Origin of the sequence: Roseovarius sp. B08 (assembly GCF_051417955.1) — a bacterium.
GTDB lineage: Bacteria > Pseudomonadota > Alphaproteobacteria > Rhodobacterales > Rhodobacteraceae > Roseovarius.
In genome coordinates this window covers 3,355,218-3,410,680 of sequence record NZ_JBPRLW010000001.1, presented here as the reverse complement: position 1 = coordinate 3,410,680, position 55,463 = coordinate 3,355,218, and the positions used below count along the sequence as shown (strand labels likewise).

At 64.1% G+C, this 55,463-nt stretch carries 53 protein-coding genes and 3 pseudogenes (2 of these 56 cut by a window edge); 42 read left to right on the top strand and 14 right to left on the bottom strand.

The genetic code is table 11. The features are described from left to right. From ACSQ76_RS17330 to ugpB, 4 genes and pseudogenes are all read right to left on the bottom strand, one after another. Positions 1 to 379: the beginning of an ABC transporter ATP-binding protein gene (locus ACSQ76_RS17330; protein WP_437157540.1), read on the bottom strand. The gene continues 704 nt to the left of window position 1, outside the view; the window shows 379 of its 1,083 coding nt (coding positions 1-379); the start codon lies at positions 377 to 379; the stop codon falls past the left edge of the window. Positions 380 to 382: 3 nt separating this feature from the next. Next, positions 383 to 1,231 carry a sn-glycerol-3-phosphate ABC transporter permease UgpE gene (gene ugpE / locus ACSQ76_RS17325; RefSeq protein WP_306130828.1) on the bottom strand — a complete coding sequence of 283 codons (849 nt, stop codon included), beginning with the start codon at positions 1,229 to 1,231 and terminating at the stop codon, positions 383 to 385. Beyond that, positions 1,231 to 2,112 (bottom strand): sn-glycerol-3-phosphate ABC transporter permease UgpA, encoded by an 882-nt coding sequence (gene ugpA / locus ACSQ76_RS17320; RefSeq protein WP_306130829.1) that lies wholly within the window; start codon positions 2,110 to 2,112, stop codon positions 1,231 to 1,233. The genes ugpE and ugpA overlap by 1 nt, the downstream gene beginning before the upstream one ends. Positions 2,113 to 2,157: 45 nt before the next feature. Continuing rightward, positions 2,158 to 3,475, bottom strand: a pseudogene (gene ugpB / locus ACSQ76_RS17315) (sn-glycerol-3-phosphate ABC transporter substrate-binding protein UgpB). 276 nt (positions 3,476 to 3,751) lie between these two features. On the opposite strand from ugpB, the gene ACSQ76_RS17310 reads away from it, so the two are divergent. From ACSQ76_RS17310 to rplA, 5 genes are all read left to right on the top strand, one after another. Beyond that, positions 3,752 to 4,621 (top strand): hypothetical protein, encoded by an 870-nt coding sequence (locus tag ACSQ76_RS17310; protein WP_437157539.1) that lies wholly within the window; start codon positions 3,752 to 3,754, stop codon positions 4,619 to 4,621. 132 nt (positions 4,622 to 4,753) lie between these two features. Further along, complete coding sequence (gene secE, locus ACSQ76_RS17305; protein ID WP_057796846.1) at positions 4,754 to 4,951, top strand: preprotein translocase subunit SecE; 198 nt, start codon at positions 4,754 to 4,756, stop codon at positions 4,949 to 4,951. Between the two features lie 190 nt (positions 4,952 to 5,141). Further along, complete coding sequence (nusG, locus tag ACSQ76_RS17300) at positions 5,142 to 5,675, top strand: transcription termination/antitermination protein NusG (RefSeq protein ID WP_306130832.1); 534 nt, start codon at positions 5,142 to 5,144, stop codon at positions 5,673 to 5,675. 310 nt (positions 5,676 to 5,985) lie between these two features. Then, complete coding sequence (gene rplK / locus ACSQ76_RS17295) at positions 5,986 to 6,411, top strand: 50S ribosomal protein L11 (protein WP_152473760.1); 426 nt, start codon at positions 5,986 to 5,988, stop codon at positions 6,409 to 6,411. Between the two features lies 1 nt (position 6,412). Then, positions 6,413 to 7,111, top strand: coding sequence for a 50S ribosomal protein L1 (gene rplA, locus ACSQ76_RS17290; RefSeq protein WP_306130833.1), 699 nt, complete (start codon positions 6,413 to 6,415; stop codon positions 7,109 to 7,111). 69 nt (positions 7,112 to 7,180) lie between these two features. Here rplA and ACSQ76_RS17285 read toward each other — a convergent pair whose 3' ends face one another. Next, a complete protein-coding gene (locus ACSQ76_RS17285) occupies positions 7,181 to 8,167 on the bottom strand; it encodes a response regulator (protein WP_437157538.1) in 987 nt (328 codons plus the stop codon). A 541-nt stretch (positions 8,168 to 8,708) separates the two neighbouring features. On the opposite strand from ACSQ76_RS17285, the gene rplJ reads away from it, so the two are divergent. The 6 genes from rplJ to ACSQ76_RS17255 all read left to right on the top strand — a co-directional run bounded on the left by rplJ (position 8,709) and on the right by ACSQ76_RS17255 (position 20,602). Beyond that, positions 8,709 to 9,227 (top strand): 50S ribosomal protein L10, encoded by a 519-nt coding sequence (rplJ, locus tag ACSQ76_RS17280; protein WP_103762104.1) that lies wholly within the window; start codon positions 8,709 to 8,711, stop codon positions 9,225 to 9,227. Between the two features lie 72 nt (positions 9,228 to 9,299). Next, complete coding sequence (gene rplL / locus ACSQ76_RS17275; protein ID WP_222452564.1) at positions 9,300 to 9,683, top strand: 50S ribosomal protein L7/L12; 384 nt, start codon at positions 9,300 to 9,302, stop codon at positions 9,681 to 9,683. Positions 9,684 to 10,049: 366 nt separating this feature from the next. Then, entirely contained in the window at positions 10,050 to 14,216 is a 4,167-nt protein-coding gene (rpoB, locus tag ACSQ76_RS17270) for a DNA-directed RNA polymerase subunit beta (protein ID WP_437157537.1), read from the top strand. A gap of 90 nt (positions 14,217 to 14,306) precedes the next feature. Continuing rightward, on the top strand, positions 14,307 to 18,548 hold the full coding sequence (gene rpoC, locus ACSQ76_RS17265; protein ID WP_306130836.1) for a DNA-directed RNA polymerase subunit beta': 4,242 nt from the start codon (positions 14,307 to 14,309) through the stop codon (positions 18,546 to 18,548). A gap of 127 nt (positions 18,549 to 18,675) precedes the next feature. Then, entirely contained in the window at positions 18,676 to 20,268 is a 1,593-nt protein-coding gene (locus ACSQ76_RS17260; protein WP_437157536.1) for an amidase, read from the top strand. Then, a complete protein-coding gene (locus tag ACSQ76_RS17255; RefSeq protein ID WP_437157535.1) occupies positions 20,150 to 20,602 on the top strand; it encodes a L,D-transpeptidase family protein in 453 nt (150 codons plus the stop codon). The genes ACSQ76_RS17260 and ACSQ76_RS17255 overlap by 119 nt, the downstream gene beginning before the upstream one ends. A 216-nt stretch (positions 20,603 to 20,818) precedes the next feature. On the opposite strand, the gene ACSQ76_RS17250 is transcribed toward ACSQ76_RS17255, so the two are convergent. Then, positions 20,819 to 21,472, bottom strand: coding sequence for a YggS family pyridoxal phosphate-dependent enzyme (locus ACSQ76_RS17250; RefSeq protein ID WP_437157534.1), 654 nt, complete (start codon positions 21,470 to 21,472; stop codon positions 20,819 to 20,821). Between the two features lie 174 nt (positions 21,473 to 21,646). Here ACSQ76_RS17250 and ACSQ76_RS17245 point away from each other — a divergent pair, with 174 nt between their 5' ends. Continuing rightward, positions 21,647 to 22,135, top strand: coding sequence for a DUF3576 domain-containing protein (locus ACSQ76_RS17245; RefSeq protein WP_306130840.1), 489 nt, complete (start codon positions 21,647 to 21,649; stop codon positions 22,133 to 22,135). Between the two features lie 17 nt (positions 22,136 to 22,152). On the opposite strand, the gene ACSQ76_RS17240 is transcribed toward ACSQ76_RS17245, so the two are convergent. After that, complete coding sequence (locus ACSQ76_RS17240; RefSeq protein ID WP_437157533.1) at positions 22,153 to 23,400, bottom strand: glycosyltransferase; 1,248 nt, start codon at positions 23,398 to 23,400, stop codon at positions 22,153 to 22,155. Between ACSQ76_RS17240 and ACSQ76_RS17235 the strand changes: the two genes are divergently transcribed. From ACSQ76_RS17235 to holA, 4 genes and pseudogenes are all read left to right on the top strand, one after another. Next, on the top strand, positions 23,353 to 23,517 hold the full coding sequence (locus ACSQ76_RS17235) for a hypothetical protein (protein WP_437158259.1): 165 nt from the start codon (positions 23,353 to 23,355) through the stop codon (positions 23,515 to 23,517). The two genes, ACSQ76_RS17240 and ACSQ76_RS17235, sit on opposite strands and share 48 nt — an antisense overlap. Before the next feature lie 83 nt (positions 23,518 to 23,600). Next, the gene (gene leuS, locus ACSQ76_RS17230) at positions 23,601 to 26,294 is read left to right on the top strand and encodes a leucine--tRNA ligase (protein ID WP_437157532.1); all 2,694 of its coding nucleotides are present in this window, start codon (positions 23,601 to 23,603) and stop codon (positions 26,292 to 26,294) included. Continuing rightward, on the top strand, positions 26,281 to 26,772 hold the full coding sequence (gene lptE / locus ACSQ76_RS17225; protein WP_437157531.1) for an LPS assembly lipoprotein LptE: 492 nt from the start codon (positions 26,281 to 26,283) through the stop codon (positions 26,770 to 26,772). The genes leuS and lptE overlap by 14 nt, the downstream gene beginning before the upstream one ends. Further along, positions 26,769 to 27,793 (top strand): annotated as a pseudogene (gene holA, locus ACSQ76_RS17220) (DNA polymerase III subunit delta). Before lptE ends, holA begins: the two are co-directional and overlap by 4 nt. A 6-nt stretch (positions 27,794 to 27,799) precedes the next feature. Here holA and ACSQ76_RS17215 read toward each other — a convergent pair. After that, the gene (locus tag ACSQ76_RS17215) at positions 27,800 to 28,228 is read right to left on the bottom strand and encodes a GFA family protein (protein ID WP_437157530.1); all 429 of its coding nucleotides are present in this window, start codon (positions 28,226 to 28,228) and stop codon (positions 27,800 to 27,802) included. 131 nt (positions 28,229 to 28,359) lie between these two features. Between ACSQ76_RS17215 and ACSQ76_RS17210 the strand changes: the two genes are divergently transcribed. Continuing rightward, positions 28,360 to 28,947, top strand: a complete 588-nt coding sequence (locus tag ACSQ76_RS17210; protein WP_306130846.1) for a glutathione S-transferase family protein — start codon at positions 28,360 to 28,362, stop codon at positions 28,945 to 28,947. Positions 28,948 to 28,962: 15 nt separating this feature from the next. Here the strand turns inward: ACSQ76_RS17210 and ACSQ76_RS17205 are convergent, their stop codons facing one another. After that, on the bottom strand, positions 28,963 to 30,135 hold the full coding sequence (locus tag ACSQ76_RS17205) for a TIGR03862 family flavoprotein (RefSeq protein ID WP_437157529.1): 1,173 nt from the start codon (positions 30,133 to 30,135) through the stop codon (positions 28,963 to 28,965). A 167-nt stretch (positions 30,136 to 30,302) separates the two neighbouring features. Here ACSQ76_RS17205 and ACSQ76_RS17200 point away from each other — a divergent pair, with 167 nt between their 5' ends. From ACSQ76_RS17200 to ACSQ76_RS17190, 3 genes are read left to right on the top strand one after another with little or no spacing between them, the layout of a single operon-like run. Then, positions 30,303 to 30,596, top strand: coding sequence for an HNH endonuclease (locus ACSQ76_RS17200; RefSeq protein WP_306130848.1), 294 nt, complete (start codon positions 30,303 to 30,305; stop codon positions 30,594 to 30,596). Between the two features lie 58 nt (positions 30,597 to 30,654). Continuing rightward, positions 30,655 to 31,017 carry an STAS/SEC14 domain-containing protein gene (locus ACSQ76_RS17195; protein WP_306130849.1) on the top strand — a complete coding sequence of 121 codons (363 nt, stop codon included), beginning with the start codon at positions 30,655 to 30,657 and terminating at the stop codon, positions 31,015 to 31,017. Positions 31,018 to 31,074: 57 nt separating this feature from the next. Then, positions 31,075 to 32,457, top strand: a complete 1,383-nt coding sequence (locus tag ACSQ76_RS17190) for a multicopper oxidase family protein (RefSeq protein WP_437157528.1) — start codon at positions 31,075 to 31,077, stop codon at positions 32,455 to 32,457. Between the two features lie 76 nt (positions 32,458 to 32,533). Here the strand turns inward: ACSQ76_RS17190 and ACSQ76_RS17185 are convergent, their stop codons facing one another. Both ACSQ76_RS17185 and ACSQ76_RS17180 read right to left on the bottom strand, forming a co-directional pair. Continuing rightward, complete coding sequence (locus tag ACSQ76_RS17185; protein ID WP_437157527.1) at positions 32,534 to 33,148, bottom strand: enoyl-CoA hydratase/isomerase family protein; 615 nt, start codon at positions 33,146 to 33,148, stop codon at positions 32,534 to 32,536. Then, positions 33,145 to 33,888, bottom strand: a complete 744-nt coding sequence (locus ACSQ76_RS17180) for an SDR family oxidoreductase (protein ID WP_437157526.1) — start codon at positions 33,886 to 33,888, stop codon at positions 33,145 to 33,147. The genes ACSQ76_RS17185 and ACSQ76_RS17180 overlap by 4 nt, the downstream gene beginning before the upstream one ends. Before the next feature lie 161 nt (positions 33,889 to 34,049). Between ACSQ76_RS17180 and ACSQ76_RS17175 the strand changes: the two genes are divergently transcribed. The 7 genes and pseudogenes from ACSQ76_RS17175 (at position 34,050) to ACSQ76_RS17145 (ending at position 42,337) form a co-directional block, all read left to right on the top strand. Beyond that, positions 34,050 to 35,591 carry a DUF2125 domain-containing protein gene (locus ACSQ76_RS17175; protein WP_437157525.1) on the top strand — a complete coding sequence of 514 codons (1,542 nt, stop codon included), beginning with the start codon at positions 34,050 to 34,052 and terminating at the stop codon, positions 35,589 to 35,591. A gap of 91 nt (positions 35,592 to 35,682) precedes the next feature. Continuing rightward, on the top strand, positions 35,683 to 37,203 hold the full coding sequence (locus ACSQ76_RS17170; RefSeq protein ID WP_437157524.1) for a DUF2125 domain-containing protein: 1,521 nt from the start codon (positions 35,683 to 35,685) through the stop codon (positions 37,201 to 37,203). Between the two features lie 4 nt (positions 37,204 to 37,207). After that, positions 37,208 to 38,731 (top strand): hypothetical protein, encoded by a 1,524-nt coding sequence (locus ACSQ76_RS17165; RefSeq protein ID WP_437157523.1) that lies wholly within the window; start codon positions 37,208 to 37,210, stop codon positions 38,729 to 38,731. A 111-nt stretch (positions 38,732 to 38,842) separates the two neighbouring features. After that, positions 38,843 to 40,186: a TldD/PmbA family protein gene (locus tag ACSQ76_RS17160; RefSeq protein WP_437157522.1), complete on the top strand. Its 1,344-nt coding sequence runs from the start codon at positions 38,843 to 38,845 to the stop codon at positions 40,184 to 40,186. A 40-nt stretch (positions 40,187 to 40,226) separates the two neighbouring features. After that, positions 40,227 to 40,963, top strand: a pseudogene (locus tag ACSQ76_RS17155) (inositol monophosphatase family protein). 190 nt (positions 40,964 to 41,153) lie between these two features. Further along, the gene (locus ACSQ76_RS17150; RefSeq protein WP_437157521.1) at positions 41,154 to 41,387 is read left to right on the top strand and encodes a hypothetical protein; all 234 of its coding nucleotides are present in this window, start codon (positions 41,154 to 41,156) and stop codon (positions 41,385 to 41,387) included. 47 nt (positions 41,388 to 41,434) lie between these two features. After that, positions 41,435 to 42,337, top strand: a complete 903-nt coding sequence (locus ACSQ76_RS17145; protein WP_306130859.1) for a DMT family transporter — start codon at positions 41,435 to 41,437, stop codon at positions 42,335 to 42,337. Here the strand turns inward: ACSQ76_RS17145 and ACSQ76_RS17140 are convergent. Beyond that, positions 42,270 to 43,097, bottom strand: a complete 828-nt coding sequence (locus ACSQ76_RS17140; protein WP_437157520.1) for a glycosyltransferase — start codon at positions 43,095 to 43,097, stop codon at positions 42,270 to 42,272. The genes ACSQ76_RS17145 and ACSQ76_RS17140 overlap by 68 nt on opposite strands. 457 nt (positions 43,098 to 43,554) lie before the next feature. Here ACSQ76_RS17140 and rpsL point away from each other — a divergent pair, with 457 nt between their 5' ends. From rpsL to rplP, 14 genes are all read left to right on the top strand, one after another. Continuing rightward, complete coding sequence (rpsL, locus tag ACSQ76_RS17135) at positions 43,555 to 43,926, top strand: 30S ribosomal protein S12 (RefSeq protein WP_103762132.1); 372 nt, start codon at positions 43,555 to 43,557, stop codon at positions 43,924 to 43,926. Between the two features lie 12 nt (positions 43,927 to 43,938). Then, positions 43,939 to 44,409: a 30S ribosomal protein S7 gene (gene rpsG, locus ACSQ76_RS17130; protein ID WP_057796812.1), complete on the top strand. Its 471-nt coding sequence runs from the start codon at positions 43,939 to 43,941 to the stop codon at positions 44,407 to 44,409. Positions 44,410 to 44,429: 20 nt separating this feature from the next. After that, positions 44,430 to 46,553 (top strand): elongation factor G, encoded by a 2,124-nt coding sequence (fusA, locus tag ACSQ76_RS17125; protein WP_306130861.1) that lies wholly within the window; start codon positions 44,430 to 44,432, stop codon positions 46,551 to 46,553. Between the two features lie 89 nt (positions 46,554 to 46,642). Next, entirely contained in the window at positions 46,643 to 47,818 is a 1,176-nt protein-coding gene (gene tuf, locus ACSQ76_RS17120) for an elongation factor Tu (protein ID WP_437157519.1), read from the top strand. 161 nt (positions 47,819 to 47,979) lie between these two features. Continuing rightward, complete coding sequence (gene rpsJ / locus ACSQ76_RS17115) at positions 47,980 to 48,288, top strand: 30S ribosomal protein S10 (RefSeq protein ID WP_057795293.1); 309 nt, start codon at positions 47,980 to 47,982, stop codon at positions 48,286 to 48,288. Positions 48,289 to 48,300: 12 nt separating this feature from the next. Beyond that, the gene (gene rplC, locus ACSQ76_RS17110; RefSeq protein WP_437157518.1) at positions 48,301 to 49,167 is read left to right on the top strand and encodes a 50S ribosomal protein L3; all 867 of its coding nucleotides are present in this window, start codon (positions 48,301 to 48,303) and stop codon (positions 49,165 to 49,167) included. Next, positions 49,164 to 49,781 carry a 50S ribosomal protein L4 gene (gene rplD, locus ACSQ76_RS17105; protein WP_103762136.1) on the top strand — a complete coding sequence of 206 codons (618 nt, stop codon included), beginning with the start codon at positions 49,164 to 49,166 and terminating at the stop codon, positions 49,779 to 49,781. Before rplC ends, rplD begins: the two co-directional genes overlap by 4 nt. Continuing rightward, entirely contained in the window at positions 49,778 to 50,074 is a 297-nt protein-coding gene (locus ACSQ76_RS17100; RefSeq protein WP_103762137.1) for a 50S ribosomal protein L23, read from the top strand. Before rplD ends, ACSQ76_RS17100 begins: the two co-directional genes overlap by 4 nt. Before the next feature lie 283 nt (positions 50,075 to 50,357). Continuing rightward, on the top strand, positions 50,358 to 50,564 hold the full coding sequence (locus ACSQ76_RS17095) for a cold-shock protein (protein ID WP_057794967.1): 207 nt from the start codon (positions 50,358 to 50,360) through the stop codon (positions 50,562 to 50,564). A gap of 322 nt (positions 50,565 to 50,886) precedes the next feature. After that, positions 50,887 to 51,729: a 50S ribosomal protein L2 gene (gene rplB / locus ACSQ76_RS17090; RefSeq protein WP_152493557.1), complete on the top strand. Its 843-nt coding sequence runs from the start codon at positions 50,887 to 50,889 to the stop codon at positions 51,727 to 51,729. A 3-nt stretch (positions 51,730 to 51,732) separates the two neighbouring features. Next, complete coding sequence (rpsS, locus tag ACSQ76_RS17085) at positions 51,733 to 52,011, top strand: 30S ribosomal protein S19 (RefSeq protein ID WP_057794973.1); 279 nt, start codon at positions 51,733 to 51,735, stop codon at positions 52,009 to 52,011. A gap of 3 nt (positions 52,012 to 52,014) precedes the next feature. Then, positions 52,015 to 52,395 carry a 50S ribosomal protein L22 gene (gene rplV, locus ACSQ76_RS17080; RefSeq protein ID WP_152493556.1) on the top strand — a complete coding sequence of 127 codons (381 nt, stop codon included), beginning with the start codon at positions 52,015 to 52,017 and terminating at the stop codon, positions 52,393 to 52,395. Next, positions 52,395 to 53,105 carry a 30S ribosomal protein S3 gene (gene rpsC, locus ACSQ76_RS17075; protein WP_103762140.1) on the top strand — a complete coding sequence of 237 codons (711 nt, stop codon included), beginning with the start codon at positions 52,395 to 52,397 and terminating at the stop codon, positions 53,103 to 53,105. The genes rplV and rpsC overlap by 1 nt, the downstream gene beginning before the upstream one ends. Before the next feature lie 13 nt (positions 53,106 to 53,118). Further along, positions 53,119 to 53,532 (top strand): 50S ribosomal protein L16, encoded by a 414-nt coding sequence (rplP, locus tag ACSQ76_RS17070; protein WP_103762141.1) that lies wholly within the window; start codon positions 53,119 to 53,121, stop codon positions 53,530 to 53,532. Between the two features lie 189 nt (positions 53,533 to 53,721). Here rplP and ACSQ76_RS17065 read toward each other — a convergent pair whose 3' ends face one another. Further along, positions 53,722 to 54,429 (bottom strand): hypothetical protein, encoded by a 708-nt coding sequence (locus ACSQ76_RS17065; RefSeq protein ID WP_437157517.1) that lies wholly within the window; start codon positions 54,427 to 54,429, stop codon positions 53,722 to 53,724. Positions 54,430 to 54,518: 89 nt separating this feature from the next. On the opposite strand from ACSQ76_RS17065, the gene ACSQ76_RS17060 reads away from it, so the two are divergent. Then, on the top strand, positions 54,519 to 55,139 hold the full coding sequence (locus ACSQ76_RS17060; RefSeq protein ID WP_437157516.1) for a 2OG-Fe(II) oxygenase family protein: 621 nt from the start codon (positions 54,519 to 54,521) through the stop codon (positions 55,137 to 55,139). Positions 55,140 to 55,143: 4 nt separating this feature from the next. Here the strand turns inward: ACSQ76_RS17060 and ACSQ76_RS17055 are convergent, their stop codons facing one another. After that, positions 55,144 to 55,463, bottom strand: partial view of a calcium-binding protein gene (locus tag ACSQ76_RS17055; protein WP_437157515.1) — the 3' end only. The gene runs 661 nt beyond the window's last position; the window shows 320 of its 981 coding nt (coding positions 662-981); the start codon falls outside the window, past its right edge — the gene reads right to left on this strand; its stop codon occupies positions 55,144 to 55,146.

Here is a 55,463-nt window from a genome sequence, read left to right as displayed (position 1 = left end):
AGTCCTCGAGGCGCAGGGTGCGCGTGGCCTCGGCAATCCTGGTGTCGATCTCGGAGCGGGGCAGGCCCTCGTTTCTCAGCCCGTATTCCATGTTCTTGCGCACGGTCATGTGCGGATAGAGGGCGTAGTTCTGGAACACCATGGCGATGTCGCGATCGCCTGGTTCCAGCCCGTTGACGTGGCGCTTGCCGATGTGAAGGTCGCCAGTGGTGATCGTTTCCAGCCCCGCAATCATGCGCAGGATGGTGGATTTGCCGCAGCCCGAGGGGCCGACCAGGACGATGAATTCGCCGTGTTCGATCTCGGCCGAGACGTCGGAGACGGCGATGACGTTGCCAGGATAGGTCTTGCCCAGCCGGGAGAGGTTCAGGTTGGCCATTGATTACTTCTCACTGTCCACGAGCCCTTTGACGAAGAGCTTCTGCATGGCGACGACGACCAGCACAGGCGGGATCAGCGCCAGCATGGCGGTGCCCATGATGAAGTGCCAGACGGGCAGGGCCTCGCCGGAATTGGTCATGCGCTGGATGCCCATGACGATGGTGTAGAGGTCCTCTTCGGTGGTGACGATCAGTGGCCAGAGGTACTGGTTCCAGCCGTAGATGAAGAGGATGATGAAGAGCGCCGCGATGTTGGTGCGGCTCATGGGTAGCAGGATATCGAGGAAGAAGCGGACGGGCCCGGCGCGGTCGATTCGGGCGGCCTCGACCAGTTCATCCGGGACGGTGAGGAAGAACTGGCGGAAGAGGAAGGTGGCGGTGGCCGAGGCGATTAGGGGGATCGTCAGGCCCGCGTAGGAGTTCAGCATCCCCAGTTTCGTCACCACGTCGAAGGTCGGCAGGATGCGGACCTCGACCGGCAGCATGAGGGTGACGAAGATCATCCAGAAAAAGCCCATGCGGAAGGGAAAGCGGAAATATACGATCGCATAGGCCGAGATGATCGAGATGGCGATTTTACCGATAGTGATGGCCAAAGCCATGATGAGGGAGTTCAGCATCATGCGTCCGAGGGGCACGCCGCCCGCCTCGGGCAGGCCGATGGTCAGAAGCTGGCTGTAGTTCTGCCAGCCCTGATCGCCGAACCACAGGGGGATGGGCGATCGGGCCAGCGCGTCGGGCCCGTGGGTGGAGGCGACGAGCGCCATCCAGACCGGGAAGCACAGGAAGGTCACACCAAGGATCAGCGCCGCGTGTGTAAGGAAGGTGAGGAAGGGGCGGTTCTCGACCATCAGTAGTTCACCTTGCGCTCGACATAGCGGAACTGGATGAAGGTCATGGCGATGACGAGGGCCATGAGGATCACCGACTGCGCCGCCGAGCCGCCGTAATCCTGGCCGACGAACCCGGTGGCGTAGACCTTGAAGACGAGGATCGAGGTGGCGTCGGCGGGGCCGCCTTCGGTCGTCGCGTGGATCAGCGAAAACGTGTCAAAGAAGGCGTAGACGAGGTTTACCACCAGCAGAAAGAAGGTGGTGGGCGTCAGGAGCGGAAAGGTGATCGACCAGAACCGGCGCACGGGGCCGGCGCGGTCGATGGCGGCGGCCTCTATCAGCGACTTGGGGATGGACTGCAGTCCGGCGAGGAAGAAGAGGAAATTGTAGCTGACCTGTTTCCACGCGGCGGCGACGATGACCATCAGGAGGGCCTGGTCGCCGTTGACGTAGTGGTTCCAGTCGATGCCAACTTCGCCCAGCCAGTAGGCGACGATGCCCAAGGAGGGGTTCATCAGGAAGTACCAGATCACGCCCGCGAGCGCGGGAGCCACGGCGTAGGGCCAGATGAGCAGGGTGCGATAGGTGGTGGCGGCGCGGATGACGCGGTTGGCGGCGACGGCGAGGCCCAGCGACAGGGCCATGGCGAGGAAAGCCACGGAGAAGCCGAAGATCAATGTGGTCTTGAACGAGCGCAGGTAGGAGGGATCGTTGAACAGCGCCTCGTAGTTGCGCAGGCCGACCCAGTCGCGCGAGAAGCCGAACGCGTCCTCGAGAAAGAACGAGCTTTCCAGCGCCTGGTAGGAGGGCCAGAAGAAAAAGACGAGGGTGATCGCGATTTGCGGGGCGACCAGAGCATAGGGCAGCCACCGGGAGCGGAAAACGACGCGTTTCTGCATGATTAGAGTGGGGTAGGGTGGGTTTGAAACCCACCCTACGCGGCCTTAGGAGTTGGCGTCCTGGAATTTGCGCAGCAGCGCGTTGCCGCGCTCGACGGCGGCATCCAGTGCCTCCTGCGCGGACTTGTCACCGGCCCAGACGGCTTCGAGCTCTTCGTTGATGACATCGCGGACCTGGACGAAATTGCCGAAGCGGATGCCCCTTGGACGCCGGGGTGGGCGTATTCAGGGACAGCTGCTTGATGGCGGTGTCGGTCAGCGGGTCGGTCTCGTAGAAGCCCTGTTCCCGGCTGAGTTCATAGGCGGCGGTGGTGATCGGAACGTAGCCCGTGCCCTGGTGCCATTCGGCCTGTTGCTCGGGCGAGGACAAGAAATTGAAGAACTCGGCGACGCAGGTGTATTCGGGCTGCTCATGACCTTGCAGGACCCACAGTGTGGCGCCGCCGATGATCGAGTTTTGCGGTGCGTCGGCCACGGCGGTATCGAGCGGCAGCATGGTCTGACCGAACTCGAAATCGGTGATCTCGTCCTTGAAGCCGCCGTAATAGGCCGAGGAGTTGATCCAGAGTGCGGTCTCGCCGTTGACGAACTGCGCCCGGCTGTCGCCGCGGCGTCCGCCATAGGCGAAAAGGCCCTCGTCGCCCATGTCGGCGATGCGCTGGATGTGGTTGACCACGTTCTCGTTGTTGAAGGTGAATTCGGTGTCGAGACCGGCAAAGCCGTTTTCCTGTGTCGCCATCGGCAGGTCGTGCCAGGCCGAGTAGTTCTCGATGTTGACCCAGGACTGCCAGCCGAAGGAGAAGGGTTTCTCGACGCCGTTCTCTTTCAGCTTGCGGGCCGCCTCCTCGACCTCGTCCCAGGTGGTGGGGATCTCGGCACCGGCGGCGTCGAGCGCGGTCTTGTTGTACCACAGGACGGGGGTGGAACTGTTGAAGGGCAGGGACAGCAGGTTGCCGTCGGTGTCGGTGTAATAGGAGATCACGGCGGGCAGGTATTCGGACGGATCGAAGTCGATTCCGGCATCTTCCATAAGCTTGTAGACGGGATAGATCGCGCCGTTGTCGCCGGCGGCCATCATGGTGGCGGTGCCGACCTCGAAGACCTGAACGACATGGGGCTGCTCGCCGGCGCGGAAGGCGGCGATGGCGGCAGTCATGTTCTCGGTGTAGTTGCCCTTGTAGACCGGGTTGACCCTGCAGGTGTCGGAGCCTTCATTGAACTTGGCCGACATTGCGTCGACGCGTTCTCCCAGGTCGCCGCCCATGGCGTGCCAGAACTGAAATTCGGTCTTTTCGGCGGCCAGCACCGGCTGTGCGACCAGCGCGATGGCCGTGGAGGCCGCGAGGATGCGATTGGAATTCATTGAGGTCTCCCGTCAGTGGTTTGAGCAAAGGCGATGGGCCGGGGCACCAAGGCACCGGCCGGTCCGCCCCGATTAGAGGGGTTTTGTGACAACCAGATGATGGCAGGCCGGAAGTGTGCTCTGCCCATGGATGCACCGGCCAATTTTCCGCCCCGGCAACGCCTTTATTCAGCCGCATTTCAGCCCTAGCATCACCATGAATCGCGATGCGGACCTTCGGGGAAGGGCCTGACGCGGTCACCGCGTGGGGGCGTGGAACCGTAAATGAGTGCTGCCATGAGCATGACAGATACGCGCCGGCCGGCGCTTCGGAACGATCTATACATCCGCAGCGAAGAGCTGCCGGGGACGCCGGCAGTGGATGCGGGCGCCGCGACGGATATCGAAAACAACGCCGACACCCTGATCCGGCAATTGCTGATCGAGGAAAAACGCCGTGCGGCGCCGGAACGACTGCCGGATATCGCGCCGCAGGAAGAGGTCCTGACCTATGATGAGCCGACGCTGCCACGGCGCGAGCCGGTGCGGGAATCGATTGCGCAGATCCTGAAGGCCGAGCGGGCCGCGGCGTCTGCAGAGGTGTCGCCCCCGCGGGGGCGGCTGCGGTTGCCGCGCCTGCACCTGCCGCATGTGCGGATGCCGCGCCTGACCTTGCCCCGGCGGACAGTCGCGGAGACGCCGCAGTGCGCGCCTGCGAGGCCGGCCGCATCCGAGACGGCAGCGCCAGTTCGCACGCGGACGGCCATGCGTTTGCCGGTTTGGCTGCGCACGTATCGACCGACGAAAAAACATGTCGCCTGGGCCGTGGTCGCGGCGCTTGTGCTTTATCGCCCGCTGATGGTGCCACTGGTGGCCTTGCTGCTGGTGTGGCTGGTTTTGATCGCCTACCTGAGCCTCGGCCCCGACAGATGGGGCGAGATCATCGGCGGCGCGTGGCATAGGCTGCATTCCCGCAATCCCGAGCTGGCGGAGCGCGTGCGGCAACGGGCCGATCGCTTTGCCGAGAAGTTCGATCGGTTGCTGGACTGGTTGCCGGCCTCCTGGGCCGAGCGGCTTGCGCTGCCGGATTTCTCCGGTGCGGACGACCCGGACGAGAACCGGCCCGACCCGTTCGACCGGCTGGCTGCCGAGGCGCGCGAGAGCTGATCGCCCGCGACCGGCGGGAAGGCCACAAGCTTCGCTTCGGGCACGCCGCGCGCGGTCTCGGCTCTTGAATTCGTGGCGCGCGCGGCGTATGTCGCGCGTCACGAGGTTTCCAACGAAGAAAGACGCGCACCGATGGCCGTTACAAATCCGCTTCAGTTCATCCAGCAGGTCCGCGCGGAAGTGGCCAAGGTCGTGTGGCCCACCCGGCGCGAGGTTCTGCTGACAACGGTCATGGTTTTCATCATGGCTGCGTTGACGGCGGTCTTCTTCGCGCTGGTCGACCTGGCGATCCGCAGTGGCCTGGAAGGTCTGCTTGGCCTCTTCGGCTGAGGCGCGCGAAATTTGACGCTTGAGCCTTGAAATGAAGGCCAAAGGGCGGTAACTGACCCGACACTTCCAGCAGCGCGCGGCGATTCGGCCCGCGCGCTGAATTGTTTCTGGAAGGTGGTTTGGGCCGGAAAGGCCCTTCGGAATATGAACTTTCCGGGCAGGACCCGGGCAACGAGGGATGGTGCTCAGCATGGCGAAACGGTGGTATTCGGTCAGCGTTCTTTCCAATTTCGAAAAGAAGATCGCAGAGCAGATCCGGCAATCCGTGGCCGAACAAGGCCTCGAAGACGATATCGACGAGGTTCTGGTGCCGACCGAGGAGGTCATCGAGGTGCGCCGCGGCAAGAAGGTGACCGCAGAGCGGCGCTTCATGCCGGGCTATGTGCTCGTGCACATGGAAATGTCGGACCAGGGCTATCACCTGATCAACTCCATCAACCGCGTCACCGGCTTTTTGGGGCCGCAGGGCCGCCCGATGCCGATGCGCGACGCCGAGGTGAACCAGATCCTGAACCGCGTGCAGGAAGGCGAGGACGCGCCGAAACTGCTGGTCAGCTTTGAAGTGGGCGAGAAGGTCAAGGTCAACGACGGCCCGTTCGAGGATTTCGATGGCATGGTCGAGGAAGTGGACGACGACAACCAGCGCCTGAAGGTGACGGTGTCGATCTTCGGCCGCGAGACGCCGGTGGAACTGGAATTCACCCAGGTGACCAAGCAGGGGTAAGGTGGTGGTCCGCTTTGGGGGACAAAGCGGACGTGTCACAGTCCTTGTAGGGTGGGGTTTCACCCCACAGTCCCCGTCGTGGTGGGGTGAAACCCCACCCTACGATAGACGTTAACTTGGGCTCGAAACGGACATTAGGGCGTTAGATACTGCCCGCTTGCAAATGCGCCCCTTCGCTTGTATGTCGCCGCAATTGCCCCGAGGGGCGATTCATCCATGTGGGAGGCGAGGCGGTCGCGATCGTCGGACCTGACCACATCAACATAGGCCTAAGGACGCGTCCCGAGGCTGTTTGAGAAGGAGAAGGCCAATGGCCAAGAAACTTGCCGGCACCATGAAGCTTCAGGTGCCTGCCGGACAAGCGAACCCGTCCCCGCCGGTTGGTCCGGCGCTGGGTCAGCGCGGCATCAACATCATGGAATTCTGCAAGGCGTTCAACGCCAAGACGCAGGAGATGGAGCCCGGTGCACCGTGCCCGACCGTGATCACCTACTATCAGGACAAGTCCTTTGAAATGGACATCAAGACGCCGCCGGCGTCGTACTACCTGAAGAAGGCCGCCAAGCTGAAATCGGGCTCCAAGACCCCGGGGCGCGAAAGCGTCGCCACGGTGAGCCCCAAGCAACTGCGCGAGATCGCGGAAGCGAAGTGGAAAGACCTGAACGCGAACGACGTCGAATCCGCGATGAAGATCATCGCAGGGTCCGCGCGGTCCATGGGCATCGAGGTGAAGTAAGATGGCGAAACTTGGAAAACGTACCCGCGCCGCCCGCGAAGCCTTTGCGGACAAGCACAACGTCACGGTCGAAGAGGCTGTCGCTTTGGTCAAGAACCACGCCAGCGCGAAGTTCGACGAGACCGTCGAGATCGCCGTGAACCTGGGCGTCAACCCGCGCCACGCCGACCAGATGGTCCGTGGCGTTGTCGGCCTGCCGAACGGCACCGGCAAGGACGTGCGCGTTGCCGTCTTCGCCCGTGGCGCCAAGGCGGACGAGGCCAAGGAGGCCGGAGCCGATATCGTCGGTGCCGAGGACCTGATGGAAACCATCCAGGGCGGTGAGATCAACTTTGACCGCTGCATCGCGACGCCGGACATGATGCCCATCGTGGGCCGTCTGGGCAAGGTGCTGGGCCCGCGCAACCTGATGCCGAACCCCAAGGTCGGCACGGTGACGATGGACGTGGCCGACGCCGTGAAGGCCGCCAAGGGCGGTGAAGTGCAATTCAAGGTCGAGAAGGCCGGTGTGGTGCACGCAGGCGTTGGCAAGGCGTCCTTCGACGAAGGCAAGCTGGTCGAGAATGTCCGCGCTTTCATCGATGCCGTGCAAAAGGCGAAACCCGCCGGCGCGAAAGGCACTTACATGAAGAAGGTGGCGTTGAGCTCGACCATGGGTCCGGGCGTCAGCATCGCGATCGAAAGCGCCGTAACCGAGTAAGCGGACACGTTTCGAAATTGAAAAGGCCCCCGAGAATTTCGGGGGCCTTTTCCGTTGAAGGCAGGGTCGTCAGCCAGATGCACTGGCCTTGCCGGGCCAGCTTTCTTCCGGCCCGTCATTCTCGTCCAGGCGTTTCCGCCGGGCGCTTTCAAGCGCCGCGACGAGCGCCTCGGTGCCGGTGCTGCCGGGCTTCCATTCGAACGGGGTCACGTCGCCGATGGTAGCCGTGACGTTCATCGGCCTGCCATCGTTGAAATGCGAATCGACGCGCTGCAGGATGGCTTGCAATCTCTGGCCGATCTGGTCGAAGCCGGATCGCCATCCGTCCTCGACCACGCAGAGGAATTCGCCGTTTCCGGTATATGCGACCAGGAACTGGTGCCCTTCGAGCAGAACCGAAATCGCTTCGCAGATATCGGTTACGAGGCATTCGAATTCGTAGGCGGTGCACCGGGCGTGAAGGTCTGCGATATCGTTGATGCCGATGGCGAAGGCGGCCGAGCCGAAAACCTTCTTGCGGGCCATGACGGCGACGTAATTTTGCAGCGCGCGGTGATCGATCACGCCGTCGATGTCTTGCGGATGGAACTGGACGTCCAGGGGCAGGGGGCCGTCGCCTCCCGCCGCAATGGTTTCGGCGTCCGGCGGGGTCGTGTCGGTCGACGGCATTTCGGACTTGGCGACAAGGCTTTCGATCAGGGCGATCCTTTGGCGCAGTTCGTCGATGTCGAAGGGCTTGGGGATGAAGTCGCTCGCGCCAGCCGCGAAGGCCTGATCGAGCGATGCCTTGTCGGACATCGCGGTCAGCATGACGATCGGTGTCAGCTGGTGGTCGGGGCGATCCCGCAGGATGTGGCAGAGATCTATGCCGTTGGTTCCGGGCATCTGGATGTCGACCAGAAAGCAGTCGATCGGCTGACCGTCCGGGTCGGCCACCACGCCGAGCGCGTCGACCACGCAGGGGGCCTTGGACAGGGTGTGCCTGCCGTCCTGCGTGATCAGAAGTTCCAGCAGGTCGAGGATGGCCGGTTCGTCATCTACTGCGAGCAGGTGCATGTCGTGCCTCATATCAAGCGTTTGGTCCCGGGCGATCGGCGCACCGGGATCCTTGATACAATCAGAAGGAGAAAGAAGGCGCGAGCGAGGCAGGAAATCGTTAATTTTTCAACACCTGCGTTTCTCGGTACCGGTCGGAGGCCCGGGCGGCGCGGCGTTTTCGGGTCGAGACTTGCGCGTCGGGCGCCGGCGTGTCAGAGTGTCGCCCACGCTGCGTGAGATCGTTTCGATCCGCGCATGTTTGCCTGTCGTGGCAGACGATGAATTTCCCCCTTGGCATTTGCCGCCATGCGGCATAAACACCGGCCTTGCACGTATGGCTCGATTCGTCGGGCCATTTGTGTTTCGTCCGAGACGGTGGGTGACCGGGATTTGCCGGTCATAATTCCTGCCCGAGACGGGAAAGACCAGAATTCTCGAGGTTCTCCTTGGTATCAAGGCGTGCCCCGACTGGCTCAGCCCCGTTAGCGGACCCTTTGCCGGGTCGTGAGTGGCCCGGTGGTACTGAGCCGGGGGACACCCCCAAATTTGGAGTGAAACTGTGGATAGAGCCCAGAAAGAGAAAGTGGTCGACGAACTCGGCCAGATCTTCGAAAGCTCTGGCGTCGTTGTGGTTGCCCACTACGAAGGCCTTACAGTTGCGGAGATGCAAGACTTGCGCGCCCGTGCGCGCGAGGCCGAAGCATCTGTTCGCGTTGCCAAGAACAGGCTCGCAAAGATCGCCCTTGAGGGCAAGCCTTGCGCAAGCATCGCCGATTACCTCTCGGGCATGACCGTGCTCACCTTCTCCGAAGACCCCGTGGCAGCAGCCAAGGTCGCGGAAGGTTTCGCCAAGGACAACAAGAAGTTTGAAATCCTTGGTGGCGCCATGGGTGAGACGGCCCTGGACCGGGCCGGTGTCGAAGCCACGTCGAAACTGCCGTCGCGCGAGGAGCTTATCTCCACCATCGCCGGCATGCTTGGCGCACCCGCTTCGAACATCGCCGGTGCGATCGGCGCACCTGCAAGCAACATCGCGAGCATCCTTTCGACCATCGAAGAGAAGGCGGAAGCAGCGTAAGCAACTGCAAGTCCTGCGTACGGGTTGCAATACCGACGTTGGAACACATCTTAGAACGGAAAGAGCTGAAAAATGGCTGATCTGAAAAAACTTGCTGAAGAGATCGTTGGTCTGACGCTTCTCGAAGCACAAGAACTGAAAACCATCCTGAAAGACGAGTACGGCATCGAGCCCGCGGCCGGCGGCGCGGTCATGATGGCGGGCCCGGCAGGCGGCGACGATGCCGCAGGCGGCGGCGAAGAGCAAACCGAATTCGACGTCATCCTGAAGTCGGCCGGTGCTTCCAAGATCAATGTGATCAAGGAAGTCCGCGCGATCACCGGCCTGGGCCTGAAAGAAGCCAAGGACCTGGTCGAAGCCGGTGGCAAGGCCGTCAAGGAGCAAGTCTCCAAGGACGAAGCCGACGAGATCAAGGGCAAGCTGGAAGCAGCTGGCGCCGAAGTCGAACTCAAGTGATCCCAATGTCGGCGGGATCATCCCGGACCTGATCCGGGATCTCCTGCCGGCGTGACGATGTCCCGGATCAAATCCGGGGCGGGATCGTATGAAATCAGGCTGGACCGGGCAAAATCCCGGTCCAGCCGAACCTGTCTCAGAGAGGCCCTTGCGGCCGGTCGCGGTAATCCGGGAGGTCCCGGATCAAGTCCGGAAGGTCCCGGATCAAGTCCGGGACAAGGGGTTCTCTCAGGCGAGGTTCAACGATCGGGTGGTCCCTTGTGGGATTGGGACCAAGAATGGATCGTTCCCGCCTCTCTCGGGTGGCTCTGCCGCTGTGGCCCGACAGCGTGCAGGACCGGTGAGAAATGAAAGGTGACTTGTCACATGGCGCAAAGCTTTCTTGGCCAGAAACGTCTTCGTAAATATTACGGCAAAATCCGCGAAGTTCTGGAGATGCCGAACCTCATCGAGGTGCAGAAATCCTCGTATGATCTTTTCCTGAAATCCGGCGACCAGCCCGAGCCCATGGACGGCGAGGGCATCAAGGGTGTCTTCCAGTCGGTGTTCCCGATCAAGGATTTCAACGAGACCGCGGTGCTCGAATTCGTCGATTACGAGCTGGAAAAGCCGAAATACGACGTCGAGGAGTGCATGCAGCGCGACATGACGTACAGCGCACCGCTGAAGGTGACGCTGCGTCTGATCGTGTTCGATGTGGATGAAGACACCGGCGCGAAGTCCGTGAAGGACATCAAGGAACAGGACGTGTTCATGGGCGACATGCCCCTGATGACGCCCAACGGCACCTTCGTGGTGAACGGCACCGAGCGGGTGATCGTCAGCCAGATGCACCGTTCGCCGGGCGTGTTCTTCGACCACGACAAGGGCAAGACGCATTCGTCCGGCAAACTGCTGTTCGCCTGCCGCATCATTCCCTATCGCGGCAGCTGGCTGGACTTCGAGTTCGACGCCAAGGACATCGTGTTCGCCCGGATCGACCGCCGCCGCAAACTGCCTGTGACCACCCTGCTGTATGCGCTGGGGCTGGACCAGGAAGACATCATGACGGCCTATTACGATACGGTCGACTACAAGCTGAAGAAGAAAAAGGGCTGGGCCACCAAGTTCTTCCCCGAGCGCGTGCGCGGCACGCGCCCGACCTATGATCTTGTCGACGCCAAGTCGGGCGAGGTGATTGCCGAAGCGGGCAAGAAGGTCACGCCGCGCGCCGTCAAGAAGCTGATTGACGACGGCGAAGTCAAAGAGCTGCTGGTGCCTTACGAGCAGATCGCGGGCAAATACGTGGCGCGTGACATCATCAACGAGGAAACCGGCGCGATCTATGTCGAGGCCGGCGACGAGCTGACGATCGAGCGCGACAAGGATGGCGAGATCATCGGCGGCACCGTTCAGGAGCTGATCGAGGCGGGCATCACCGATATCCCGGTGCTGGATATCGACAACATCAATGTCGGCCCGTACATGCGCAACACCATGGCGAATGACAAGAACATGAACCGCGAAACCGCGCTCATGGACATCTACCGCGTCATGCGCCCGGGCGAGCCGCCCACCGAGGAAGCCGCAAGTGCCCTCTTCGATACGCTGTTCTTCGACTCCGAGCGCTATGACCTGAGCGCCGTGGGCCGGGTGAAGATGAACATGCGCCTGAACCTCGACAAGCCGGACACGCAGCGCACGCTGGACCGCGAGGACATCGTTGCCTGTGTCAAGGCGCTGGTGGAACTGCGCGACGGCAAGGGCGACATCGACGATATCGACCACCTCGGCAACCGCCGGGTGCGCTCGGTCGGTGAGTTGATGGAAAACCAGTACCGTGTCGGCCTGCTGCGGATGGAACGCGCGATCAAGGAGCGGATGTCGTCGGTCGAGATCGACACGGTGATGCCGCAGGACCTGATCAACGCGAAACCGGCCGCGGCCGCCGTGCGCGAGTTCTTCGGCTCAAGCCAGCTCAGCCAGTTCATGGACCAGACCAACCCGCTGTCGGAAGTGACGCACAAACGCCGCCTGTCGGCGCTTGGACCGGGCGGCCTGACGCGCGAGCGCGCGGGCTTCGAGGTGCGCGACGTTCACCCCACGCACTATGGCCGGATGTGCCCGATCGAGACGCCGGAAGGCCCGAACATCGGTCTGATCAACAGCCTTGCCACGTTCGCGCGGGTCAACAAGTACGGCTTCATCGAAACGCCCTATCGCAAGGTGGCGAACGGGCAGGTGACCGACGACGTGACCTACATGTCGGCGACCGAGGAAATGCGTCACACCGTGGCGCAGGCCAACGCGTCGCTGGATGATGCGGGCAAGTTCGTCAACGAGATGGTCAACACCCGGCAATCCGGCGAATACATGCTGGCCCCGGTGGATCACGTGGACCTGATCGACGTCAGCCCGAAACAGCTGGTGTCGGTGGCGGCCTCGTTGATTCCGTTCCTGGAAAACGACGACGCCAACCGCGCCCTGATGGGCTCGAACATGCAACGGCAGGCGGTTCCGACTCTGCGCTCCGAGGCGCCGCTGGTCGGCACCGGGATCGAGGGCGTCGTGGCCCGCGATTCGGGCGCGTCCGTGCTGGCGCGCCGGGCTGGTGTCATCGACCAGGTGGATGCGAGCCGGATCGTGATCCGGGCGACCGAGGACCTGGAGATCGGCGACCCGGGCGTGGACATCTACCGGATGCGCAAGTTCCAGCGCTCGAACCAGAACACCTGTATCAACCAGCAGCCGCTGGTGAAGGTGGGCGACACGGTGCAAAAGGGCGAGGTGATCGCCGACGGCCCGTCGACCGACCTGGGCGAACTGGCCCTGGGCAAGAACGTGCTGGTCGCGTTCATGCCGTGGAACGGCTACAACTTCGAGGACTCGATCCTGATTTCCGAACGGATCGCACGGGACGACGTGTTCACCTCGATCCATATCGAGGAATTCGAGGTGGCCGCCCGCGACACCAAGCTGGGACCGGAAGAGATCACCCGCGACATCCCCAACGTCGGCGAGGAAGCCCTGCGCAACCTCGACGAGGCGGGCATCGTCTATATCGGCGCCGACGTGGAGCCGGGCGATATCCTTGTGGGTAAGATCACGCCGAAGGGTGAAAGCCCGATGACGCCGGAAGAAAAGCTTCTGCGTGCCATCTTCGGTGAGAAGGCATCGGACGTGCGCGACACCTCGCTGCGGGTGAAACCGGGCGACTACGGCACTGTCGTGGAAGTTCGCGTCTTCAACCGTCACGGCGTGGAAAAGGACGAGCGTGCGCTTCAGATCGAGCGTGAAGAGGTCGAGCGCCTTGCTCGCGACCGCGACGACGAGCTCGCGATCCTGGATCGCAACATCTATGCCCGTCTGAAATCTCTGATCCTTGGCAAGACCGCCGTGAAAGGCCCCAAAGGCGTCAAGGCGAACTCGGAAATCACAGAGGAACTGCTGGACACGCTGAGCCGTGGCCAGTGGTGGCAGCTGGCTCTGAAGGACGAGAAGGATGCGCAGATCGTCGAGGCGCTGAATGACCAGTACGAGGCGCAAAAGCGCACGCTTGACGCGCGGTTCGAGGACAAGGTCGAGAAGGTGCGCCGGGGCGACGACCTGCCGCCGGGCGTGATGAAGATGGTCAAGGTCTTCATCGCCGTGAAACGCAAGCTGCAGCCGGGCGACAAGATGGCCGGCCGTCACGGCAACAAGGGTGTGATCTCCAAGGTGGTGCCGATGGAAGACATGCCGTTCCTATCCGATGGGACGCCGGTCGACTTCTGCCTCAACCCGCTGGGGGTTCCGTCCCGTATGAACGTGGGACAGATCCTTGAAACTCACATGGGCTGGGCTGCGCGCGGCCTTGGCATCAAGATCGACGAGGCGCTGCAGGACTATCGCCGCACCGGCGACCTTACCCCTGTGCGCGAGGCGATGCACCACGCCTATGGCGACGATGTCTATGACGAGGGCATCGCCAACATGGACGAGGCGGCGCTGATCGAGGCGGCGGGCAACGTCACGCGCGGTGTTCCGATCGCGACGCCGGTCTTCGACGGGGCGAAGGAGCCTGACGTCAACGACGCGCTGAAGCGCGCCGGTTTCGACGAAAGCGGCCAGTCGGTCCTGTTCGACGGGCGCACGGGCGAGCAGTTTGCACGCCCCGTGACCGTCGGCGTGAAGTACCTGCTGAAGCTGCACCACCTTGTGGACGACAAGATCCACGCGCGCTCGACCGGGCCGTACAGCCTGGTGACCCAGCAACCGCTGGGCGGCAAGGCGCAGTTCGGGGGCCAGCGCTTCGGGGAGATGGAGGTCTGGGCGCTGGAAGCGTACGGGGCGGCCTACACCCTGCAGGAGATGCTGACCGTCAAGTCGGACGACGTGGCAGGCCGGACCAAGGTCTACGAGTCGATCGTCAAGGGTGAGGACAACTTCGAGGCCGGTGTGCCCGAGAGCTTCAACGTGCTCGTGAAGGAAGTCCGTGGCCTGGGCCTGAATATGGAGCTGCTGGACGCGGAGGATGACGAGGAAGACCCGTCTTCCGACATCGCGGCGGAATAACGTGGGTTGTCACCCACCCTACGGGTCAATCGTAGGGTGGGTGGAACCCACGCTTCGCCCCTCCTACGCTCCTCTTTTTAGGAATTCGAAATGAACCAAGAACTGACAAACAACCCGTTCAACCCCGCCGCACCGGCGAAGGTGTTCGACGAAATCAAGGTGTCGCTGGCCAGCCCGGAACGCATCCTGTCTTGGTCGTATGGCGAGATCAAGAAGCCGGAAACCATCAACTACCGCACGTTCAAGCCCGAGCGTGACGGCCTGTTCTGCGCGCGTATCTTCGGCCCGATCAAGGACTACGAGTGCCTTTGCGGCAAGTACAAGCGCATGAAGTATCGCGGCGTCGTCTGCGAGAAATGCGGCGTGGAAGTCACGCTGCAAAAGGTTCGCCGCGAGCGGATGGGCCATATCGAACTGGCCGCGCCCTGCGCGCATATCTGGTTCCTGAAGTCGCTGCCCAGCCGCATCGGCCTGATGCTGGACATGACGCTGCGCGATCTGGAACGGGTTCTGTACTTCGAGAACTACGTGGTGATCGAGCCGGGCCTGACGGACCTGACCTATGGACAGATGCTGACGGAAGAGGAATTCATGGATGCGCAGGACGCGTATGGCATGGATGCCTTCACCGCCAATATCGGCGCCGAGGCGATCCGCGACATGCTGGCCAATATCGACCTTGAATCCGAGGCCGAGAACCTGCGCGCCGACCTGGCCGAGGCCACCGGCGAGTTGAAGCCGAAGAAGATCATCAAGCGTCTGAAAGTCGTCGAGAGCTTCATCGAGTCCGGCAACCGCCCGGAGTGGATGGTTATGACTGTGATTCCGGTCATTCCGCCGGAACTGCGCCCGCTGGTGCCGCTGGACGGTGGCCGGTTCGCGACGTCCGACCTCAACGACCTTTACCGCCGTGTGATCAACCGGAACAACCGCCTGAAGCGGCTGATCGAGCTGCGCGCGCCCGACATCATCGTGCGCAACGAAAAGCGGATGTTGCAGGAATCGGTCGATGCCCTTTTCGACAATGGCCGTCGTGGCCGCGTCATCACCGGCGCCAACAAACGTCCGCTGAAATCTCTCAGCGACATGCTGAAAGGCAAGCAGGGCCGCTTCCGCCAGAACCTTCTGGGCAAGCGGGTCGACTTCTCGGGCCGGTCGGTCATCGTGACCGGGCCGGAACTGAAACTGCATCAGTGCGGCCTGCCCAAGAAGATGGCGCTCGAGCTCTTCAAGCCGTTCATCTATTCGCGGCTGGAGGCCAAGGGCCTTTCCAGCACCGTGAAGCAGGCGAAGAAGCTGGTCGAGAAAGAGCGGCCGGAGGTCTGGGACATCCTCGACGAGGTGATCCGCGAGCACCCGGTCCTGCTGAACCGTGCGCCGACGCTGCACCGTCTGGGCATCCAGGCGTTCGAGCCCACGCTGATCGAAGGCAAGGCGATCCAGCTTCACCCGCTGGTCTGCTCGGCTTTCAACGCCGACTTCGACGGTGACCAGATGGCCGTGCACGTTCCGCTGAGCCTCGAGGCGCAGCTGGAAGCGCGCGTTCTGATGATGTCGACGAACAACGTTCTGTCGCCCGCCAACGGCGCGCCGATCATCGTGCCGTCGCAGGACATGGTTCTGGGTCTCTACTATACCTCGATCATGCGCGAAGGCATGAAGGGCGAAGGCATGAGCTTTGCCTCGATCGACGAGGTGCAGCACGCGCTGGATTCCGGCGAGGTGCACCTGCACGCCAAGATCACCGCACGCCTGCCGCAGATCGACGAGACCGGGCAGGAGGTGATCCAGCGCTTCGAAACCACGCCGGGCCGGGTGCGTATCGGGGCCTTGCTGCCGATGAACGCCAAGGCGCCGTTCGAACTGGTCAACAAGCTGTTGCGCAAGAAAGAGGTGCAGCAGGTCATCGACACCGTCTATCGTTATTGCGGTCAGAAGGAATCGGTCATCTTCTGCGACCAGATCATGAGCATGGGCTTCAAGGAAGCCTTCCGCGCCGGCATCTCGTTCGGCAAGGACGACATGGTGATCCCCGAGGACAAATGGGGCATCGTCGAAGAGACCCGTGAACAGGTGAAGGGCTTTGAACAGCAGTACATGGACGGCCTGATCACGCAGGGCGAGAAGTACAACAAGGTGGTCGACGCCTGGTCGAAATGTAACGACCAGGTCACCGAGGCGATGATGGGCTCCATCTCGGCCGAGGTGAAGGACGAGAACGGAGCGGTCGCGGAACCCAACAGCGTCTACATGATGGCGCACTCGGGCGCGCGTGGCTCGGTCACGCAGATGAAACAGCTGGGCGGTATGCGCGGCCTGATGGCCAAGCCGAACGGCGACATCATCGAGACGCCGATCATCTCGAACTTCAAGGAAGGTCTGACCGTTCTCGAATACTTCAACTCGACCCACGGCGCCCGGAAGGGTCTGTCGGACACCGCGTTGAAGACGGCGAACTCGGGCTACCTGACCCGTCGCCTGGTGGACGTGGCGCAGGACTGCATCGTGCGCGAGCATGATTGCGGCACCGACCGTGCGATCACCGCGGAACCGGCCGTCAATGACGGCGAGGTCGTGGCGTCGCTGGCGGAACGTGTACTGGGCCGTGTCGCGGCCGAGGACATCGTGAACCCGGTGTCGGGCGAGGTGATCGTGGCCGAAGGCCAACTGATCGATGAGCGTCTGTCGGACGCGATCGACCAGGCCGCCGTGCAGACCGCACGCATCCGCAGCCCGCTGACCTGCGAGGCCGAGGATGGTGTATGTGCGATGTGCTATGGCCGTGACCTGGCGCGCGGCACGATGGTGAACACCGGCGAGGCCGTGGGCATCATCGCGGCGCAGTCGATCGGTGAACCCGGCACCCAGCTGACGATGCGGACCTTCCACATCGGCGGCGTGGCGCAGGGTGGCCAGCAATCGTTCCTGGAGGCCAGCCAGTCGGGCAAGATCGCGTTCGAGAACGCCCAGACGCTGGAGAACTCCAGCGGCGAGACACTGGTCATGGGCCGCAACATGAAAGTGTTGATCAAGGGCGAGAAGGACGTCGAACTGGCCAGCCACAAGGTGGGCTACGGTACCAAGCTTTTCGTCAAGGAAGGCGACACAGTCGCACGTGGCGACAAGCTGTTCGAGTGGGATCCCTATACCCTGCCGATCTTGGCCGAGAAGGGCGGTACGGCGAAGTTCGTCGACCTGACCGTGGGTGTATCGGTGCGTGACGTGACCGACGATGCCACCGGCATGACGCAGAAGATCGTGTCCGACTGGCGCGCCGCGCCCAAGGGCAACGAGTTGAAGCCCGAGATCCTGATCGCCGACAAGGATGGCGAGCCGGTCCGCAACGATGCGGGGAACCCGGTGACCTATCCGATGTCGGTGGACGCGATCCTGTCCATCGAGGAAGGGCAGGAAGTGCATGCGGGTGACGTGGTTGCACGTATTCCGCGGGAAGGTGCCAAGACCAAGGACATCACCGGGGGTCTGCCGCGTGTGGCCGAACTCTTCGAGGCGCGTCGTCCGAAGGATCACGCCATCATCGCCGAGATCGATGGCTACGTCCGCTATGGTCGCGACTACAAGAACAAACGTCGCATCAGCATCGAGCCTGCCGACGAGTCGCTGGAGCCGGTCGAGTACATGGTGCCCAAGGGCAAGCACATTCCGGTTCAGGAAGGTGACTACGTCCAGAAGGGTGACTACATCATGGACGGCAACCCGGCGCCGCATGACATCCTGTCGATCATGGGTGTCGAGGCGCTTGCCGATTACATGATCGACGAGGTGCAGGACGTCTATCGACTGCAGGGCGTGAAGATCAACGACAAGCACATTGAGGTTGTCGTGCGCCAGATGCTGCAGAAGTGGGAGATCCAGGATTCGGGTGAAACCACGCTTCTGAAGGGCGAGCATGTCGACAAGGCAGAGTTCGACGCGGCCAACGAGAAGGCGATCGCCCGTGGCAAGCGCCCGGCACAGGGCGAGCCGATCCTTCTGGGGATCACCAAGGCGAGCTTGCAGACCCGCAGCTTCATCTCGGCGGCCTCGTTTCAGGAGACGACGCGGGTCCTGACCGAAGCCTCGGTTCAGGGCAAGCGCGACAAGCTCGTGGGCCTGAAGGAGAACGTCATCGTGGGTCGCCTGATCCCGGCCGGCACCGGTGGCGCCACGCTGAACATGCGCCAGATCGCGCAGCAGCGTGACAACGTGGTGATCGAGGCCCGCCGCGAGGAGGCCGAAGCCGCCGCCGCACTGGCTGCCCCGGTCGACGACGTGGTCGGTGGCGACGAGTTCGACACGCTGGTCGAGACGCCGGAAAGCCGCGAGGACTGATCCGCGCGACAAGATTGAGGAAGGCCCCGTCACTGGCGGGGCCTTTTTCGTTTCGGGCATGTCCGTTTGCTTGGTCGGGCTTTCAACCCTCATCGGTTTTCGACATGGTGACCGCATGGGAGTCGCCATGACCGAAAATGATCTTTGCTATCTTTCCGCGAGGGATGTCCTGGCCCGGTTCAAGTCGCGCGACCTGTCGCCTGTTGCATATCTGGAGGCACTGATTGCCCGGACCGAGGCGGTAAATCCGGACCTGAACGCCTATACCGAAGCCTTTTTCGACGACGCGCTGGACGCGGCGCGCGGGGCCGAAACCGCTTATGAAAACGGCACGGCGCGCGCTCTGGAAGGGCTGCCGGTCGCGGTCAAGGATGCTCAGCGGGTCGAGGGGCAACGCACCACGCAAGGGTCTTGGTCGATGGGGCGCGAGGTGGAATCGCAGTCGGATCCGATGATCGAACGCCTGTTGGCGGCGGGGGCGATCATCCCGGCCCGCACCACTACGCCGGAGTTCTGCCTGTCCGGCGTCTGCCGGTCCGAGCGTTTTGGGGTGACCCGCAATCCCTTCAACCTCGATTACAGTCCCGGCGGCTCGTCGGGCGGGTCGGCGGCCGCATTGGCGGCCGGGATGGTGCCGCTGGCCACGGGCACCGATATCGGCGGGTCGATCCGTATTCCGGCCAGCGCGTGCGGGCTGGTAGGCTACAAGCCGCCGCACGGGCGCAACCCCGACGGGCCGCCGGCCAATTTCGACCGCTACAACCACTGCGGTTTCCTGAGCCGCAGCGTGGCGGATTGCGCGCTGGGGCAGAATATCGTGTCAGGCCCCCATCCGCGCGATCATGACAGCCTGAGGGATCGCGTGGTGCTGCCGCTGGAAGGGAGCGGACGGCCCTTGAAAATAGCGTTCTCGATGGACCTCGGATATGTCCCGATCGACGACGACGTGCAGCGTAATACCTTGGCCGCGCTGGAGGTTTTTCACGACTCCGGATGCGAGGTGGTCCCGGTGGACGTGGGGTGGGATGCGCGCGTCGACGAGGCGGCGATGCAGTGGTACCTGGCGATGCATTTCGGTCGCGCGCCGCTTTGGGCGCTGGAGGAGTATGGGGGGCGGATGACGGATTACGCCATCGCCACGGCAGAGGCGGCGGCACGGTTGGGGCCCGATGACGTGGCGCGATCCTGGGAGGTGCAGCACGACATGTACCAGATGATCGGCGCGATCCTGGAGGATGCGGATATATTCATGTGTCCAACGCTTTCCGTGGGGTGCGTTCGGGCCGATCATGATCCGATCGGTCCGGGGTTTACCGTCGCGGGGCAGGAAGTGGATCCGGAGTATGGCTGGGTCCTGACGCATCAGTTCAACATGCTGCACAACTGCCCGGTGATGTCGGTGCCCACGGGACGGGACCGGCACGGTGTGCCCACGGGGATGCAGATCGTCGGGCCGACATTCGACGATGCGCGGGTTTTCGAGGCGGCTTTTCTGTATGAAAATCAATCGCCTGAGATGTTTCTTCCAACTTCAGGCTTGCCCGGGGGCTTGCAGCATGACGCCGCAGGACATGGTTCTGACGCCCATTGGAGTGCGATTCATGGGGCGCCGGTTTCCCTGCACGATCGGCCGCGGCGGCAGGACCCGCGACAAGCGCGAGGGAGATGGCGCGACGCCGGTGGGGACGCACCGGATCGTCGGGATGATGTATCGACCTGACCGAATGGCAAGGCCGGCGGACTGGGCGGTGCCGATACGGCCGGGCGATCTGTGGTCGGACGACCCTGCGCACAGGGATTACAACCTCATGGTTTCAAAGCCTTATGCGCATTCGCACGAGGTCTTGCGGCGGGGTGATCCGCTTTATGACATGATCCTGATCACCGATTGGAACTGGCCGAGGGCGGAGCGGGGCAGGGGATCGTGCATCTTCCTGCACCGCTGGCGTCGGCCGGGGTATCCTACGGCAGGATGCGTGGCCTTCAGGCCGGATCACCTGCGCTGGATCGCCGGGAAGATCACTCTCGGGACACGGCTGATCGTGCCGGGGTGAGCGCGGCAAATCGCGTGTCGGTATCGCGTCGGTATCCGGGTGGCAGAGCGTCGGTGCCGTTGGCGCGGAAATTTCCTTGGAAAGGAAATTGTCAAAAGTCTTCGAAAGACTTTTGACCCGGCCTCACGCCGGATGGTTGCGAAGGGCCTTGGCGCCTGTCTTTGAAACCAGCGCGGATCGCGGCGGGCTACGCAAACTCGGGAGTTCTCCGAGCGTTCAGTCGTGCTCGCGTTCCCCGAAGATGGCGCTGCCGACGCGGATATGGGTGGCGCCCAGGGCGATGGCGCGTTCGAAATCGCCGCTCATGCCCATGGAGAGGCCGGACAGCCCGTTGCGTTCGGCGATCTTCGCCAGCAGGGCGAAATGCAGGCTGGGCTCCTCGTCGATGGGTGGAATGCACATCAGCCCCTCGATCTCAAGGTCGAGGGCGCGGCACTCGGCGATGAAGGCGTCGGCCTCGTTGGGGAGGATACCGGCCTTCTGGTCCTCTTCGCCGGTGTTGACCTGGATGAAGAGGCCGGGGCAGCGCCCCTCTTCCTGGGCCAGCCGCGCGATGGTCCTGGCCAGCTTGGGCCGGTCGACGGAATGGATCGAGTCGAACAAGTCGAACGCCTGACGCGCCTTGTTGGTCTGGAGCGGGCCGATGAGGTGCAGGACGACGTCATCGTAGCGTTCCCGGAAACCGGGCCATTTACCGGCCGCTTCCTGCACGCGGTTCTCGCCGAAGACGCGGTGGCCTTCGTCCAGCACGGCGGTGACCCGGTCGTCGGGCTGCACCTTGGAGACGGCGATCAGTTCGACCGAGCCGGGGTCGCGGCCGGCGTCCTGTTCGGCGGCTGCGATGCGGGCTTGGATATCGTGCAGGCTCATCGTGGGAATCCGGGCGATTTCGACTGTCGGCTTAGTGCCACAGGACGGACGATTGCGCAAATCCCGGCGCCCGGGAACCACAGTCGTGATCCATTCGGACACGGGGACCGGATAACAACCTTGCCGACGTTGGTATGGTTGGATAATGAAGGGAAAACTGGAACGGGTGGTGGAATGTTCAAATCCCCTTTGAAAAGCGCCGTGGTGCTGTTGGCGAGCGTGGGCCTGCTGGCTTCGTGCAGCGCGTTCAGGAATGCCAAGCTGGACCCTGACGCGTACAAGGTCGAAGGCGGCCCGAACCAGACACCGACGGCCGCGACAGGGGGCACCAGCCTGTTCGACGCCTTCAAGAACGATGGCACGGGTGGTATCCGGGTGAACCGGTTTTTGTGGACCGCCTCGCTGGAGGTCCTGGATTTTCTTCCCGTGCAGAGCGCGGATCCGTTCACCGGCGTGATCTCGACCGGGTATGGTCGGCCGCCGGGCGGCGGGCGGGCCTATCGCGCGACCGTGCTGATCAGCGATCCGGCGCTGGATGCGCGGGCGCTGAACGTGGCGCTGCAATCGCAGAGCGGCCCGGTTGCCGCGGGCACGCAACGCGCCATCGAGGATGCGATCCTGAGTCGCGCCCGGCAACTGCGTACGCAGGCCGGCCGCTTCTGACCCCTGACGGGCGCGCCCTAGACCGGCGCGCCTTCCATTATGTCCGATATCCATTCGACCTGGCGCGGCAGGCAAATCGTGCGCAGATCGTACTTGTCGCGCATCAGATCCCGTGCGGCGGCACCGAGCCTGCGCCGCGCCGCTTCGTCTTCGAGCAGCGCGCAGACTTCATCCACCAGTGCTTCGCCGTCGAAGAAATCGACCAGTCGGCCGGTCTCGTCGTGGCGAATCACTTCGCGCACCGGCGTGGTGTCGCTGGCGACGATCGCCGCGCCGCAGGACATCGCCTCCATCAGCGACCAGCTGAGCACGAAGGGATAGGTGAGGTAGACGTGCACGCGGCTGACCTGCAGCAAGCGCAGGAACTGGTCGTAGGGAATGCGGCCAAGGAAGTGGACACGGGCCATGTCGGCGTCGGAGATCTGGCCGCGGACCTCGTCGAGGAAAATCTGTTTCCAGGTCTGGCCCTTGGGCGGGGCGGCGCCATAGCTGACCTCGTCGCCGCCGACGATCAGCACCTTCGCGTCGGGCCGTTCGCGCAGGAGGCGCGGCAGGGCGCGCATGAAGATGTGGTAGCCGCGATAGGGTTCTAGGTTCCGGTTGACGAACGTGATGACCTCGTCGTCCCGGGTGACGTCGACCTGGCCTTCGATCGTCAGCCGGACATCGGGCTTTGGACAGGCGGAGAGCGTGTCGATTCCGTCATGCGAGACGGTGATCTTGTCGCGGAACTCGGCGGGGAAGGTATCGGCCTGGAACCGCGTGGGGCTTATCCCGGCGTCGGCAACGGGAAAATGCAGGTGATTGTTGATGTTCTTCATCCGGATGCGCAGCGCCTGAAGCCCACGGTCCGACTTGGCGAATTCGGGGTCGAAGTCGAGGTGCTGATCATCGGTGAGGTGGTAGAGCTCGCAGTAGATGGCAAGCCGTGCCTCGGGCCAGACATCGCGCAGGAACATCGATTCGCCCCAACCGTGATGCGCGAGGATGAGATCGGGCGCATAGCCGTTTTCCTTCATCGTGCGTGCGGCGCGGTAGCAGGCGTCGCCGCGGGTGACCTTGGTGTCGAGATCGACGAGCCACGGGTGCAGGTTCTGGGGCGCGCGTTTGGACAGAGTGTAGGGGACAACCTGCACGCCGTTCCATTTGGTCGGCTTGTCGACCTTGAGCGTCAGGGCCACGCAGTGGTGTCCGCGCGAGGCCAGCAAGGGTGCCAGATGTTTGTACTGGCCGGGAAAATTCTGATGTATGAAGAGGATTTTCATGCAACTGCCTGTGCGTTTTTTCAGGCTTATAGCGGCGGGGCGGAATTTTGCAAAATTCCGCGTCGGAAAATTCGGATTTTCCGGCCCGATTTCTTGCAAGAAATCGGTTACGCCTGATTTTTGCCCGCTGCGCACTGGACCCTGCGGGCGTGGGGCCCTATCACCCTTTGGAGTTTGAGAAACAAGGGACCGGACGGGACATGTCGCGTTATTCCGCCGCCGAGATCGAAGCAAAATGGCAAAAGGCCTGGGACGAGGCCGGGATTTTCCGGGCCGAGAGGTCGCGGGACAAGCCGAAATACTATGTGTTGGAGATGTTTCCCTATCCGTCGGGGCGCATCCACATGGGGCATGTTCGCAATTACACGATGGGCGACGTGATCGCGCGGTACCGGCTGTCGACCGGGCACAGCGTGCTGCACCCGATGGGCTGGGACGCGTTCGGGATGCCCGCCGAGAATGCCGCGATGGCGAGCGGAGGCCATCCCAAGGACTGGACCTATGGCAACATCGCGGACATGCGCGGGCAGATGAAGCCATTGGGCCTGTCGATCGACTGGAGCCGGGAGTTTGCCACCTGTGATCCGGAATATTACGGCCAGCAGCAGGCGCTGTTCCTCGATTTCCTGGAAAAAGGGTTGGTCTACCGCAAGAACGCGGTGGTGAACTGGGACCCGGTGGACATGACCGTGCTGGCCAACGAGCAGGTGATCGACGGCAAGGGCTGGCGGTCTGGCGCGGAGGTCGAGAAGCGCGAGCTGACGCAGTGGTTCTTCAAGATCTCGGATTTCTCGGAGGAGCTTCTGGAGGCGCTGGACGGGTTGGAGAACTGGCCGGCCAAGGTGCGGTTGATGCAGGAAAACTGGATCGGCAAGTCGCGCGGCATCGAGATTCCGTTCGAGCGGACGGATGCGGATGACCCGATCATCTGTTACTCGACCCGGCCCGACACGATGCGCGGGGCAAGTTTCATCGCGATTTCGCCGGAGCATCCGGTGAGCCGTGAGCTGGCGAAGGACAAACCCGAGCTGGCGGCGTTCATCGCGGAGACGCGCAAGATGGACACCACAGAGGCCGCGATGGAGAAGGCCGAGAAGAAGGGGATCGACACCGGGATCACGGTGCGTCACCCGGTCTGGCCCGACAAGGAACTGCCCGTCTGGGTCGGTAATTTCGTGTTGATGGATTACGGCACCGGCGCTGTCTTCGGCTGTCCGGCGCATGATCAGCGGGACCTTGATTTCGCGCGGAAATATGGGCTTGAGGTGCGCAATGCCTTTTACCTGCCCGGGCAGGAAAAACATGTCGAGACCGAGGCGCTGGTGCCGGCCAAGACCGAGACGGTGGTGTATATCGACCATTTCGCAGGCGTGGGCGAGGCCACCAGCCAGGAAGGGATCGACGCCACGATCGACTGGTTGGAGGAAAAGGGGCTTGGCACGGGGCAGGTGAAGTATCGCCTGCGCGACTGGGGGTTGTCGCGGCAGCGGTATTGGGGCTGTCCCATTCCCGTGGTGCATTGCGAGGCCTGCGGCGTGGTGCCCGAGAAGAAGGAAAACCTGCCGGTCGAATTGCCCTATGACGAGGGCGGCACGCCGATTGATTTTTCAATCCCGGGCAACCCGCTGGATCGGCATCCGTCGTGGCGGGACTGCACATGCCCGAGCTGCGGCGCGGATGCACGGCGCGAGACGGACACGATGGACACATTCGTGGACAGCTCCTGGTACTTCGCGCGATTCACTGCGCCGGATGCGGACACGCCGACGCGGATGCAGGATGCGACGTACTGGATGAACGTGGATCAGTATATCGGCGGCATCGAGCATGCGATCCTGCATTTGCTTTACAGCCGGTTTTTCGCCCGGGCGATGCATATCTGCGGGCACCTGCCGGAAAAGGCGATCGAGCCGTTTGACGCGCTGTTCACGCAAGGGATGGTGACGCATGCAATTTACAGGACGTTGATCTTGGAGGATCGTATAGATCCAGATAGTGGTGAAAAATATCAGCTTGCTAAGGATTTATATCACTACCCCGAAGATATTGTTCCTCTTTCTTACAATGACATCGAACTAGTAGCGCTCAAATCCACTTTTAAAGAGCACGGTATGAAAGTCGATGACGAAAACCATCGGAAAGTAATACATAATCTGGTCTACCAAAATCCGGACTTAAGAGTTGAGGTTGTTCCTTCAGCGAAAATGTCCAAGTCAAAAAACAACGTCGTCGACCCGGTGAACATCATCGACGCCTTCGGGGCCGATACCGCGCGGTGGTTCGTGCTGTCGGACAGCCCGCCGGAGCGGGACGTGGAATGGACCGCCGCCGGGGCCGAGGCGACGTTCAAGCACCTGGCGCGGGTCTACCGGATCGTGTCGGAGATTGCAGGGGATACCAGCCCGGCCAATGCGTCCGAGGATGAGGCGCTGGCAAAAGACATGCACCGGGCGATCCATGACGTGACGGGCGGCGTGGAAAGCTTTGGCTTCAACGCGGCGATTGCCAAGCTGTACGGCTTTACCAATACGCTGGCCAAGTCCGGTGCAGGCGCGGAGGCGAAGAAGGCCGCGGCCAAGGTTCTGGCGCAGCTGATGTCGCCGATGACGCCGCACCTGTCCGAAGAGCTTTGGTCCGTGCTGGGCGGCGAGGGGCTGGTGGCGCAGGCGCCCTGGCCTGTGGCCGAGGAGGCGATGCTGACCGATGACAACGTGACGTTGCCCATTCAGGTCAACGGAAAGCGCCGGGCCGAGATCAGCGTGCCAAAGGACATGGACAAGGCGGAGGTTGAAAAAGTCGCGCTGGCGCACGAAGCTGTGGCAAGGTCGCTGGATGGGGCCCAGCCCAAGAAGGTCATCGTTGTCCCGGGGCGGATCGTGAATGTCGTCGTTTAACCGTCGTTTCGTGTTGCTGTGTCTGCCTGCCGGGCTGGCCGCCTGTGGCTTTGCACCCGCCTACGGGCCGGGCGGAGCGGCGCAGAAGTTGCAGGGCGCGGTGCTGGTGGATGCACCGGACGGCCGTCCGGGCTATTTATTGACGCGCCACGTCGAGGAACGGCTGGGGCGCGGCGAGCGGCAGGTGTACGGGCTGAGCTATTCGATCAATCTGACGGAAGAGGCCGTCGCGATCTCGAGCACCAACGTGACGACGCGCTACAACCTGCTGGGCAATGTGAAATACGCTCTGCGCGATCTGCGGAGCAATGCCGTCGTGCTGAGCGGGCAGGCGGACAGCTTTACCTCCTACTCGGCGTCGGGGACCACCGTGGCGACGCAGGCGGCGCAGCGCGATGCCGAGGCGCGGCTGATGGTGATCCTGGCGGACCAGATCCTGAACCGGCTGACCGCCGAGGCCGGCAAGCTGCCGGCATGAAGCTGTCGCCCCGCGATGCGCCGGCGTATTTCGCGCGGCCCGATCCCGACAAGACCGGCCTGCTGATCTATGGCACCGATGCGATGCGCGTGGCGCTGAAGCGGCAGGAGGTGATCGCGGCCCTTATCGGACCGCAAGGCGAGGAAGAGATGCGGCTGACGCGTATCCCGGCGGGCGATTTGCGCAAGGACCCCGCGATGCTGCTTGATGCGGTCAAGGCGCAGGGCTTCTTTCCCGGCCCGCGCGTGGCCTTTGTCGAGGACGCCAACGAGACCGTGGCGCCGGTGGTGACGGCGGCGCTGGAGGACTGGCAGCCTGGGGATGCGCAGGTGGTGGTGACCGCCGGTGGCCTGAAGGCGACGTCGAAGCTGCGCAAGCTGTTCGAGGGGCATAAGAATGCCTATGCGGCCGCGATCTATGACGAGCCACCGGGCCGGGCCGAGATCGAGGCGATCCTGTCAAAGGCGGGCTTGCGGGATATTCCGCGCGAGGCGATGGCGGATCTCAATGCGCTGGCCCGCGCGCTGGACCCGGGCGATTTCCGCCAGACGATGGACAAGCTGGCGCTGTACAAGCGGGGCGATGACACGCCATTGAACGCCGAGGATATCGCCGCCTGTGCGCCGGTGTCGGTGGAGGCGGATCTGGACGACGTGCTGCATCTGGTGGCCGAGGCGAAGCCGGGCGAGATCGGGCCGGTGATGAAGCGGTTGCGGGCGCAGGGGTGCAGCCGGTGGGCTTGTGCATGGCCGCGAACCGGCATTTCCGCACGTTATACGCGGCGGCCAGCGATCCGGGCGGGCCGGGGCAGGGCATTGCCCGCGTGCGCCCACCGGTCTTTGGCCCCCGGCGCGACCGGATGCAGCGGCAGGCGGCGCATTGGGGCGCGGCCAAGCTGGAAGAGGCGCTGGGCGTGCTGACCGACACCGACTTGCGCCTGCGCTCGGCGGGGCAGACGGCGCCGGACATGGCGCTGGTGGAGCGCGCGCTGATCCGGCTGGCGACGCTGGCGCAGCGATAGGCCGGTTCAGGAGATTTCGGCGAACATGGCCAGCGTCTCGGCCTCGGTCATGCGCTTGTGGTCGCCGGCGAGCGCGTAGCCGTCGGGCTTGCGGTCGATGAAGATCTCCTCGGTGAGGCTGATGCCGGAGGGATCGTCCAGAAGGCCGAGGCCCACATGCATGTCGCCCTGCATCGGGCCCGGTGCGGTGACGCGGTAGAAGAGGTTGGTGCCGCAGGTGGCGCAGAAGCAGCGCTCGGCCCAGTCGGACGAGGTGTAGGCGGTGATGTTCTGCGCACCGGTGATGGTCGCGCCGCCGGCTGGGACATGCAGGCCAAGGTAGATGCCGCCGGACCATTTGCGGCACATGCCACAGTGGCAGGCGCCGGTGGTGTCGGGGGCCTCCGCGATATCAAGCGTGACGGCGCCGCAAAGGCAGGTGGCAGTCTTGTGCATGTGAAGTCTCCGGCCAGGTGGGCGCAGGATAGGCGACCAGTATGACAGGAAATGTCAGCAAGGGGTCGGTTTTTCGTTGCACCGGCGTGAAAGCCGGGCAAGCGTGAGGCGACATTTCCAGGAGAGACGCGATGTACGAGGTGATCGGATCGAAAGCCAGCCGGGCCTTTCGGGTGCTGTGGATGCTGGAGGAGTTGGGGCTGGACTATGACCACACGCCTGCCGGGCCGCGCAGCGCCGAAGCGGTGGCGGCAAACCCGTCGGGCAAGATACCGGCGTTGCGGGTGGATGGCGCGGTGGTGACCGAGTCGATCGCCATCATGGCGTATCTGGCCGACCGGCACGGGGCGCTGACCCATCCCGCCGGCAGCCTGGAGCGGGCGCGGCAGGATGCGCTGACGCACCAGATCCTCGACGACGTGGATTGCAGCCTGTGGATGGCGGCGCGGCATACCTTCGTGCTGCCCGAGGAGAAGCGGGTGCCCGAGGTCAAGGAAACGCTGAAATGGGAATACGAGGCCAATATCGCGCGGTTGTCCGAGGCGCTGGACGGCCCGTTCCTGACGGGCGAGGAAATGACGGTGCCCGATATCCTGCTGGTTCACTGCCTGCGCTGGGCCGAGATCGCGAAATTTCCCGAGCCGGGGGAGGTTCTGGCGGACTACCGCGCCCGGCTGGAGGCGCGCCCGGCCTTTCAAAAGGTCGTTGCGATGGCGTGAGGGATTCGCGGTCGGTCAGGACCGGGACGCGCGCGTCGCGAACCGGGCCGCGGCCTGGCCGGCCCAGAGGCCCGTGGCGAGGCAGGCGGTCAACAGATAGCCGCCGGTGGGCGCCTCCCAATCGAGCATCTCGCCGGCGGCGAAGGTGCCGGGGCGCGACAGCAGCATAAGGTCGGGGTCGAGAGCGTCGAAGCGCAGGCCGCCGGCGGTCGAGATGGCCTCGTCAAGCGGGCGGGGACCTTGGAGCGGGACCGGCAGGGCCTTGACCAGCGGTGCGAGATCGGCGGGCAGGGGGCGGGCCACCTCGTGCAGCAGGGCCTGTTCGGCAGGGCCGAGACGAAGCGTCTTGCGCAGGTGGTTCGACAGGCTGGCCTTGCCGCGGGGGCGGCCCAGGCGGGCGCGGACCTCGTCGTGTGACAGGTCGGGCCGCAGGTCGATCGTGAGGGGTGCCCCCTCGCGCAGGGGTCGGGACAGGGCATAGAGACCACCGCCTTCGAGCCCGGCGGCCGACAGGACGATTTCGCCGCGCGAGACCTGCGGCCCGGCGTGCAGCGCGATGTTCTTCAACGGCTGGCCGAAATGGCGTTGCATGTGATCGGACCAGGCGACGGTGAACCCCATGTTGGCGGGCTGGAACGGGGCCGTATGGCCGGGAAGGTGCGCGGCCCAGGCCCCGTCGGAGCCCAGCCGCGCCCAGCTGGCCCCGCCGCAGGCCAGCACGGTGACGGTGGGCGTGCGGCGGTGCGGGCCCTGGGGCGTGTCGAAGAGCACGGCGTCGCCCTCCCACCCGGTCCAGCGCCAGCGGCGGTGAAGGGTGACGCCCAGTCCATCCAGTCGGGCGAGCCAGGCGCGCAGCAGGGGGGAGGCTTTCATCGCGGCGGGAAAGACGCGGCCGGTCGTGCCCGTGAAGGTGGGCTGGCCCAGCCCTTCCGCCCAGCGGATGACATCGTCGGGGCCGAAGGCCGACAGCATTGGGCGCAGCCGGGGTGCCGCCTCGGCATAGGCGGCGAGGCAGGTGTCGGGATCCTCGGCCTTGGTCAGGTTGAGGCCCGATTTGCCCGCCATCAGGAACTTGCGAGCGGGCGAGGGCTTGGCCTCGGCCACGGTGACGGCACAGCCTGCGGCGGCCAGCGCCTCGGCGGCCATGAGGCCCGCCGGGCCGGCCCCGATGACGAGGGCGGTCGTCATGCGCAGCTCAGTGTCCGACGCGCCGGTCTGGACAGGTGCGGTCGCGGTTCATGTGCTTGAGGCATTGGCGGGCCTTTCGGATTTGGCGGAGGGACGATAGCCCCTTGCCAAGTCGCATCTCGCCTCCATCCTGTTGCCTGTCAGATGGCAAAGATCAAGGGAAAGCGATGGAGGACCCGGTATGTCCGCTTTGCGGACGGCCCATCCCGCCCGAGGCGAAGCAGAGCCTGCACCACCTGGTGCCCAAGCTGAAAGGCGGCAAGGGCGGGCCGGTCGTTCTGTTGCACCAGATCTGCCACAACGAGATTCACGCGACGCTGACAGAGGCGGAGCTGGCGCGGGACTATGCCACGGTCGAGGCGTTGCGGGCGCATCCGCGGCTGGAAAAGTTCATCCGCTGGGTGGCCAAGCGCCCGCCCGCATTTCATTCAAAAACGCCGGGTGGGCGGCGGAAACGTTGATCGAGCGCAAGGCCGGACGTGTCGGCTTGCAGTAACCTATATGCGGGAGGATCGGATCATGACCGTTCATTATGAAGAAGACGCGGAAACGAAGACTGTCGAGCTGACCGTATCCGGAAAGGTCACGCGGGACGACTACGACCGGATCGTAGGCCGGATGCAGGGGTTCATTGACGCCCATGGCACGGTGAAGCTGATCGAGGTGATCGAGAGCCTCGACGGGTTCGAGCCCTCGGTAATCTGGCCGGGGATCAAGTTCGATTTCAGGAACCTGCGCCATATCAGCCATGTGGCGGTGGTGTCGGATATCGGCTGGATCGGGCCGGTGTCGAAGGCGGCGGGGGCGCTGATGTCGACTAAGCTGCGGACGTATGACCTGGCGGATCTGGATGCGGCGCGGGAGTGGATCGCGTCAGAGTGACTTGACCATGTGCCGGGATGGGCCACTCTAGCGGGCGTGGTAACATGCGAGGGCAAGATGGATCCGACACGGCGGGACGTGATGGCGCTGGTCGGCGGACTGGCCGGGGCGCAGGTGGTGCCGGGGCTGGCTTGGGCCGGTGCGCCGGGGCACAGCCTGACCGCCGCGCCCGCCGAGGTGCAGTTGGCGCCCGGGGACTACCCGAAGACGCGCGTCTGGGCCTACGGCGGGCAGGTGCCGGGGCCGGTGTTGCGCCAGCAGCAGGGCGAGATGTTCGAGGCGCGGCTGGTCAACGGGCTGGAGCAGGAAACGACCGTGCATTGGCACGGGTTGCGCCTGCCCAACGCGATGGACGGCGTGCCGGGCATGACGCAGGCGGCGGTGCGCCCCGGCGAGAGCTTCGACTATCGCTTTGCGCTGCGCGATGCGGGCACGTTCTGGTACCACCCGCACGCCAACTCGCTGGAGCAGATCTCGCGCGGGCTGGCCGGGGTGCTGGTGGTGGACGAGGCGGAGCCGCCGGAGGTGGATGCCGAGGAGATCCTCGTGCTGGATGACTGGCGGCTGACCGAGGACGCGCAACTGCATCCCGAGTTCGGCAACCGGCACGACATGTCCCATGCCGGGCGGCTGGGCAATTACATCACGGTCAATGGTGTGGGGGAGATGCGGCGCAGCTATCCGCGGGGCACGCGGTTGCGGCTGCGGGTGGTGAATGCGGCGACGGCGCGGGTGTTCCGGCTGGTGTTCCAGGGGATGAAGGCGTGGACCGTCGCGCTGGATGCGATGCCGGTGGAGCGGCCCGAGCGGGTCGAGCAGCTGGAACTGGGGCCGGCGCAGCGCGCGGACCTGATCGTGGATATCACCGCCGAGACCGGGGAAGAGGCGGTCATCGGATCGGTGGAGCGGGACGGGACCTATGCGACCGTGGCCGTGTCGGTCGACGGCGCGGAACAGGCCGTGCGGGAGGCGCCGCAGGCATTGCCGCCCAACGACCTGCCCGTGCTGGTGTTGAAGGATGCGCGGCAGGTGCCGCTGGTCATGCAGGGCGGCGCGATGCGGGGCCTGCCGGAGCAGGTCATGTGGAAAGGCTCGAAGATGGAGGTGTGGGCGCTTTATGAGGCGGGGCAGTTCTGGGCCTTCAATGGGCAGGCCGGGATGGACGGGGCACCGCTGATCGAGGCGGCTCTGGGCGAGACGGTGCGGGTGCCGATGGAGAACCGGACGGCGTTTTCCCATTCAATGCACCTGCATGGGCAGCATTTCCGCGAGGTTCTGCCGGGGGGCGGTCTGGGGCCGTGGCGCGATACGCTGGTGATCCATCCCGACGAGAGCCGCGAGATCGCCTTCGTCGCCGAGAATCCGGGCGACTGGATGTTTCATTGCCATATGGCCGCGCACCAGATGTCGGGCATGATGAACTGGATTCGCGTGGGCTAGGGGCCGTTTTCCGCGCGGAAAACGGGATAGAAAATGCGTATTTTCTATCCCGGAATTTTAGAAAATTCCGGCGCGATCAGGGGCGGCAGAGGTGCTTGATGCCTGCCGCGTGGTCAGGCGTTGCGCCGAGCGCATCGGTGGCGAGCGTGCGGGCGGTGTCGAGCAGGGCATCGGGTTCGGTCACCTGGTCGACCAGACCCCAGTGATGCGCGGTGTCCGTGTCGATCTTCTGGCCCGCCATCAGGATCATCTTGGCCCGCGACGGGCCGATCAGCCGCGTCAGCCGCCCCGGATCGGAAGGTTGCGGCAGGAAGCCCAGTTTCATCACCGGATAGAAGAACCTGGTGCCGGGCACCGCGATGCGCAGGTCGCAGGCCAGCACCATGCCCATGGCCCCGCCTGCGACGGTGCCGTTGAGTGCGGCGATGGTCAGGCAGGGCAGCGTCGAGAGCGCGCCCGAGAGGCGCTCCCATACCGGGTCGGTCGGCAGGCCGGACTTGGCGGCCTCGAGGTCCATGCCCGCCGAGAACGCCTTGCCGCGGCCTGTGAGGACCAGCGCGCGGGCCTCGGTGGCGGCCTCGGCGATTTCCGCCAGCTCGGTCAGCATGGCGTGGGTCAGGGAATTGGCCTTGTCCGGCCGGTTAATGGTGACGGTCCAGAGGCCGTCGTCGGATTTGTCGAGGTCGATCATCTGAGCCCCACCGCGAGACGGATATCCTCGTTGCGCAGGCTGATGTCCTGACCCAGCCAGCCATCTGCCTCGGGTGTGCACATCCAGGCGAGCGCGCGGGCGGGCCAGTCGGGCGGGATGTGGTCGGACCAGTCGAGCTGGGCCACGGGGTTCATGCCGCTGGCCTTGATCTGGTGCTGCATGTCGGTGGCCACCGTGCCGGGCGACAGGCCCAGCACGCGAATGCCGTGATCGCGGTTTTCCTTGTCGGCGGCGCGGGTGAGCATCAGTGCCGCGGCCTTGGAGGCGCAATAGTGGCTCCAGCCTTCGAGCGCGCTGGTGGCGGCGCCGGAGCTGATGGTGATGATGGTGCCGGAGCCGGCCTGTTTCATGACCGGCAGGGCGGCGCGCATGCCGTGGAAGACGCCCTTGAGGTTGATGTCGATGACCTTGTCCCATGCGTCGGGATCGACGTCTGACAGGTGCGCGATGGGCTCGATCACCCCGGCGTTGCCGATCAGCACGTCCAGCCCGCCAAAGCGGTCGGTGGCGGCGGCCACGGCGGCGCTGACGTCGTCGTATCGGCTGACGTCGCAGGATACGGCCAGCGCGCGGTCGCCGATCTCCGACGCGATCTCTTCGATCGCGGCGGTGCTGCGCGCGGCGAGCACCACGTTGGCGCCGAGAGCTGCGAAGTGGCGGGCGGTGGCGGCGCCGATGCCACGGCTGGCGCCGGTGATCATGACGGTCTTGTCTTGCATGGATTGAACCTTTTTCATCGCTGCGGTGACGTATGTTCACGCCAGAGCTATCGCCTGGAACCGGCGAGGTCCAGCGCAAGGCAGGGAATACCCCCTTGACCATGTTTGCGCGACAACGGAAGCTGGAGCAAAGCGGGGATTTCAAAGCGAAAGGATTCTTCATGAAAATATTCGGTATGGCGGGCAAGGCGCGGTTCGGAACCGCCACGGCGATCGGTCTCGCGCTTGCAGCGGGAAGCGCGCAGGCAGACGTGACGCCGGCGGATGTCTGGGCGGACTGGCAGGAGTATCTGGCCAGCGCGGGCTATGAGGTGAGCGGAGAGGAAAACCAGTCGGGCGATGCGCTGACGGTGTCAGATATCACCATGTCCATGGTCATCCCCGAGGAGGACACGACGGTCTCGGTCGACATGGGCGAGATGACCTTTACCGACAATGGTGACGGAACCGTGTCGATCACCTTGCCCGCGTCGATGCCGATGAACGTGATGGTCTCGTCGCCCGATGCGGAAGACTTCAGCGTCGGGATGCAATACGACACCACGGGTCTGGAAATGACGGCGTCCGGCGATGCCGATGACCTGCTTTACAATTACACGGCAGATGAAGTCGCCATCATCCTGAACGACGTGACGGTCGAAGGCGAGACCATGGATCTTGGCACTGTCGAGTTCCGGATCGCCGATGTCAGTGGCACCACCACCATGAAGATCGGCGATCTGCGCACTTCCGAGCAGAAGATGACCACGGGGCCGGTGACCTATACCGTCGATATCGACGAGCCCGAGGGCGAGGGCGGGGAGATCATGCTGAACGGCCAGTTCGCCGGCATGACCGTCGCGGCCAACGGCACGATGCCGCTGGAAATGGACCCTGCAAACCTGGGGGCGTCGATCGAGAACGGTTTCGACGTGGACGCGACGGTGGCCTATACCGAGGGGTCGAGCGAATTCAAGCTGGTCGATCCGCCGCAGACGACCGAAGGCACGACAAGTTCGGACGGTGGCGAGATCACCGTCGCGCTGGGCGGAGACGGGCTGACCTATGATCTGTCATCCAGCAACATGCAGCTGAAGATGGCCGGGGGCGACATCCCGCTGCCGATCGAGGTCGCGTTCGGCACCGCCGCGTTCAACCTGACCATGCCTGTCGCCAAGAGCGAAGAGGAACAGGATTTCGCCATGGGCTTGACGCTGGGCGAATTCACCATGTCGGACATGATCTGGGGCATTTTCGACCCCGCGGGCCAACTGCCGCATGACCCGGCGACGATCGACCTCGACCTGACCGGGACGGCCAAGCTGTTCTTCGACCTGTTCGATCCCGAGCAGATGGAGGCTGCGGAAACCGGCGAGCTGGGGATGCCGGGCGAGCTGAATACGCTGGACATCAACACGCTGACGGTCAGCGCCGCGGGCGCGGAACTGACCGGCGAAGGTGAATTCACCTTCGACAATACCGACCTCGAGACCTTCAACGGGATGCCCGCGCCGGACGGGTCCGTCGACCTGAGGCTGACGGGCGCGAACGGGCTGCTGGATACGCTGATCGCCATGGGCCTTGTGCCCGAGGAACAGGCGATGGGCGTGCGCATGATGATGGGCATGTTCGCGGTGCCCGGCGACGGTGAGGATGTGCTGACCTCGAAGATCGAGGTCAACAGCGACGGGCAGGTCCTGGCCAACGGGCAGCGCCTGCGCTGAGCCCGAGGACGACAAGGAAATCCTAGGGGGCCGGACGATCCGGCCCCTCGTGCTTTTGACGGTTTTCGAGTGCTGACGAGAGGTAAGCCTAATGACGAATTTCCGCGTGTTTCCCGTGATTTTGAGCGCCTCTGCCGTGATGCCGGTGGCGGCGCTGGCCGATGTGACGGCCGAGGACGTGCTGACCAACATGATGGCCCCGGCCCGTGCCCTTGGCTTTGACGTCACCGCCGAGCCGGTGCGCGAGGGCGACAGCCTGCGGGTTGAGAGCATGGTCATGACCTATGCCCTGCCGATGGACGCGGGCGAGGCGCGGCTGAGCTCGAACGGGTTCACGCTGACCGAGCAGGGCGACGGCAGCGTCGCGCTGAGCTATTCCGAAGGGATGACGGCCGAGGTCACCTTTACTTTGCCTGACGAGGGCGAGGTGATGTCGGCAACGCTGACCTACGAGGGCTTTGACACACCGACCATCGCCACCGGAACGCCGGGGCAGGTGAGTTACGAGGGCGCGTTCGAGAATGCGCGGTTCGCCCTGACCGATTTCACCGTGCCGGACGAAGGCGTGCTGGACGTGTCGGTGCAAGGCACGTTGACCGGCACCAGCCGGTACGAGATCACCGAGGGCGATATCGTGAAGGTGTCCATGTCCACGACCTCGGACACCATGACGTTCGACACGAAATTCAGCGATCCGGAAGGCGCGGTGTCGAGCGGGACGCAAAAAATGACCGGTGGTACGTCGGAGTTGGAAATGGCGATCCCGGCGGGCCAGATCGACCTTTTGAACCTGGATGATGCGCTGCGGGCCGGGCTGATGCTTGTGGCCAGGACCGGAGGCATGCGGGTGGATGGCACGACGGTGACAAAGGTCGAGGACACGGAGATGCGCCAGGCCACCGCCTATACCATGGACAGCAACGACATCTCGCTGGGCGAGGATGGCCTGTCGATGAGTGGTGTCTATACCGATTTCGCGTTCGAGTTCCTGATGCCGCCGGACCTGCCGTTTCCGATTGCGGGCGAGATTGCACGCAGCGAGGGCCGGGTCACCGCGCCATTGACCGAGACCGATGGCGCGGTTCCGGTGGAGGTGCGCATGACGTTGGAAGAGGTGTCGCTGGACGAGGCGATCTGGGCGCTGTTCGATGGGCAGGAACAACTGCCGCGCGACCCGATGACGGTGGTTCTTGACCTGTCGGGCGAGGCCGCGCTGAGCCGCGATCCGCTGGATATCATGCGGATGATGGAAGTCCCGCCGGCCGAGGAGACGCTGGGCCGGATCGAAAGCCTGCGTTTGAACGAGCTGGTGGTGCGCGCCGTGGGCGCGGAGCTTACCGGCAGCGGTGCCTTCGAGATCGACAACGAGGATTACGAGACTTTCCCGGGTATGCCTGCCCCGAGCGGCAGCGTGGACTTGCGGGTCAGCGGGGCCAACGGCCTGATCGATACGCTGGTCGCCATGGGGCTGGTCCCCGAGGAGCAGGCGATGGGAACCCGCATGATGCTGGGGATGTTCGGCGCACCCGGCGAGGGCGAGGACGTGATCACCTCGACCATCGAGGTGACCGAGGATGGCCAGGTGTTGGCCAACGGCCAGCGCTTGCGGTGAGCCGATGAGACGACGGCTGGCATTGGCGGCTGCGGTGCTGTGCGCGCCGCAGGCCGCATCTGCCGAGCTGACACCCGACGAGGCATGGGGCGTCTGGACGGCACAGTTCGAGGCGCTTGGCCTTGAGTGGGAGGCCGAAGCCGTGCCCGAGGGCGATGCGCTTGCGGTGGGGCCGATCTTTCTGACGATGCGGTTTCCGGGGCTTCCACTGAAGATGAATCTGCAACTGCCGGGCCCGCGTTTCGTGCCCGACGCCGGGGAGGTCGAGGTGCAGTTGCCCGCGTCCGACACCATGCCTTTCAGCCTGTCCCCGACAGGCGACGGAGGACCGGGTTTTGCCGCGTCCGGCGCGTTGGCCTGGCGGATGGAGGATGTCCGCGTGCGGATGCGCGAGGCCGGCGACGGCGTCGAGACGCGCTGGAGCGGGGCGCGTTTCGAGATCGACATGACCGAGTACGGGTTTCGCGGCCGGCCCTTTCCGGCGGAATACCGATACGTGCAGTCCCGTTTCGACATCACGCAGACCAGCCGGATCGCCGATGGCTGGCTGCATTTCACGCGCCGGGGCGAGGCCGGACAGGTGGTGATCGACTATGGCTATGGTGACGGGACCACCCCGCAGGGTCTGGCCGGTACGCTGAAGCGCGACGAAGTCGAGAGCCTGACCGAATTGCGCCTGCCGCGGGATGGACCCTCGCTCGACCGTCTGCCGGAGCTTGCAGAGGCGGGCATGATGCTCAGGCACGAAGCCGTGGCGGCGGCGGGGCTGGATGAGGACGAGGAATGGGTCGCCGGCGATTTGATTGCCACGGGCGAGACCAGGTGGGTGAACATCACCGCGCTTTTCACGCTGGCGGGCGAGGGGGCTCGTGTCGTCTCGGGCTCGGACGGGGCCGTGATGCAATTGACGGACAAGGCGCTGGGCCTCGACGTGGACCTGGAGGCGGCGCGGGTTCTGCTGGACCTGGCGATGCCGGTCCTGCGCAAGGTCGAGCCGCAGGATTACGCGCTGCGCTTCGAACTGGACGGCTTGACACTGTCCGAGGACACCTGGGCACAGTTTTTCGTGGCCGACGGCCTGGCGCGGCAGGCGGCGGACCTGAAGGTCGACCTGGGCGGCAAGGCGATACTTTTGGAGACGGTCTTTGACCTGGCGGCGCTGGGGCGGTCGTTTTACGGCGCCCTGCCGGTTTCGATAGAAACGCTGGACCTCAAGGCGTTGGAGGCCCGGTTCTGGGATGCGGAACTGACCGGAAGAGGCGCGGTGGAATTCGATCATGCTGCCCCGCGCATGCTCGACGGGTTCCCGGCGGCCAAGCGAGACGCCCGTTTCGAGTTGGTTGGCGCGCAGGACCTGCTTGACCGGCTGATCGCTGTCGGTGTTCTGACGGCCGAGGACGCGATGTCGGCCAGGATGATGATGGGCATGTTCACCGCGCCGGTGGAGGGCGAGACCGACGCAGTGCGCGCCGAGGTCGAGATCGGCCCTGACGGTCAGGTCACGGTGAACGGGCAGCGACTGCGCTGACCGCGCCCTGCATGGCTTGCGCCCGTTCCGGCGGCGCAGTAGATCGGTCCTCGACCCTATCCCTCATGCCGCCAAGATGCCCGATCGGGGCGGCGCAACCAGGAGACTTTCATGTCCGTGACCCCGGAAACCCTGACCGAAGCGCTGCTGTCTGCCGCCCGCAAGGCCGGCGCAGAGGCGGCGGATGCGGTGGCTGTCGAGCGGCGGTCGCAGAGCATCAACGTCCGGGGCGGGACGCTGGAACAGGCCGAGCGGTCGGAAAGCGTCGAGATCGGGTTGCGGGTGTTCGTGGGACAGCGGCAAGCCTGTGTCGGGGCGTCGGACACGCGCGACGAAACGCTGGCAATGCTGGCGGAGCGGGCCGTTGCCATGGCGCGGGAAGCGCCCGAAGATCCGTTCGCCGGGCTGGCGGCGCCCGAGCAGCTGGCGCGGGACTGGGACGCCGCGGCGCTGGAACTGCACGATCCCGGCGCCGAACCGGCGGCGCCCGACATGCAGGAGGCCGCACTCGCGCTGGAGGCGGCGGCGATGGGCGTTGATGGAGTGACCCAGGTGCAGGCGGCTGCCGATCACCAGGTCGAGCAGATGCACATGGCCGGCTCGAACGGGTTCTCGGGCGGATTTACCAGCAGCGCCCGCAGCCTGAGCGCCGTGGCGATCGCGGGGCAGGGCACGGGGATGCAGCGCGACTATGACGCCGATACGCGCGTGTTTGCCGAAGACCTGCGCACGCCCGAGGAGATCGGGACGCGGGCGGGCGAGCGGGCCGCGGCGATGCTGGATGCCAAGAAGCCTTATACCGGGTCCTATCCCGTTCTTTACGACGAGCGCGTGGCCGCAAGCCTGATCGGGCATCTTCTGGCGGCGATCAACGGTGGCGCGGTGTCGCGCGGGGCATCCTGGCTGATGAACCGGATGGACGCGCCGGTGCTGCCGGACGCGCTGTCGCTGATCGACGATCCGCTGCGCCCGCGCGCGCTTGGCTCGCAGCCTTTCGATGCCGAAGGGTTGCCGGTGGCAAGACGGGCGCTGGTGCAGGACGGCGTGCTGAAATCCTGGATCCTGGACCTGTCGACGGGGCGCAAGCTGGGCCTGCCCTCGACCGGCCATGCACGGAGGGCGCCCTCTTCGGTACCGTCGCCGCTGTCGACCAACGTGACGCTGACGCAGGGCGACAAGAGCCGCGAAGAGCTGATGGCGGAAATGGGCACGGGCCTGTTGGTCACGTCGATGATCGGCTCGACGATCAACCCCAACACGGGCGATTATTCGCGCGGGGCGTCGGGGTTCTGGATCGAGAAGGGCGAGATCGCGTTTCCGGTGAACGAATGCACCATCGCGGGCAGTCTGCCGGAGATGCTGCGCGGGATCGTCCCGGCCAATGACGCGCGCCCCTGGAAGTCGCGCGTCGTGCCATCGCTGCTGGTCGAAGGGCTGACCCTTGCCGGCAGTTGAGCTGGATCTTCTGATTTCGGCGGCGCGGGCGGCGGGCGAAGTGGCCTGCCGCTATACCGGGCCCGAGGCGCGGGTCTGGGACAAGCCGGGCGGGGCCGGGCCGGTGACCGAGGCCGATCTGGCGGTGAACGAGGTGCTGGCCGAGCAGTTGCGTGGCGCCCGGCCCGAGTATGGCTGGCTGTCGGAGGAAAGCGCCGATACGCCCGAGCGGCTGTCGCGCGAGCGGGTGTTCATTATCGACCCGATCGACGGCACGCGCAGTTTCATCGAGGGCACGCGGACCTGGGCGCACGCGCTGGCGGTGGTCGAGCGGGGCGAGGTGGTGGCGGGCGTCGTCTATTTGCCGATGCGGGACATGATGTATGCCGCTGCCGCCGGGCAGGGGGCGACGCTGAACGGCAAACGCCTGAAAGTCAGCGATGCCGGGGCGCTGGACGGCAGCAGCATGTTGGCGGCGAAACCGAATTTCGATACGCGGCACTGGCGCGCGGGTCAGCCGCCCGCAATGGATCGGGGTTTCGTCCGTCGCTGGCCTATCGGCTGGCGCTGGTGGCCGAGGGGCGGTTCGACGCGATGATGACCCTGCGCGGGGCGTGGGAGTGGGACATCGCGGCGGGCGATCTGATCCTGCGCGAGGCCGGTGCCGTGACGTCGGACCGGGAAGGGCAGCCGCTGAGGTTCAACAACCCCATGCCGAAGCTCGACGGGGTCGTGGCCGCGAACGCGGCGGTGCATGGCGCGTTGCTGGAGGCGCTGGCGCCCGGGGCTGCGATCTGATCCGATTGTGCGGCTGCGCCGCGCAGGATTGGTTTGTTCGAGTATTTACGGAACGATGAAACACGCATTCGAGCGCCAGATTGGCGCGTCTTGTCCGTGGCGGTAGAGGCGCGCGCAGCACCGCCTAGATAACCGTTTCCAGAAGGGAGACGGGATATGGACGGGCAGACGGTGGAACAGGACGCGCGCAGTGTGGAATACCTGCGGCAGGGAGATCTTCGAGCGCAGCATGGCCGAGCTGCGGACGGAGCGGCGCAGGCGGGAGGCCAGCGGGTACGCGGTGATGGCCATGGCCTACAGACTTGAAGGGGCCACGCGGAAAGAGACCCGGCTGGGCAAGGGCGTGACGGCGTCGCACTACGCTCTTGTCACCTTCGTGGCGGTGGTGCCGAACGTGGCGATGATCCTGATGCTGGCGGACTGATACGCTTGGCGCTTGTACCGGGTGCGGCGCCGGTCTAGAGCCGGGGCATGACCCGTTCGGACAACCTGACCGGCGCGCTGCTGATGATGGCGTCGATGGCGTGCTTCACCTTCAACGACACCGCCATGAAGGCGATGGCGGGGGACGTGCCGCTGTTTCAGTTGCTGCTGCTGCGCGGGCTTCTGACAAGCGCTCTGGTGGCGTTGGTGGCATGGCGGATGGGCGCGCTGCGGGCAAGGCTGCCGCGCCGCGACTGGGGTCTGATGGCCGCGCGGACGGGCGCGGAGGTGGGCGCGGCCTATTTCTTTCTGACCGCGCTTTTCAACATGCCGCTGGCCAACGTCACTGCGATCCTTCAGGCGCTGCCGCTGACCATCACGCTGGCCGCCGCGCTGTTTTTGCGCGAGCCGGTGGGCTGGCGGCGGATGCTGGCGATCCTGGTAGGGTTCGCGGGGGTGCTGCTGATCGTGCGGCCGGGGACGGCGGACTTCAACTTTTACGCGGTCTATGCCCTGCTGGCGGTGGGGTGCGTGACCGTCCGCGATCTGTCGACGCGGCGGCTGTCGAAGGAGACGCCGTCGATTTTTGTCACCTTGCTTACATCCGTCGCGACGATGACGATCTTCGGTCTGCTGAGCCTGGGCGTGCCGTGGGCGCCGATGGGCGGGCGCGAAATCGGGTTGGTAGGCGCCGCTTCTTTGCTGATCATCGGCGGCTATCTGTTCTCGATCATGGTGATGCGGGTGGGCGAAATCAGCTTTGTCGCGCCTTTTCGCTATACCGGCCTGTTATGGGCGATGCTGCTGGGGTTCGTGGCCTTTGGCGAGTGGCCGGAGACGTTGACATTGATCGGCGCGGCGATCGTGGTGGGCAGCGGGCTGTTCACGCTCTACCGCGAGACGCGGCTGGGACGGAAAAGGCCGCTTGCACAGCCGCCTCGTCGACATTGAAGCGATCCTTGAAAAAGGCGCGCTGATCGTCGGTCAGGGGCGCGAGGCCCTTGGTGCTGATCCGGGCGTGGCTGTCGTTGTCGTCATGGAGTGCCCGCAGGTACATCGCGGTTTCGGGCTCGATCAGGGTGGGCATGGTGTGATGCAGCTTGTGATGGCCGTAGTTCATGACAGTCCTGGGGTCGCCGGGACGGAACAGCACGGCCAGGCCACAGGCCAGGAACTGGCCCTGGATCTCCTGCGCGAGGATGCCCTCGGGTGTGAGCTTGACCGAATAGCCGCGGGAATATTCGATCACCATGTTCTGCCAGCCGTCGCGCAGCTTGCCTGCAAGCCGCGCAGTGCGCCGAATGCCGCGGATGAAATTGGTGCCGACCGCGTCGTCGTCGTCGAGCCGGAACTGGAGGGATTCCTCATCCTTGCCCTTGGCCAGTTCGCGCTGAATGGCGAGCTGCATCGCGGTGCGGTGCTTCATCGGTTCGGCGGTGACGATGGAGATCTGTTCGACAGGTGCGCAGATGTCGTTGAGCCGGTCCCAGTAGGGTTTGGGCATCCGTTCGCCGGTGAGCACGAGGAAGGTGAAACGCTTGTCCTTCTGCGCGGCGATGGAGGGCAGGGTGAGGGTCTCGAAATGGCGGAACCGCAGGTCCATCCGCTCGGGCGCATAGAGATAGGCCTCGCGCTCCTCGACCGTGTCGTGCATCCGCTTGAAGCCGCCCAGGGCGGGATAGGAAAACCGGCAGATTCCGATAGCGCGCATGGGGCGGGGGACCTTCGAGACGTGTTTGCGCATGGTTGCAAATGCGCGTCAGGCGGGCAAGCGGGAAACCGGGGGGTGCCCGGACGGTTGCCGGGCGGTAGTGCGGTCCGGCGGCGGCCTGACGGGGCGCAATGCCGCGCGTCGCGGCGAATTTGCCGGGGTTTGCCGCTTTGCAATCTCGGGCGGATGGGAGTGTTGACACCTGCGACGACTCCCCCTATACGCCGCTCATCTCGACCGTGGGGGCCGCCCCGAGTGTCGAACTCAAAATTCTAGTGGACAAGATCCGGGCCGTTTGAGCGCCCCGATCCTCTGGGAACCCGCCGCGTCGTTTACCTCGGAATGGAAACGATTGCGGTATTTGCGCATTGCGGACGCGTGATGTGCGAAACGAACTGAAACCGCGCGGGGGTGACCCGGTGCAAACACATGTGTTGAGAGACGGGAAAGAGACCCTATGCCAACGATCCAACAGCTGATCCGCAAGCCGCGGCAGCCGAAAACAAGAAGCCAGAAGTCGATGCACCTGCAAGGGTGCCCGCAGAAGCGCGGCGTTTGCACGCGCGTCTACACCACCACGCCCAAGAAGCCGAACTCGGCCATGCGGAAGGTTGCCAAGGTGCGCCTGACCAATGGCTTCGAGGTCATCAGCTATATCCCCGGCGAAAGCCACAACCTGCAGGAACACTCGGTGGTCCTGATCCGTGGCGGCCGTGTGAAAGACCTTCCCGGTGTGCGTTACCACATCCTGCGCGGTGTCCTGGATACCCAAGGCGTCAAGGACCGCAAGCAGCGCCGTTCGAAATACGGCGCCAAGCGTCCCAAGTAAGAGGAATTTCAGATGTCTCGTCGTCACGCCGCTGAAAAACGTGAAATCCTGCCCGACGCCAAGTATGGCGACCGGGTTCTGACCAAGTTCATGAACAACCTGATGATCGACGGCAAGAAGTCGGTCGCGGAGAAAATCGTCTACAACGCGCTGGATCGCGTCGAAGACAAGGTCAAGCGCGCGCCTGTGGAAATCTTCCACGAAGCGCTGGACAACATCAAACCATCGGTCGAGGTCCGCTCGCGCCGTGTCGGTGGTGCCACCTACCAGGTTCCGGTCGAGGTTCGCCCCGAGCGCCGCGAGGCGCTGGCGATCCGCTGGCTGATCACCGCCTGCCGTGGCCGCAACGAGAACACGATGGAAGAGCGCCTTGCAGGCGAGCTTCTGGACGCCGTGAACTCGCGCGGGACCGCCGTCAAGAAACGTGAAGACACCCACAAGATGGCCGAGGCGAACAAAGCCTTCAGCCATTACCGCTGGTAAACCTCTAGAGGCATTACATCATGGCACGCGATTATCCGCTCGAACGCTACCGCAACTTCGGCATCATGGCCCATATCGACGCAGGCAAGACCACCTGCTCGGAACGGATCCTGTTCTACACCGGCAAATCCCACAACATCGGCGAGGTGCACGATGGTGCGGCCACCATGGACTGGATGGAGCAGGAGCAGGAACGCGGGATCACCATCACGTCGGCGGCCACCACCACCTTCTGGCAGTGGCAGGAAGATCCGACGAAAGAGGGCACCGACGACACCAAGTTCCGGATGAACATCATCGACACGCCCGGCCACGTCGACTTCACCATCGAGGTCGAGCGTTCGCTGGCCGTGCTTGACGGTGCCATCTGCGTGCTGGATGCCAACGCGGGTGTCGAACCCCAGACCGAGACCGTCTGGCGCCAGGCCGACCGCTACAAGGTGCCGCGCATCGTCTTCGTCAACAAGATGGACAAGATCGGTGCCGACTTCTTCAACTGTGTCGAGATGATCGAAAGCCGCACCGGCGCGAAGGCCGTTCCGATCGCCATGCCGATCGGTGCCGAGAACGAGCTGGAAGGCATCATCGACCTGGTCACCATGGAAGAGTGGACCTGGAAAGGTGAAGACCTGGGCGCGTCCTGGACCCGTCAGCCGATCCGCGACAGCCTCAAGGACCAGGCCGACGAATGGCGCGGCAAGCTGATCGAGAACGCCGTCGAAATGGACGACGACGCGATGATGGAATACCTGGAAGGCAACGAGCCCGATGTGCCGACCCTGCGGAAGCTGATCCGCAAGGGCACGCTGTCGCTGAGCTTCGTTCCGGTTCTGGGCGGCTCCGCGTTCAAGAACAAGGGTGTGCAGCCGCTGCTGAATGCCGTGGTCGATTATCTGCCGAGCCCGCTCGACGTGGTCGATTACATGGGCTTTGCCCCGGATGACGAGACCGAGACCCGCAACATCGCCCGCCGTGCCGACGATTCCATGCCGTTCTCGGGCCTGGCGTTCAAGATCATGAACGACCCGTTCGTCGGTTCGCTGACCTTCACGCGCATCTACTCGGGCGTGCTGAACAAGGGCGACACGGTCCAGAACTCGACCAAGGGCAAGAAAGAGCGCATCGGCCGTATGATGATGATGCACTCGAACAACCGCGAAGAGATCGAAGAGGCATTCGCCGGCGACATCATCGCGCTGGCCGGTCTGAAGGACACCACCACGGGTGACACGCTGTGCGATCCGAAAGAGCAGGTGGTTCTGGAAACCATGACCTTCCCCGATCCGGTGATCGAGATCGCGGTCGAGCCCAAGACCAAGAACGACCAGGAGAAGATGAGCCAGGGCCTGGCCCGTCTGGCCGCCGAAGACCCGTCCTTCCGCGTCGAAACCGACATCGAGAGCGGTCAGACCATCATGAAGGGCATGGGCGAGTTGCACCTCGACATCCTGGTCGACCGTCTGAAGCGCGAGTTCAAGGTCGAAGCCAACATCGGCGCGCCGCAGGTGGCCTATCGCGAGACCATCAGCCACGAGATCGAACACACCTACACCCACAAGAAACAGTCGGGTGGTTCGGGTCAGTTCGCCGAAGTGAAGCTGATCATCTCGCCGACCGAGCCGGGCGAAGGCTATTCGTTCGAGAGCCGCATCGTCGGTGGTGCCGTGCCGAAGGAATACATCCCCGGCGTCGAGAAGGGCATCGAGAGCGTGATGGACAGCGGCCCGCTGGCCGGCTTCCCGGTGATCGACTTCAAGGTCGCACTGATCGACGGCAAGTTCCACGACGTGGACTCCTCGGTCATGGCGTTCGAGATCGCGGCACGGATGGGCATGCGCGAAGGTCTGCGCAAGGCCGGCGCGAAACTGCTGGAGCCGGTGATGAAGGTCGAAGTGATCTCGCCGGAAGAGTATACCGGCAACGTGATCGGCGACCTGACCTCGCGTCGGGGCCAGGTGTCGGGCCAGGAGCCCCGCGGCAACGCCATCGCGATCGCCGCGAACGTGCCGCTGGCCAACATGTTCGGCTACATCAACACGCTGCGTTCGATGTCGTCGGGCCGCGCCCAGTTCACCATGCAGTTCTCGCATTACGAGCCTGTGCCGTCGAACATCTCGGAAGAGATCCAGGCGAAATACGCATAACCCGGGTGGCGGGGCGAACCCCGCCCTACCCATCACCGTAGGGTGGGGTTTTACCCCACCGTCCGACAAGAAAAAGAGGAGCCAAACCCATGGCAAAGGAAAAGTTTGACCGTTCGAAACCGCACGTGAACATCGGGACCGTTGGTCACGTTGACCACGGCAAGACGACGCTGACGGCGGCGATCACGAAGTATTTCGGCGATTTCCGCGCGTATGACCAGATCGACGGTGCGCCGGAAGAGAAAGCGCGCGGGATCACGATCTCGACGGCGCACGTGGAATACGAGACCGACGCGCGGCACTATGCGCATGTCGACTGCCCCGGCCACGCCGACTATGTCAAGAACATGATCACCGGTGCGGCGCAGATGGACGGCGCGATCCTGGTGGTGAACGCCGCCGACGGCCCGATGCCGCAGACCCGCGAGCACATCCTGCTGGCGCGCCAGGTCGGCGTGCCCGCGCTGGTGGTGTTCATGAACAAGGTCGACCAGGTCGATGACGAGGAACTGCTGGAGCTGGTGGAAATGGAGATCCGCGAGCTGCTGAGCTCGTACGACTTCCCCGGCGACGACATTCCGATCATCGCGGGCTCGGCGCTGGCGGCGATGGAAGGCAACAACCCCGAGATCGGCGAAGAGAAGATCCGCGAGCTGATGGCGGCCGTGGACGAGTACATCCCGACGCCCGAGCGCGCCGTGGACCAGCCGTTCCTGATGCCGGTCGAGGACGTGTTCTCGATCTCTGGCCGCGGCACGGTTGCCACCGGCCGGATCGAGCGTGGCCTGATCAAGGTCGGCGAAGAGATGGAGATCGTGGGCCTGAACAAGAACAAGAAGACGACCTGCACGGGCGTCGAGATGTTCCGCAAGCTTCTGGACCAGGGCGAGGCCGGCGACAACGTCGGTCTGCTGCTGCGCGGTATCGAGCGTGACGGCGTGGAGCGCGGCCAGGTGCTGTGCAAGCCCGGCTCGGTGAACCCGCACACCAAGTTCGAGGCCGAGGCGTATATCCTGACCAAGGAAGAGGGTGGCCGCCACACGCCGTTCTTCGCCAACTACCGTCCGCAGTTCTACTTCCGCACGACGGACGTGACGGGCACGGTGACGCTTCCCTCGGGCACCGAGATGGTGATGCCGGGCGACAACCTGAAGTTCGAGGTCGAGCTGATCGCGCCGATCGCGATGGAAGACGGCCTGCGCTTCGCCATCCGCGAAGGCGGCCGCACCGTCGGTGCCGGCGTGGTGTCGAAGATCCTCGAGTGATTTGAGGCACGGCGTTGTCCCGGATGTGATCCGGGACATCTCGGAATTCCCGGGTGCTGATCCTGTATCGGCACCCGGACCCACTTTGGGCGCGACGAAGGGCGGCAATTCCGCTTCTCTTCCTCTCCGCTGAAACCCTGTTAGGGATAAGAAAAATGGCCATTCAAAGCCAAAACATCCGTATCCGCCTGAAGGCGTTCGACTATCGCGTGCTGGACGCCAGCACGCAGGAGATCGTCAACACCGCCAAGCGGACCGGCGCAGACGTGCGCGGGCCCATCCCGCTGCCGAACAAGATCGAGAAGTTCACCGTTCTGCGTGGCCCCCACGTGAACAAGAAATCGCGCGATCAGTTCGAGATCCGGACGCACAAGCGTCTCTTGGACATCGTTGATCCCACGCCCCAGACCGTCGACGCGCTGATGAAGCTCGACCTGGCCGCCGGCGTGGACGTGCAGATCTCGGTTTAAGGAGGGCAGGACATGTTGCGCTCTGGTGTAATCGCAAAGAAAGTCGGCATGACCCGGCTTTTCATGGAAGACGGCCGGCAGGTTCCGGTGACCGTTCTCCAACTGGACAAATTGCAGGTCGTCGCCCAACGCACGCCCGAAGAGCACGGCTATGCCGCTGTTCAACTGGGTGCCGGGACCGCCAAGGCGAAACGGACGTCGAAAGCCATGCGTGGCCATTTCGCCGTCGCCAAGGTTGAACCCAAGCGCAAGGTCGCGGAATTCCGCGTGGCGCCCGAGAACATGATCGACGTGGGCGAGGAAATCACCGCGAACCACTATTTCGAAGGTCAGTTCGTGGACGTCTCGGGCACCTCGATCGGTAAGGGCTTTGCCGGTGCGATGAAGCGGCACAACTTTGGCGGTCTGCGGGCCAGCCACGGTGTGTCGATCAGCCACCGCTCGCACGGCTCCACCGGCCAGTGTCAGGACCCCGGCAAGGTGTTCAAGGGCAAGAAGATGGCTGGTCACATGGGCGCCGCCCGCGTGACGACGCAGAATCTGCAAGTGGTGAAAACCGACGCCGACCGTGGCCTGATCATGGTCAAGGGCGCGGTTCCCGGCTCGAAGGGTGGCTGGGTGACGGTCAAGGATGCGGTCAAGAAGCCGTTCCCCGAGAACGCCATTCTGCCCGCCGCTCTGAAATCGGCCGCCGCCGAAGCAGAGAAAGCCGCGGAAGAAGCCGCAGCCGCCGCCGCCGCCGAGGCCGAGGCCGAAGCACAGCGTCTGGCCGAAGAGCAGGCCGCCCAGGAAGCCGCCGCGCTGAAAGAGGCCGAAGCCGATATCGAGGCCGACAAGTCCGATGATGCCGGCGAAGAGAAGAAGGACGGTGAGGAATGAAACTCGACGTGATCAAACTCGACGGCGGCAAGGCCGGTTCGGTCGAGCTCTCGGGCGAGATCTTCGATCTCGATCCGCGTGCCGACATCCTGCACCGCGTCGTCCGCTGGCAGCGCAACAAGGCGCAGCAGGGCACCCACAAGGTCAAGACCCGGTCCGAGACCAGCTACTCGACCAAGAAGATCTATCGCCAGAAGGGCACCGGCGGCGCACGCCACGGTGACCGCAACGCGCCGATCTTCCGCAAGGGTGGTATCTACAAGGGTCCGGTTCCGCGCAGCCACGCGCATGACCTGCCCAAGAAGGTGCGCCAGCTGGGCCTGAAGCACGCGCTGTCGGCCAAGGCGAAGGCGGGTGAGCTGGTGGTGATCGAGGCCGCCGAAGGTGCCGCGAAGACCAAGGAACTGGCCAAGCAGGTCAAGGACCTGGGCTGGAAGCGCGCGCTGATCATCGACGGCGCCGAGGTGAACGAGGGCTTTGCCCGCGCCGCGGCCAACATCGACGGTCTGGACGTGCTGCCCAGCATGGGCGCGAACGTATACGACATCCTCAAGCGCGATACGCTCGTGCTGACCAAGGCGGGTGTCGAAGCACTGGAGGCTCGGTTGAAATGAGCGCGAAAGCAGAACATTACGATGTGATCCGCAAGCCGGTGATCACCGAGAAGGCCACGATGGCGTCGGAAGCGAACGCCGTTGTCTTCGAGGTGGCCATGGACGCCGCGAAACCCCAGATCAAGGAGGCCGTCGAGGCGCTCTTTGGTGTGAAGGTGAAGGCGGTCAACACGTCCATCACCAAGGGCAAGCAGAAGCGGTTCCGTGGCATCATGGGCCGCCGCAAGGACGTCAAGAAAGCCTACGTGACGCTTGAAGAGGGCAACACGATCGACGTGACGACCGGGCTGTGAGGCGTGGTGGGGTGAAACCCCACCCTACGAGATTGAGACCCCCGTCGAGAGATCGGCGGGGGTTTTCTTTTGGCGCGCGCCGGCATTTTGTCGCTCGAAATCAATGGCCCGGCGATTGCTGCCCGTGATTTTCATTGACGCGACTCATGTTAGCGCCCATATGGGCGGTGCACGTTACTACCTATCGACCCTTTCTCCTTTACGGCGACTGGCTTTCGATCTTGTCATGACGCCGCCAAGCTGCCGCATACTGCGGGCAGCAACATCTAAAGGAGACACGGAAATGGCCAACGGCACCGTGAAATGGTTCAACACCACCAAAGGCTACGGCTTTATCGCACCGGAATCGGGCGGCAAGGACGTCTTCGTTCACATCTCGGCCGTCGAGCGTTCGGGCCTGACCGGCCTGGCCGACGATCAGAAGGTCACCTATGACCTGGAATCCGGCCGTGACGGACGCGAAAGCGCCGTCAACATCGCGCTGGCATAAGGCGCCAGGCGGCAATACCGCCGGCCTTTGAGAGAGTTCGACCCCGGGCGCAGGCGTGGCCGGGGTTTTTCTTTGGGAGAAAGGCTTGACCCCAAGGGTGGTCTTTCGTAAACGACCCCATCCGCAAGGCCCCGGATTCGTCCGGGGCTTTGCCGTTGCGGCGCGGGCGCCGTCCCGGATCTGATCCGGGATCTCGTGGAAACGAGGCCCAGACCGCACCTGAACCGGGCACCTAAGGGGGCCTATAACCATGGTGGGTTTGAAACCCACCCTACATAGGCGAATGCATGCATTCGCCACTGCTAAACGGAAGACAGAAAGCATGGCACTCAAGTCGTACAAGCCGACGACGCCGGGCCAGCGCGGGCTGGTGCTGATCGACCGTTCGGAGCTGTGGAAAGGACGTCCCGTCAAAGCCCTCACCGAGGGTCTGACGAAATCGGGCGGCCGGAACAACACCGGGCGGATTACCTCGCGTCGTCGCGGGGGTGGCGCCAAACGCCTTTACCGGATCGTTGATTTCAAACGCAACAAGGTCGACGTGGCCGCAACCGTCGAGCGGATCGAATACGACCCGAACCGGACGGCCTTTATCGCGCTGATCAAATACGAAGATGGCGAGCAGGCCTACATCCTGGCGCCGCAGCGCCTGGCCGTGGGCGACAGCGTCATCGCCTCGCCCAAGGCCGACATCAAACCCGGCAACGCGATGCCGTTCCAGGGCATGCCGATCGGTACCATCGTCCACAACATCGAGCTGAAGCCCGGCAAGGGCGGCCAGATCGCACGTGCCGCCGGTACCTATGCCCAGTTCGTGGGCCGCGATGGTGGCTATGCCCAGATCCGCCTGAGCTCGGGCGAGCTGCGCATGGTGCGTCAGGAGTGCATGGCGACCGTCGGTGCCGTCAGCAACCCCGACAACAGCAACCAGAACTACGGCAAGGCCGGCCGCATGCGCCACAAGGGCATTCGCCCGTCCGTGCGCGGCGTGGTCATGAACCCGATCGACCACCCCCATGGTGGTGGTGAGGGCCGGACCTCGGGTGGTCGTCACCCGGTGACGCCCTGGGGCAAGCCGACGAAGGGTGCGCGCACCCGTAACAAGAACAAGGCGTCGCAGAAGCTGATCATCCGCTCGCGTCACGCCAGGAAGAAGGGCCGTTAACACATGAGCCGCTCTGTATGGAAAGGCCCCTTCGTCGATGCCTACGTGCTGAAAAAAGCCGAAGCATCGCGCGAGTCGGGGCGCAACGAAGTCATCAAGATCTGGTCGCGCCGTTCGACGATCCTGCCCCAGTTCGTGGGCCTGACGTTTGGCGTGTACAATGGTCACAAGCATATCCCCGTCAACGTGTCGGAAGATATGATCGGTCAGAAATTCGGTGAATACGCGCCGACCCGTACCTATTACGGGCACGCCGCCGACAAAAAAGCGAAGCGGAAGTAAGTCATGGGCAAGGAAAAGAACCCCCGCCGCGTGGCTGACAACGAAGCGATGGCAAAACTGCGCATGCTTCGCACCAGCCCGCAGAAACTCAACCTGGTGGCCGCGCTGATCCGTGGCAAGAAGGTGGACAAGGCGCTGAACGATCTGACCTTCTCGAAGAAGCGGATCGCACAGGACGTGAAGAAATGCCTTCAGTCCGCCGTGGCCAACGCCGAGAACAACCACAACCTCGATGTCGACGATCTGATCGTGGCCGAGGCCTATGTGGGCAAGAACCTCGTGATGAAACGCGGCCGTCCGCGCGCCCGTGGCCGGTTCGGCCGGATCATGAAGCCGTTCTCAGAAATCACCATCAAGGTGCGTGAAGTCGAGGAGCAAGCCTAATGGGTAACAAAGTCAATCCGATCGGCATGCGCCTGCAGGTGAACCGCACCTGGGACAGCCGCTGGTACGCCGACACAAAGGATTACGGTGATCTTCTGCTGGAAGACATCGCGATCCGTGATTTCATCAAGAAAGAGTGCAAGCAGGCCGGCATCAGCCGCGTGATCATCGAGCGCCCGCACAAGAAGTGCCGCGTCACGGTGCATACCGCGCGCCCCGGCGTGATCATCGGCAAGAAAGGCGCCGATATCGAGACCCTGCGCAAGAAGCTGGCGGCGATGACCGACAGCGAACTGCACCTGAACATCGTCGAGGTCCGCAAGCCGGAACTGGACGCGGCCCTGGTGGGTGAAAGCATCGCCCAGCAGCTGGAGCGCCGTGTGTCGTTCCGCCGCGCGATGAAGCGTGCCGTGCAGAACGCCATGCGCATGGGGGCCCTGGGCATCCGGGTCAACGTCGCGGGCCGCCTGGGCGGTGCGGAGATCGCACGGACCGAATGGTACCGCGAGGGCCGGGTTCCGCTGCACACGCTGCGTGCCGACATCGATTACGCCAATATCGAGGCCAGCACGCCCTACGGGATCATCGGCATCAAGGTCTGGATCTTCAAGGGCGAGATCATGGAACATGATCCGGCAGCCCGGGATCGCAAGGCGCAGGAACTTCAGGACGGCCCGGCACCTCGTGGTGCTGGTGGCGGCCGCCGCTGAGGAGGGATGAGAAATGCTTCAACCAAAGCGCACTAAATTCCGCAAGATGTTCAAGGGCCGGATCAAGGGCGAGGCCAAGGGCGGCTCTGATCTGAACTTTGGCACTTACGGCCTGAAAGCGACCACGCCCGAGCGCGTGACCGCCCGTCAGATCGAGGCAGCCCGTCGGGCCATGACGCGTCACATGAAGCGTCAGGGCCGCGTCTGGATCCGGATCTTCCCGGACACGCCCGTGACCTCCAAGCCCGTCGAAGTTCGGATGGGTAAAGGCAAGGGCTCGGTCGATTTCTGGGCCTGCAAGGTCAAGCCCGGCCGCGTGATGTTCGAGATCGACGGTGTCGGCGAGGCGGTTGCCATGGAGGCCCTGCGCCTCGCGGCGATGAAACTGCCGGTCAAGACCCGCGTCGTCGTACGTGAGGATTGGTAACGTCATTCGCTCGCGAATGACGCGTGCGGGAAAGCGATTGACGTAGTCAATTGCGGCCCCACCCCGGTTAAGAAAAAAGAACCCCCGTCGAGAAATCGGCGGGGGTTTTCGTGGAGCGGGCATGGTGGGTTGTCACCCACCCTACGGGAGGTCCCGGGTCAAGCCCGGGACGGGCGGCGCGATGTCATATCAACCGCCCAGTATGCCGCGCACCTGATCCGCATAAGCCTCGTATGTCATCGTCGCCTTGTTGCCGGCGACCCCGTGGTAATAGCTGCGGCCCGAAGGGATCGGCAGGCCGGCCCAGATCCTGGCGAGGTTGAGCATGAAGGTGTCCACGCTCATCTCGCCTGCCTTGACCTTCATCAGCCCTGCGTCGCCCATCAGCAGGTCGGCAAGCCGGTCCTGGACCGTGGGGCTGAACCGGGTGCTGGCGGGCAGGTCGAGGCGCGCGGCGGAATGGCGCAGCGTGGCCGGGATGAACTGGTAGCGTCCGATGGCGTGGGGCTGGCCGGGGGTGGCCTCGATCCAGTCGTAGATGTCCTGAAGGGTCATGTCGGTGGGGCGGCGGGGTGGCTTGACGCGGGCGCCGTGCTGGACTGCGTCATAGCTCGCGCGACCGGCCTCGGCCCGGGCGATGAGGTCGCGCAGGCGGGCGGCCTTGGTGCCGCCGTGGCGCAGGGGCGCGTCGAGGCGGCCGGGCAGGGCGGCGAAGAGGCTGCCTTCGGTCGCGCCCACGAAGAGGCTGGCAGAGGATGCGCTATCTTGGTTTTCCGACTGCATCGAGAAAAGCGGCTGGCGCGCGGCGAAGAGGCTGCCGGTGGCCGGGTCCGCTGTGGCGGGACCGCTAAGGCCAAAACCAATGCACAGGCCTGACGCCATGACGGTTCGGATCATGCTTGCCCCCTTCTGGTGCTGCGGGCGTTATGGGCCAAAGATCTGAAGAAACCCTTGCCTTTGCCAAGACGCGCGGTAAGACGCGGGGCATGGCTGATATCAAATCCCTCTTCGTGACCCGCCTTTACCGTGCCGCCTTGTCAGAGCATGGGCCCAAGATCGACGCGCGGGAGATGGAAGCCTCCTGCTATGCCATCGCCGAGGATGACGAGGCGGGGCAGGAATGGTGCGAAGACAATGGCTATCCGGGCTATACGTCCTATGCCTCGCTGACCGATCTGCCGTGGCGGTTTCCGATCTTCGCGGACCTGGTGAAATCGCTGGATGCGCATGTCGCGGCTTTTGCGGAGGACCTGGAGTTCGACCTGGATGGGCGGGAGCTGAAGCTGGAGGATATCTGGATCAACATCCTGCCCGAGGGTGGCACGCATTCGTCGCACCTGCACCCGCATTCGGTGATTTCCGGCACGACCTACGTGGCGATGCCGGATGGCGCCAGCGCGCTGAAGCTGGAGGACCCGCGCTCGGCGCGGATGATGGCGGCGCCCGGGCGGAAGAAGGACGCGCGGGAAGAGTTGCGGACCTTCATCTATGCCAAGCCGGCGGTGGGCGACGTGCTGCTGTGGGAAAGCTGGCTGCGGCACGAGGTGCCGATGAACATGTCCGAGGACGAACGGATCAGCGTCAGTTTCAACTACGCCTGGGCGTGAGCGGTCAGACCACCGGTTCGGGGGGCAGCAGCACCGTCACGTATGACAATACGTCGGTGCCAACGGCGGCGGGCCCGAGGGCGATGCTGCGCTCGAAATCCTCTCCGTCCTTGTTTAGCAGGATCTTTAGTTGCGTTTCGCTGCTGTCGGGCGCGTCTTCGGTCTCGACGCCACGGATAAGCGTGCCGGCGTCGATACCCGTCAGGTCCAGGACCAGCTCGTCCTCGGCGGGATCAAAGTCGTCCATGCGAACGACTTCGTCCGTATCCTCGTAGGGAGCGCCGCCAAAGCCCAGGAACTCGCCGGTCGGCCCGTTGAAGTCGA

What these genes read in the sequence shown, in the direction of transcription:
- ugpE (WP_306130828.1), bottom strand. Translation starts at nt 1,231, where the DNA reads ATGGTCGAGAACCGCCCCTTCCTCACCTTCCTTACACACGCGGCGCTG.
- ugpA (WP_306130829.1), bottom strand. Translation starts at nt 2,112, where the DNA reads ATGCAGAAACGCGTCGTTTTCCGCTCCCGGTGGCTGCCCTATGCTCTG.
- ACSQ76_RS17310 (WP_437157539.1), top strand. Translation starts at nt 3,752, where the DNA reads ATGAGCATGACAGATACGCGCCGGCCGGCGCTTCGGAACGATCTATAC.
- secE (WP_057796846.1), top strand. Translation starts at nt 4,754, where the DNA reads ATGGCCGTTACAAATCCGCTTCAGTTCATCCAGCAGGTCCGCGCGGAA.
- nusG (WP_306130832.1), top strand. Translation starts at nt 5,142, where the DNA reads ATGGCGAAACGGTGGTATTCGGTCAGCGTTCTTTCCAATTTCGAAAAG.
- rplK (WP_152473760.1), top strand. Translation starts at nt 5,986, where the DNA reads ATGGCCAAGAAACTTGCCGGCACCATGAAGCTTCAGGTGCCTGCCGGA.
- rplA (WP_306130833.1), top strand. Translation starts at nt 6,413, where the DNA reads ATGGCGAAACTTGGAAAACGTACCCGCGCCGCCCGCGAAGCCTTTGCG.
- ACSQ76_RS17285 (WP_437157538.1), bottom strand. Translation starts at nt 8,167, where the DNA reads ATGCACCTGCTCGCAGTAGATGACGAACCGGCCATCCTCGACCTGCTG.
- rplL (WP_222452564.1), top strand. Translation starts at nt 9,300, where the DNA reads ATGGCTGATCTGAAAAAACTTGCTGAAGAGATCGTTGGTCTGACGCTT.
- rpoB (WP_437157537.1), top strand. Translation starts at nt 10,050, where the DNA reads ATGGCGCAAAGCTTTCTTGGCCAGAAACGTCTTCGTAAATATTACGGC.
- rpoC (WP_306130836.1), top strand. Translation starts at nt 14,307, where the DNA reads ATGAACCAAGAACTGACAAACAACCCGTTCAACCCCGCCGCACCGGCG.
- ACSQ76_RS17260 (WP_437157536.1), top strand. Translation starts at nt 18,676, where the DNA reads ATGACCGAAAATGATCTTTGCTATCTTTCCGCGAGGGATGTCCTGGCC.
- ACSQ76_RS17255 (WP_437157535.1), top strand. Translation starts at nt 20,150, where the DNA reads ATGGGGCGCCGGTTTCCCTGCACGATCGGCCGCGGCGGCAGGACCCGC.
- ACSQ76_RS17250 (WP_437157534.1), bottom strand. Translation starts at nt 21,472, where the DNA reads ATGAGCCTGCACGATATCCAAGCCCGCATCGCAGCCGCCGAACAGGAC.
- ACSQ76_RS17245 (WP_306130840.1), top strand. Translation starts at nt 21,647, where the DNA reads ATGTTCAAATCCCCTTTGAAAAGCGCCGTGGTGCTGTTGGCGAGCGTG.
- ACSQ76_RS17235 (WP_437158259.1), top strand. Translation starts at nt 23,353, where the DNA reads ATGTTTGTACTGGCCGGGAAAATTCTGATGTATGAAGAGGATTTTCAT.
- ACSQ76_RS17240 (WP_437157533.1), bottom strand. Translation starts at nt 23,400, where the DNA reads ATGAAAATCCTCTTCATACATCAGAATTTTCCCGGCCAGTACAAACAT.
- leuS (WP_437157532.1), top strand. Translation starts at nt 23,601, where the DNA reads ATGTCGCGTTATTCCGCCGCCGAGATCGAAGCAAAATGGCAAAAGGCC.
- lptE (WP_437157531.1), top strand. Translation starts at nt 26,281, where the DNA reads ATGTCGTCGTTTAACCGTCGTTTCGTGTTGCTGTGTCTGCCTGCCGGG.
- ACSQ76_RS17215 (WP_437157530.1), bottom strand. Translation starts at nt 28,228, where the DNA reads ATGCACAAGACTGCCACCTGCCTTTGCGGCGCCGTCACGCTTGATATC.
- ACSQ76_RS17210 (WP_306130846.1), top strand. Translation starts at nt 28,360, where the DNA reads ATGTACGAGGTGATCGGATCGAAAGCCAGCCGGGCCTTTCGGGTGCTG.
- ACSQ76_RS17205 (WP_437157529.1), bottom strand. Translation starts at nt 30,135, where the DNA reads ATGACGACCGCCCTCGTCATCGGGGCCGGCCCGGCGGGCCTCATGGCC.
- ACSQ76_RS17200 (WP_306130848.1), top strand. Translation starts at nt 30,303, where the DNA reads ATGGAGGACCCGGTATGTCCGCTTTGCGGACGGCCCATCCCGCCCGAG.
- ACSQ76_RS17195 (WP_306130849.1), top strand. Translation starts at nt 30,655, where the DNA reads ATGACCGTTCATTATGAAGAAGACGCGGAAACGAAGACTGTCGAGCTG.
- ACSQ76_RS17190 (WP_437157528.1), top strand. Translation starts at nt 31,075, where the DNA reads ATGGATCCGACACGGCGGGACGTGATGGCGCTGGTCGGCGGACTGGCC.
- ACSQ76_RS17185 (WP_437157527.1), bottom strand. Translation starts at nt 33,148, where the DNA reads ATGATCGACCTCGACAAATCCGACGACGGCCTCTGGACCGTCACCATT.
- ACSQ76_RS17180 (WP_437157526.1), bottom strand. Translation starts at nt 33,888, where the DNA reads ATGCAAGACAAGACCGTCATGATCACCGGCGCCAGCCGTGGCATCGGC.
- ACSQ76_RS17175 (WP_437157525.1), top strand. Translation starts at nt 34,050, where the DNA reads ATGAAAATATTCGGTATGGCGGGCAAGGCGCGGTTCGGAACCGCCACG.
- ACSQ76_RS17170 (WP_437157524.1), top strand. Translation starts at nt 35,683, where the DNA reads ATGACGAATTTCCGCGTGTTTCCCGTGATTTTGAGCGCCTCTGCCGTG.
- ACSQ76_RS17165 (WP_437157523.1), top strand. Translation starts at nt 37,208, where the DNA reads ATGAGACGACGGCTGGCATTGGCGGCTGCGGTGCTGTGCGCGCCGCAG.
- ACSQ76_RS17160 (WP_437157522.1), top strand. Translation starts at nt 38,843, where the DNA reads ATGTCCGTGACCCCGGAAACCCTGACCGAAGCGCTGCTGTCTGCCGCC.
- ACSQ76_RS17145 (WP_306130859.1), top strand. Translation starts at nt 41,435, where the DNA reads ATGACCCGTTCGGACAACCTGACCGGCGCGCTGCTGATGATGGCGTCG.
- ACSQ76_RS17140 (WP_437157520.1), bottom strand. Translation starts at nt 43,097, where the DNA reads ATGCGCGCTATCGGAATCTGCCGGTTTTCCTATCCCGCCCTGGGCGGC.
- rpsL (WP_103762132.1), top strand. Translation starts at nt 43,555, where the DNA reads ATGCCAACGATCCAACAGCTGATCCGCAAGCCGCGGCAGCCGAAAACA.
- rpsG (WP_057796812.1), top strand. Translation starts at nt 43,939, where the DNA reads ATGTCTCGTCGTCACGCCGCTGAAAAACGTGAAATCCTGCCCGACGCC.
- fusA (WP_306130861.1), top strand. Translation starts at nt 44,430, where the DNA reads ATGGCACGCGATTATCCGCTCGAACGCTACCGCAACTTCGGCATCATG.
- tuf (WP_437157519.1), top strand. Translation starts at nt 46,643, where the DNA reads ATGGCAAAGGAAAAGTTTGACCGTTCGAAACCGCACGTGAACATCGGG.
- rplC (WP_437157518.1), top strand. Translation starts at nt 48,301, where the DNA reads ATGTTGCGCTCTGGTGTAATCGCAAAGAAAGTCGGCATGACCCGGCTT.
- rplD (WP_103762136.1), top strand. Translation starts at nt 49,164, where the DNA reads ATGAAACTCGACGTGATCAAACTCGACGGCGGCAAGGCCGGTTCGGTC.
- ACSQ76_RS17100 (WP_103762137.1), top strand. Translation starts at nt 49,778, where the DNA reads ATGAGCGCGAAAGCAGAACATTACGATGTGATCCGCAAGCCGGTGATC.
- ACSQ76_RS17095 (WP_057794967.1), top strand. Translation starts at nt 50,358, where the DNA reads ATGGCCAACGGCACCGTGAAATGGTTCAACACCACCAAAGGCTACGGC.
- rplB (WP_152493557.1), top strand. Translation starts at nt 50,887, where the DNA reads ATGGCACTCAAGTCGTACAAGCCGACGACGCCGGGCCAGCGCGGGCTG.
- rpsS (WP_057794973.1), top strand. Translation starts at nt 51,733, where the DNA reads ATGAGCCGCTCTGTATGGAAAGGCCCCTTCGTCGATGCCTACGTGCTG.
- rplV (WP_152493556.1), top strand. Translation starts at nt 52,015, where the DNA reads ATGGGCAAGGAAAAGAACCCCCGCCGCGTGGCTGACAACGAAGCGATG.
- rpsC (WP_103762140.1), top strand. Translation starts at nt 52,395, where the DNA reads ATGGGTAACAAAGTCAATCCGATCGGCATGCGCCTGCAGGTGAACCGC.
- rplP (WP_103762141.1), top strand. Translation starts at nt 53,119, where the DNA reads ATGCTTCAACCAAAGCGCACTAAATTCCGCAAGATGTTCAAGGGCCGG.
- ACSQ76_RS17065 (WP_437157517.1), bottom strand. Translation starts at nt 54,429, where the DNA reads ATGATCCGAACCGTCATGGCGTCAGGCCTGTGCATTGGTTTTGGCCTT.
- ACSQ76_RS17060 (WP_437157516.1), top strand. Translation starts at nt 54,519, where the DNA reads ATGGCTGATATCAAATCCCTCTTCGTGACCCGCCTTTACCGTGCCGCC.